50 protein-coding genes (1 of these 50 cut by a window edge) are annotated in these 57,088 nt (G+C 71.1%); 16 read left to right on the top strand and 34 right to left on the bottom strand.

The window, feature by feature from the left end; all coding sequences use genetic code 11:
• Positions 1–103 precede the first annotated feature (103 nt).
• Together ACBJ32_RS00515 and ACBJ32_RS00510 are read left to right on the top strand one after the other, a co-directional pair.
• Complete coding sequence (locus ACBJ32_RS00515; protein WP_375124863.1) at positions 104–427, top strand: STAS domain-containing protein; 324 nt, start codon at positions 104–106, stop codon at positions 425–427.
• A 33-nt stretch (positions 428–460) separates the two neighbouring features.
• Positions 461–1,882 carry an RNB domain-containing ribonuclease gene (locus tag ACBJ32_RS00510; protein WP_375124862.1) on the top strand — a complete coding sequence of 474 codons (1,422 nt, stop codon included), beginning with the start codon at positions 461–463 and terminating at the stop codon, positions 1,880–1,882.
• A gap of 18 nt (positions 1,883–1,900) precedes the next feature.
• Here the strand turns inward: ACBJ32_RS00510 and ACBJ32_RS00505 are convergent, their stop codons facing one another.
• The 9 genes from ACBJ32_RS00505 to ACBJ32_RS00465 form a co-directional block, all read right to left on the bottom strand.
• Positions 1,901–2,500 carry a TetR/AcrR family transcriptional regulator gene (locus tag ACBJ32_RS00505; protein WP_375124861.1) on the bottom strand — a complete coding sequence of 200 codons (600 nt, stop codon included), beginning with the start codon at positions 2,498–2,500 and terminating at the stop codon, positions 1,901–1,903.
• A gap of 198 nt (positions 2,501–2,698) precedes the next feature.
• Positions 2,699–4,438: an ABC transporter ATP-binding protein gene (locus ACBJ32_RS00500; protein ID WP_375124860.1), complete on the bottom strand. Its 1,740-nt coding sequence runs from the start codon at positions 4,436–4,438 to the stop codon at positions 2,699–2,701.
• Between the two features lie 478 nt (positions 4,439–4,916).
• Positions 4,917–7,640 (bottom strand): DEAD/DEAH box helicase, encoded by a 2,724-nt coding sequence (locus tag ACBJ32_RS00495; RefSeq protein ID WP_357887844.1) that lies wholly within the window; start codon positions 7,638–7,640, stop codon positions 4,917–4,919.
• A 122-nt stretch (positions 7,641–7,762) separates the two neighbouring features.
• On the bottom strand, positions 7,763–8,656 hold the full coding sequence (locus ACBJ32_RS00490; RefSeq protein ID WP_357887841.1) for a YegS/Rv2252/BmrU family lipid kinase: 894 nt from the start codon (positions 8,654–8,656) through the stop codon (positions 7,763–7,765).
• A 40-nt stretch (positions 8,657–8,696) separates the two neighbouring features.
• Positions 8,697–9,530, bottom strand: coding sequence for a twin-arginine translocase subunit TatC (gene tatC, locus ACBJ32_RS00485; protein WP_375124859.1), 834 nt, complete (start codon positions 9,528–9,530; stop codon positions 8,697–8,699).
• A 92-nt stretch (positions 9,531–9,622) separates the two neighbouring features.
• Entirely contained in the window at positions 9,623–9,991 is a 369-nt protein-coding gene (gene tatA, locus ACBJ32_RS00480) for a Sec-independent protein translocase subunit TatA (protein ID WP_375124858.1), read from the bottom strand.
• A 29-nt stretch (positions 9,992–10,020) separates the two neighbouring features.
• Positions 10,021–10,221 (bottom strand): hypothetical protein, encoded by a 201-nt coding sequence (locus ACBJ32_RS00475; RefSeq protein ID WP_375124857.1) that lies wholly within the window; start codon positions 10,219–10,221, stop codon positions 10,021–10,023.
• Positions 10,218–11,183 carry a WYL domain-containing protein gene (locus tag ACBJ32_RS00470; RefSeq protein ID WP_357887829.1) on the bottom strand — a complete coding sequence of 322 codons (966 nt, stop codon included), beginning with the start codon at positions 11,181–11,183 and terminating at the stop codon, positions 10,218–10,220. Before ACBJ32_RS00470 ends, ACBJ32_RS00475 begins: the two co-directional genes overlap by 4 nt.
• A gap of 67 nt (positions 11,184–11,250) precedes the next feature.
• Positions 11,251–12,201, bottom strand: coding sequence for a helix-turn-helix transcriptional regulator (locus ACBJ32_RS00465; protein ID WP_375124856.1), 951 nt, complete (start codon positions 12,199–12,201; stop codon positions 11,251–11,253).
• A 38-nt stretch (positions 12,202–12,239) separates the two neighbouring features.
• Between ACBJ32_RS00465 and ACBJ32_RS00460 the strand changes: the two genes are divergently transcribed.
• Entirely contained in the window at positions 12,240–13,307 is a 1,068-nt protein-coding gene (locus tag ACBJ32_RS00460) for a DUF3866 family protein (protein ID WP_375124855.1), read from the top strand.
• On the opposite strand, the gene ACBJ32_RS00455 is transcribed toward ACBJ32_RS00460, so the two are convergent.
• The 8 genes from ACBJ32_RS00455 to prcB all read right to left on the bottom strand — a co-directional run bounded on the left by ACBJ32_RS00455 (position 13,253) and on the right by prcB (position 20,628).
• Positions 13,253–13,747 carry a DUF3291 domain-containing protein gene (locus ACBJ32_RS00455; protein ID WP_375124854.1) on the bottom strand — a complete coding sequence of 165 codons (495 nt, stop codon included), beginning with the start codon at positions 13,745–13,747 and terminating at the stop codon, positions 13,253–13,255. The genes ACBJ32_RS00460 and ACBJ32_RS00455 overlap by 55 nt on opposite strands.
• Before the next feature lie 16 nt (positions 13,748–13,763).
• Positions 13,764–14,432, bottom strand: a complete 669-nt coding sequence (locus ACBJ32_RS00450; RefSeq protein WP_375124853.1) for a helix-turn-helix transcriptional regulator — start codon at positions 14,430–14,432, stop codon at positions 13,764–13,766.
• A 152-nt stretch (positions 14,433–14,584) separates the two neighbouring features.
• A complete protein-coding gene (locus ACBJ32_RS00445) occupies positions 14,585–15,481 on the bottom strand; it encodes an FKBP-type peptidyl-prolyl cis-trans isomerase (RefSeq protein ID WP_357887814.1) in 897 nt (298 codons plus the stop codon).
• Positions 15,482–15,649: 168 nt separating this feature from the next.
• Positions 15,650–16,618 carry an FKBP-type peptidyl-prolyl cis-trans isomerase gene (locus tag ACBJ32_RS00440; protein WP_375124852.1) on the bottom strand — a complete coding sequence of 323 codons (969 nt, stop codon included), beginning with the start codon at positions 16,616–16,618 and terminating at the stop codon, positions 15,650–15,652.
• A gap of 163 nt (positions 16,619–16,781) precedes the next feature.
• Positions 16,782–18,140 (bottom strand): Pup--protein ligase, encoded by a 1,359-nt coding sequence (gene pafA / locus ACBJ32_RS00435; protein ID WP_375124851.1) that lies wholly within the window; start codon positions 18,138–18,140, stop codon positions 16,782–16,784.
• 141 nt (positions 18,141–18,281) lie between these two features.
• Complete coding sequence (locus ACBJ32_RS00430) at positions 18,282–18,794, bottom strand: hypothetical protein (protein WP_375124850.1); 513 nt, start codon at positions 18,792–18,794, stop codon at positions 18,282–18,284.
• A 154-nt stretch (positions 18,795–18,948) separates the two neighbouring features.
• Positions 18,949–19,758 (bottom strand): proteasome subunit alpha, encoded by an 810-nt coding sequence (gene prcA / locus ACBJ32_RS00425; RefSeq protein ID WP_357879746.1) that lies wholly within the window; start codon positions 19,756–19,758, stop codon positions 18,949–18,951.
• A gap of 21 nt (positions 19,759–19,779) precedes the next feature.
• A complete protein-coding gene (gene prcB, locus ACBJ32_RS00420) occupies positions 19,780–20,628 on the bottom strand; it encodes a proteasome subunit beta (protein ID WP_375124849.1) in 849 nt (282 codons plus the stop codon).
• A gap of 226 nt (positions 20,629–20,854) precedes the next feature.
• Between prcB and ACBJ32_RS00415 the strand changes: the two genes are divergently transcribed.
• The 5 genes from ACBJ32_RS00415 to ACBJ32_RS00395 are packed head-to-tail and all read left to right on the top strand — an operon-like array spanning position 20,855 to position 26,046.
• Positions 20,855–22,222: an extracellular solute-binding protein gene (locus ACBJ32_RS00415; protein WP_375124848.1), complete on the top strand. Its 1,368-nt coding sequence runs from the start codon at positions 20,855–20,857 to the stop codon at positions 22,220–22,222.
• The gene (locus ACBJ32_RS00410) at positions 22,197–23,123 is read left to right on the top strand and encodes a carbohydrate ABC transporter permease (RefSeq protein WP_375124847.1); all 927 of its coding nucleotides are present in this window, start codon (positions 22,197–22,199) and stop codon (positions 23,121–23,123) included. The genes ACBJ32_RS00415 and ACBJ32_RS00410 overlap by 26 nt, the downstream gene beginning before the upstream one ends.
• Entirely contained in the window at positions 23,120–23,938 is an 819-nt protein-coding gene (locus ACBJ32_RS00405) for a carbohydrate ABC transporter permease (protein WP_375124846.1), read from the top strand. The genes ACBJ32_RS00410 and ACBJ32_RS00405 overlap by 4 nt, the downstream gene beginning before the upstream one ends.
• On the top strand, positions 23,935–24,984 hold the full coding sequence (locus tag ACBJ32_RS00400) for an ABC transporter ATP-binding protein (protein ID WP_375124845.1): 1,050 nt from the start codon (positions 23,935–23,937) through the stop codon (positions 24,982–24,984). Before ACBJ32_RS00405 ends, ACBJ32_RS00400 begins: the two co-directional genes overlap by 4 nt.
• A 21-nt stretch (positions 24,985–25,005) precedes the next feature.
• Complete coding sequence (locus ACBJ32_RS00395; RefSeq protein WP_375124844.1) at positions 25,006–26,046, top strand: DNA polymerase IV; 1,041 nt, start codon at positions 25,006–25,008, stop codon at positions 26,044–26,046.
• 234 nt (positions 26,047–26,280) lie between these two features.
• Here the strand turns inward: ACBJ32_RS00395 and ACBJ32_RS00390 are convergent, their stop codons facing one another.
• Entirely contained in the window at positions 26,281–26,490 is a 210-nt protein-coding gene (locus ACBJ32_RS00390; protein WP_237107473.1) for a ubiquitin-like protein Pup, read from the bottom strand.
• 145 nt (positions 26,491–26,635) lie between these two features.
• Here ACBJ32_RS00390 and ACBJ32_RS00385 point away from each other — a divergent pair, with 145 nt between their 5' ends.
• Positions 26,636–27,040 carry a hypothetical protein gene (locus ACBJ32_RS00385; RefSeq protein ID WP_375124843.1) on the top strand — a complete coding sequence of 135 codons (405 nt, stop codon included), beginning with the start codon at positions 26,636–26,638 and terminating at the stop codon, positions 27,038–27,040.
• A 29-nt stretch (positions 27,041–27,069) separates the two neighbouring features.
• Here ACBJ32_RS00385 and dop read toward each other — a convergent pair whose 3' ends face one another.
• The 6 genes from dop to ACBJ32_RS00355 all read right to left on the bottom strand — a co-directional run bounded on the left by dop (position 27,070) and on the right by ACBJ32_RS00355 (position 36,437).
• Entirely contained in the window at positions 27,070–28,584 is a 1,515-nt protein-coding gene (dop, locus tag ACBJ32_RS00380; protein ID WP_375124842.1) for a depupylase/deamidase Dop, read from the bottom strand.
• A gap of 86 nt (positions 28,585–28,670) precedes the next feature.
• Positions 28,671–29,768 (bottom strand): acyltransferase family protein, encoded by a 1,098-nt coding sequence (locus ACBJ32_RS00375; protein ID WP_375124841.1) that lies wholly within the window; start codon positions 29,766–29,768, stop codon positions 28,671–28,673.
• Between the two features lie 72 nt (positions 29,769–29,840).
• Complete coding sequence (locus ACBJ32_RS00370) at positions 29,841–30,920, bottom strand: pyridoxal-phosphate dependent enzyme (protein ID WP_375124840.1); 1,080 nt, start codon at positions 30,918–30,920, stop codon at positions 29,841–29,843.
• 194 nt (positions 30,921–31,114) lie between these two features.
• Positions 31,115–33,424, bottom strand: a complete 2,310-nt coding sequence (gene hypF, locus ACBJ32_RS00365; protein ID WP_375124839.1) for a carbamoyltransferase HypF — start codon at positions 33,422–33,424, stop codon at positions 31,115–31,117.
• A 193-nt stretch (positions 33,425–33,617) separates the two neighbouring features.
• On the bottom strand, positions 33,618–35,381 hold the full coding sequence (gene arc / locus ACBJ32_RS00360; protein WP_225266745.1) for a proteasome ATPase: 1,764 nt from the start codon (positions 35,379–35,381) through the stop codon (positions 33,618–33,620).
• Between the two features lie 204 nt (positions 35,382–35,585).
• Positions 35,586–36,437 carry a tRNA (adenine-N1)-methyltransferase gene (locus tag ACBJ32_RS00355; RefSeq protein WP_375124838.1) on the bottom strand — a complete coding sequence of 284 codons (852 nt, stop codon included), beginning with the start codon at positions 36,435–36,437 and terminating at the stop codon, positions 35,586–35,588.
• A gap of 55 nt (positions 36,438–36,492) precedes the next feature.
• Between ACBJ32_RS00355 and ACBJ32_RS00350 the strand changes: the two genes are divergently transcribed.
• From ACBJ32_RS00350 to ACBJ32_RS00340, 3 genes are all read left to right on the top strand, one after another.
• Positions 36,493–37,584, top strand: coding sequence for a GNAT family N-acetyltransferase (locus ACBJ32_RS00350; protein ID WP_375124837.1), 1,092 nt, complete (start codon positions 36,493–36,495; stop codon positions 37,582–37,584).
• A gap of 233 nt (positions 37,585–37,817) precedes the next feature.
• Positions 37,818–38,321 (top strand): hypothetical protein, encoded by a 504-nt coding sequence (locus tag ACBJ32_RS00345; RefSeq protein ID WP_375124835.1) that lies wholly within the window; start codon positions 37,818–37,820, stop codon positions 38,319–38,321.
• Positions 38,322–38,802: 481 nt separating this feature from the next.
• Positions 38,803–39,636 (top strand): SDR family oxidoreductase, encoded by an 834-nt coding sequence (locus tag ACBJ32_RS00340; protein WP_375124834.1) that lies wholly within the window; start codon positions 38,803–38,805, stop codon positions 39,634–39,636.
• A 213-nt stretch (positions 39,637–39,849) separates the two neighbouring features.
• Here ACBJ32_RS00340 and ACBJ32_RS00335 read toward each other — a convergent pair whose 3' ends face one another.
• Together ACBJ32_RS00335 and ACBJ32_RS00330 are read right to left on the bottom strand one after the other, a co-directional pair.
• Complete coding sequence (locus tag ACBJ32_RS00335; RefSeq protein WP_375124833.1) at positions 39,850–41,343, bottom strand: FHA domain-containing protein; 1,494 nt, start codon at positions 41,341–41,343, stop codon at positions 39,850–39,852.
• A gap of 341 nt (positions 41,344–41,684) precedes the next feature.
• On the bottom strand, positions 41,685–42,821 hold the full coding sequence (locus ACBJ32_RS00330) for a site-2 protease family protein (protein ID WP_375124832.1): 1,137 nt from the start codon (positions 42,819–42,821) through the stop codon (positions 41,685–41,687).
• A gap of 115 nt (positions 42,822–42,936) precedes the next feature.
• On the opposite strand from ACBJ32_RS00330, the gene ACBJ32_RS00325 reads away from it, so the two are divergent.
• From ACBJ32_RS00325 to ACBJ32_RS00315, 3 genes are all read left to right on the top strand, one after another.
• Positions 42,937–43,797 (top strand): RecB family exonuclease, encoded by an 861-nt coding sequence (locus tag ACBJ32_RS00325; protein ID WP_357879108.1) that lies wholly within the window; start codon positions 42,937–42,939, stop codon positions 43,795–43,797.
• A gap of 62 nt (positions 43,798–43,859) precedes the next feature.
• The gene (locus ACBJ32_RS00320; RefSeq protein WP_375124831.1) at positions 43,860–45,056 is read left to right on the top strand and encodes a sensor histidine kinase; all 1,197 of its coding nucleotides are present in this window, start codon (positions 43,860–43,862) and stop codon (positions 45,054–45,056) included.
• Positions 45,053–45,736 (top strand): response regulator transcription factor, encoded by a 684-nt coding sequence (locus ACBJ32_RS00315; RefSeq protein ID WP_043627946.1) that lies wholly within the window; start codon positions 45,053–45,055, stop codon positions 45,734–45,736. Before ACBJ32_RS00320 ends, ACBJ32_RS00315 begins: the two co-directional genes overlap by 4 nt.
• A 79-nt stretch (positions 45,737–45,815) precedes the next feature.
• Here ACBJ32_RS00315 and ACBJ32_RS00310 read toward each other — a convergent pair whose 3' ends face one another.
• From ACBJ32_RS00310 to metH, 8 genes are all read right to left on the bottom strand, one after another.
• Positions 45,816–46,805 carry an ABC transporter ATP-binding protein gene (locus ACBJ32_RS00310; RefSeq protein WP_375125950.1) on the bottom strand — a complete coding sequence of 330 codons (990 nt, stop codon included), beginning with the start codon at positions 46,803–46,805 and terminating at the stop codon, positions 45,816–45,818.
• Positions 46,806–46,837: 32 nt separating this feature from the next.
• Positions 46,838–47,863 carry an ABC transporter ATP-binding protein gene (locus tag ACBJ32_RS00305; RefSeq protein WP_357879114.1) on the bottom strand — a complete coding sequence of 342 codons (1,026 nt, stop codon included), beginning with the start codon at positions 47,861–47,863 and terminating at the stop codon, positions 46,838–46,840.
• Positions 47,860–48,873 carry an ABC transporter permease gene (locus ACBJ32_RS00300; RefSeq protein WP_357879117.1) on the bottom strand — a complete coding sequence of 338 codons (1,014 nt, stop codon included), beginning with the start codon at positions 48,871–48,873 and terminating at the stop codon, positions 47,860–47,862. The genes ACBJ32_RS00305 and ACBJ32_RS00300 overlap by 4 nt, the downstream gene beginning before the upstream one ends.
• 87 nt (positions 48,874–48,960) lie before the next feature.
• Positions 48,961–50,727 (bottom strand): ABC transporter substrate-binding protein, encoded by a 1,767-nt coding sequence (locus ACBJ32_RS00295; RefSeq protein WP_375124830.1) that lies wholly within the window; start codon positions 50,725–50,727, stop codon positions 48,961–48,963.
• Between the two features lie 49 nt (positions 50,728–50,776).
• Positions 50,777–51,769: an ABC transporter permease gene (locus tag ACBJ32_RS00290; RefSeq protein ID WP_375124829.1), complete on the bottom strand. Its 993-nt coding sequence runs from the start codon at positions 51,767–51,769 to the stop codon at positions 50,777–50,779.
• 237 nt (positions 51,770–52,006) lie between these two features.
• Entirely contained in the window at positions 52,007–52,516 is a 510-nt protein-coding gene (locus ACBJ32_RS00285; RefSeq protein ID WP_375124828.1) for a cellulose synthase, read from the bottom strand.
• 102 nt (positions 52,517–52,618) lie between these two features.
• Positions 52,619–53,263: an HAD family hydrolase gene (locus tag ACBJ32_RS00280; protein WP_375124827.1), complete on the bottom strand. Its 645-nt coding sequence runs from the start codon at positions 53,261–53,263 to the stop codon at positions 52,619–52,621.
• A gap of 124 nt (positions 53,264–53,387) precedes the next feature.
• Complete coding sequence (gene metH / locus ACBJ32_RS00275) at positions 53,388–56,852, bottom strand: methionine synthase (protein WP_375124826.1); 3,465 nt, start codon at positions 56,850–56,852, stop codon at positions 53,388–53,390.
• Between the two features lie 130 nt (positions 56,853–56,982).
• Here metH and ACBJ32_RS00270 point away from each other — a divergent pair, with 130 nt between their 5' ends.
• Positions 56,983–57,088: the start of a universal stress protein gene (locus tag ACBJ32_RS00270; RefSeq protein ID WP_375124825.1), read on the top strand. 353 nt of this gene lie beyond the right edge of the window; the window shows 106 of its 459 coding nt (coding positions 1–106); the start codon lies at positions 56,983–56,985; its stop codon lies beyond the right edge, outside the window.

The following is a 57,088-nucleotide window of genomic DNA, read 5'->3' as shown; positions in this document are numbered from 1 at the left end:
CACACAGTCGCTCTATGTGACGCATGCATGACATCTGGTGCCAAAGGGCGGGTCCGCGCTACCGACGGGATGATCCCGGCCCTGAGAGAGCGCGGAGCCGGATATGGATCCACTACACCTGACCACCAGCCGCCGCGACGGGACGCTCACCGTGAGCGTGGCCGGCGAGCTCGACATCGCCACCACCGAGCAGTTCCGCAGCCACCTGCTCGCGCTGCTGCAGGAGGCGGGCCGCTCGCGCCGTACCGACACGGAGCTGGTCATCGAGGTGAGCCGGCTGTCCTTCATCGACGCGGCCGGGCTCGGCATCCTCGTCTCCGTCCAGAACCAGGCCGTCAACCAGCACACCCGGCTGCACATCAAGGGTGTGCCGCCGAACATGCGCCGCCTGCTCCGCATCACCGGCCTGGACCGGCACCTCATCTGACCCCGGCGATCGCTCGCCTGTAGGTTGTCACGCGTGCCTACCATTCGGGTTCCCGATCAGATACCTCTCAAGCTGGAGGACGGGTTCGAACGGATCAGACGGGAGCTGAAGCTGCCCGGCGGCTTCCCCCGCGCCGTGCTCGACGAGGCCGCGTGGGTGGCCAAGGTGCCACGGCTGGACGCCAGGGACATGACGGACGTCCCGTTCGTGACCATCGACCCGCCCGGCTCGATGGACCTCGACCAGGCCGTGCACCTGGAGCGGCTGCGTGCCGGCTACCGCGTCTGGTACGCCATCGCCGACGTCGGCGCGTTCCTCCGCCCGGGCGGCGTGCTCGACGCCGAGGCCCGCACCCGGGGCGAGACCGTCTACCTGCCTGCGGGCAAGGTGCCGCTGCACCCGCCGGTGCTGTCGGAGGACGCGGCCAGCCTGCTGCCCGGCGCGCTGCGGCCCACCGTGGTGTGGCGGATCGACCTCGACTCCGACGGCCGCACCGTGGGCGCCGACGTCCAGCGCGCCCTCGTACGCAGCCGCGAGCGCTACGACTACGACTACGTGCAGGCGGTCCACGACACCGGCACCGCCGACGGCGTGCTGGAGCTGCTGGCCGAGATCGGCGAGCTCAGGCTGGCGCTGGAACGCGAGCGCGGCGGCGTCACGCTGCCCACGCCCGACCAGGAGGTGGTGCGCGACGACGGCGGCTACCGGCTGGAGTTCCGGCTGCCGCTGCCCGCCGAGGCGTGGAACGCGCAGATCTCGCTGCTGACCGGCATGGCGGCGGCCACGATGATGCTCGACGCCGAGATCGGCGTGCTGCGCGTGCTGCCGCGTCCGCGGCCGGACGACCTGGCCAAGGTGCGCAGGGTGGCGCAGGCCCTCGACGTGCCGTGGCCGGAGGGCGCCGGGTACGGCGCCGTCGTGCACGGCCTGGACCCGAAGGCGGGGCGGCAGGCGGCGTTCCTGCACGAGTCGAAGGTGCTGCTGCGCGGCGCCGCCTACGTGGCCTTCGACGGCGCCCCGCCCCGGCTGGCCGAGCACTCGGCGGTCGCGGCCCCGTACGCGCACGTCACGGCCCCGCTGCGGCGCCTGGTCGACCGGTACGCGACCGAGGTGTGCCTGGCGGTCGCGGCGGGCGAGCCGGTCCCGGCCTCCGTGCGGGCCGCGCTCCCGCTCCTGCCGGACCTCATGGCGGCCTCCGGGCGGCGCGCGGGGGTGGTGGAGCGGGCGTGCGTGGACCTGGTGGAGGCGTTCCTGCTGCGCGATCGGATCGGGCAGGCGTTCGAGGCGGTGGTGATCGACGTGGACGAGCGGCGCGGCGGCGGGCAGGTGCAGCTCGTGGACCCGGCGGTGATCGCCCGCTGCGACGGCAGCCTCCCGCTCGGCGAGCAGGTCACGGTACGGCTCACCCAGGCCGACCCGGCCACCCGCGAGGTCCGCTTCACCCTCGCCACCTGACCGGGTCCCGGCCCGCTGTCAGAACGTCGGCGGCGGTGCGGAGGACTTCGCGCGCATGCCCTCGCAGACGACCTCCGCCATCCGCACCGCCCCGCCCCTGGCCCGGGCGCGGCGCTCGGCGGCCAGGCAGCCGCGCAGCAGATCGTGGACGTCGCGCGCCTCCAGATCCCCGCGCACCGCCCCGACCCGCTGCGCCCTGGTCAGCAGCCTGGCCAGCGCCGCGGCGAAGTCGTCGGCCAGCGTGGAGCCCGGCCGCAGCGCCAGCCCCGAGCCGCTCTCCAGCATGTCGCACAGCGCCTGGTTGGCGGCGGCCTGCTCGACCACCGTCGTGAACCAGCCGAAGAACGCCCGGCCCGCGTCCTCGGCGGTGGCCAGCGCCCTGGCGTCGGCCACGAACCGCTCGACCCGCCCCAGCAGCACCGCCTCGACCAGCGCCTCCTTGGTGGGGAAGTGCCGGTAGACGGTGCCGACCCCGAACCCGGCCCGCCTGGCGATCTCGTCGAAGGAGATGGTCAGCCCGTCACTGGCCAGGGCCTCCTGCGCGATCTGCAGGACCCGCTCGCGGTTGCGGCGGGCATCGGCGCGCAGCGGCCTGGCGGCGCTGTGATCGTCGCCCATGACCTCGACCTGCCTTCACGACAAACGGAGAGAGCTCTCCGATTCTATCGACGCCTCTCCCCTCCGGACCAGCCCGCCGCCCTTCCGGGCCGGCCCGACGCCCGTCGGCACCAGCCAACGCCCTTCCGTACCAGCCCAACGGAAAGGCGCCCGCCCCACCGGGGTGGGACGGGCGCCGCAATCGACGGGACGGCGCCGTCACGACGGCCCGGGCGCCGCCGCCGCCTCCTCGCACTCGGCCGCTCCGGCAGCCGGCGCCGGCGAGCGGTAGGGCGCCGGTGAGCGGGGCCCCCGGGGCGGCATGCCGACGCGCTTGAGCCGGATCCGCTCCTCCCGCGGCACCGGCGCCAGCGCCACCACGCGCGCCCTGTCCGGCAGGTGCCGCAGGTCGTGCGTGATGAGCAGCGTCGTACGCCCGGCCATGAGCCGCTGCAGCGGCCGCATCACCTGGGCGGCCGTGGCGTCGTCGAGCCCGTTGGTGGGCTCGTCGAGCACCAGCACCGGCGTGTCGCGCAGGATGGCCCTGGCGATCGCGATCCGCTGCCGCTGCCCGCCGGACAGCAGGCGGCCCCGCTGCCCGACCGGCGTGTCGTAGCCCTGGGGCAGCACCTTGACGAAGTCGTGCACCCCGGCCGCCTCCGCCGCCCTGATCACCTCGTCGAGCGAGGCGCCGGGACGGCCGTAGGCGATGTTCTCGCGTACGGAGCCGGAGAACAGCAGCGTCTCCTGGTGCAGGATCGTCACGTTGTCGCGCAGCGACTCCCGCGTCAGGCACCGGATGTCGGCGCCGTCCAGCAGGACGCGGCCCTCGTCCGGGTCGTAGAAGCGCAGCAGCAGCTTGGCCACGGTGGACTTGCCCGCCCCGCTGGGCCCGGCCAGGACGACGACGTCGCCGGGCTCGGCGGTGAACGACAGGTCCCGCAGCACCGGCCGCCCCCGGCCCGGGTAGGCGAAGCCGACCCGTTCGAAGGCGATGCGGCCCTGGCTGCGGCCCGCGGGCGCGGCGTCGCGCGCGTCGGTCACGGCCGGTCCGGTCCGCAGGATCTCGATGACCCGGTCGGAGCCGGCCGCCGCCTCCGAGACCGTCATGGCCAGCTCTCCCAGGCTCTGGACGGCCGGGTAGAGCAGGGCCAGGTAGGCCGCGAAGGCGAGCAGCCCGCCGAGCGTCAGCCGGCCGGCCGCGATCTCCCACGCGCCGAATCCGAGGATGACGATCAGGCAGACGGTCTCGATGACCTGGACCACCGGGCTGTAGAGGCCGGCCAGCCAGGCCTGGGCCATGTTGGCGCGCAGCCAGCCGCGGCCCTCGCCGTGCAGCCGGCGGGACTCGGCGTCCTGCCGGTTGTAGGCCTGCACGAGCGGCTGGTTGGCCAGCCCCTCCTCCAGGACGCTGTTCATCGCGCCGTTGCTGGCGCGCTCGAGCGCCGCCGCGGACCTGAACCTGCCCGCGAACACCTTCGAGACCACCAGGAACAGCGGGATCAGCGCCATGGTCAGCAGCGCGAGGTCCCATCGGATGAAGAAGGCCGCCGTCGCGAAGAAGATCACGCCGGCGACCGTGGTGATGAGCTTCACGAGCCCGGACCCGACGAGTTCCTCGATGGCCTCGATGTCGTCCGTCAGGCGGGCCATCAGGTCGCCCAGCCGCCGCTTCTCGGAGAAGTCGGGGGCGAGCGTCTGCACGTGCGCGTACACGCGGTCGCGCAGGGCCAGCAGGAACCGTTCGGCGCCCAGCGCGGTGGCGTAGGCCCCCGCGAAGGACGTCACCCCGGCGAGCGCCGCGAGCCCGAGCCACCAGATCGCGGGCGCCCAGAAGGCCCCCAGGTCGCGGGTCGTCAGCACTTCGTCGGTGATGTGCCCGAACAGGCGGATCGCGGCCACTTCGCAGAGCGCGGCCAGAATGGCGAACATCACCCCGGCCGCGAACAGCTTCCGCAATCCGCGGGTGTCCGGCCAGAATTCGCGAAAGGTGCGGCGAATGGAAATCGCCGGCGCGAGCTCACGGCCGGAGGCGCTCAACGAGAGCCGGCGGCTGAGCCGCCGGCTCTCAACGGGGCGCTCTAGCACCCCCACCACCTGCGACGGTGGCAGCAGTTCCACCTGCGGTAGCAGCGGCGCCTACGACGGCAGCCCCATCCTTGCTGGTATCCGGCCTGAGACAGTTGCGTGTTCGCCATGATTCCTCCCCCGTTGGCTGAACACTGACAAATCGGACGCTAGCACCCGAAATGCGATAAATCAGCAGATATTCGCCGATTTCAAACAGTCTTGACTGGTAAAACCCGGCCGGAAAGGCGCTGTCGGCGGCGACGTAAAGCCGCCCGCCGACAAGTAAAACGGCAACAGGAAGGTCAAACCGGAACAAAAGATGCTCCTGAGAACTGGTTCTCAGGAGCATCCTCGACGACGAAGCGGATCAGGTGAGCGACGAGTACGCCACCACACCCCGCCGCATCGCGTCCATCGCCTTCACCGCGGTCTGCTTGATCTTGCTGCCGGGCGGCGCCGCGTTCCCGAGCTGGCCGAGCAGGTCCATGAGCTGCTTGATCCACCGGACGAAGTCACCGGCCGCCAGCTCGTTGCCGTTGACGCCCTCCATCAGCACCGCGTCGAGGCTGTGCCCCTTCGTCCACCGGAACGCCGCCCACGCGAACCCCAGATCGGGCTCCCTGATCGTGGACAGCCCGTGGTCGGACTCGATGCCCTCCAGCTCGCCCCACAGCCGGATCATCGCCGACAGCGCGTCCTGGGCCCGCCCCGCGGGGATCTTCGGGCGGCGGGTGTCGTCGGACGCCCGCGACTCGAACACCAGCGCCGACACGCACGCCGCCAGCTCCGCGGGATCGAGCTCCTCCCACAGCCCCATGCGCAGCGACTCCGCGGTCAGCAGGTCCAGCTCCGTGTAGAGGCGGCCCAGCCGCCGCCCCTCGTCGGTGACGGCCTCGCCGTCGAGGTAACCGAGCTGCTCCAGCACCGAGCAGATGCGGTCGAACGTGCGCGAGATGACGTGCGAGCGCCCCTCGACCCTGCGCCGCAGCCCCTCGGTCTCCCGCAGCAGCTTGTAGTACCGCTCGGCCCAGCGGGCGTGATCCTCGCGCTCGTCGCAGCCGTGGCACGGATGCTGGCGGATGCGCCGGCGCAGCTCGTTGACCTCGTCGTCCTCCACCGTGTGGTCACGCGCCCTGACCGGCTTGCCCAGATCCCGGTCACCGATCTTGGCCAGCAGCGTGGAGACGAGGTTGGCACGCTCCTTCGGCGAGCGGCCGTTGAAGTTCTTCGGGATGCGCAGCTTCTCCAGCGGCTCCACCGGGACGGGGAAGTCGGCCGGGTCGAGCTTCTTGATCTGCTTGCCGATCGTCAGCACCAGCGGGCTCGGCCCGGTGCCGCGCGGGTTGCGTCCGGGGTCCAGCACGATCGCCAGCCCCGCCCGGCGCCCGCCCGGCACCCGGATGACGTCACCGGGCTGCAGCGCCTCCAGCGACCGCACCGCCGCCGCCCGGCGCGCGGCGCCCCGCTGGCGCGACAGCTCCGCCTCCCGGTCCGACAGCCGCCGCCGCAGCGCGGCGTACTCCGGGAAGTCGCCCAGGTGGCACGTCATCGCCTCCTGGTAGCCCTCCAGCGCCTCCTCGTGCTTGCGCAGCTGCTTGGCCAGCCCCACGACCGCCCGGTCCGCCTGGAACTGCGCGAACGACTCCTCCAGCAGCGTCCTGGCGCGTTCCCGGCCGAACTGGCCGACCAGGTTGACCGCCATGTTGTACGACGGCTGGAAGCTGGAGCGCAGCGGATACGTACGGGTGCCCGCCAGCCCCGCCACCGACAGCGGATCCATGCCCGGCTGCCACAGCACCACCGCGTGACCCTCGACGTCGATGCCGCGCCGCCCGGCCCGGCCGGTGAGCTGGGTGTACTCCCCCGGCGTGAGATCGGCGTGGGTCTCGCCGTTCCACTTGTCCAGCTTCTCGATCACCACGCTGCGGGCCGGCATGTTGATGCCCAGCGCCAGCGTCTCGGTGGCGAACACCGCCTTGACCAGGCCGCGCGTGAACAGCTCCTCCACGACCTCCTTGAACGCCGGCAGCATGCCCGCGTGATGCGCCGCCAGCCCCCGCTCCAGGCAGTCGCGCCACTCCAGGTAGCCCAGCACCGCCAGGTCCTCGTCGGGCAGGTGCGCCGTGCGCTCGTCCACGAGCTGCCTGATCTCGTGCCGCTCGCGGTCGGTGGTCAGCCGGATGCCCGCGTGCAGGCACTGCTGCACCGCCGCGTCACAGCCCGCCCGCGAGAAGATGAACGTGATCGCCGGCAGCAGCCCCTCGGCGTCCAGCTTCTCGATCACCTGCACCCGGTCCGGCGGGCGCGAGCGCTGCGGCCGGCCGTAACCCCGCCGGCCCCGCCCCGCCGTCAGCCGTTCGGCGTCACGCGTCACCCGCATCAGCGTCGGGTTGATGCGCGGCGTCAGGTCGTCGGTCATGAACAGGTCGTAGACGCGGTTGCCGACCATCATGTGCTGCCACAGCGGCACCGGCCGGTGCTCGTCGACGATCACCGTCGTGTCGCCGCGCACCTCGCCCATCCACTCGCCGAACTCCTCGGCGTTGCTCACCGTCGCCGACAGCGCCACCAGCCGCACCGAGTCGGGAAGGTGGATGATGACCTCTTCCCACACCGCGCCCCTGAACCGGTCGGCCAGGTAGTGCACCTCGTCCATCACGGCGAACCCCAGCCCGGCCAGGGTCGCCGAGCCGGCGTAGAGCATGTTGCGCAGCACCTCGGTCGTCATGACCACGATGGGCGCCTCGCCGTTGACGCTGTTGTCGCCGGTCAGCAGGCCGACCTTGGCGGTGCCGTACCGCTTGACCAGGTCGTTGTACTTCTGGTTGGACAGCGCCTTGATCGGCGTCGTGTAGAAGCACTTGCGGCCCTGCTCCAGGGCGAGGTGGACGGCGAACTCCCCGACGACCGTCTTGCCCGAGCCCGTGGGCGCCGCCACCAGGACCCCGTCGCCGGCCTCCAGGGCCCGGCAGGCGTCCAGCTGGAAGTCGTCCAGCTCGAAGTCGTAGAGACCTCGGAACGATCTCAGAGCGGCCCCGTCGTCCCCGTGCTTGTGACGGAAGGCCGCGTAGCGTTCCGCTGGCGTTGTCATACCCGCCAGCCTACCGAAATCGCCATTCCGGTCCGTCCCGGCTGTTACGGCCCTCGCCGCCCTGGTGAGCGTCCCGCGCGGACGTGGCGCCGTCCCAGCCAGGCGCCTTTACAAAGTAGATCTCATACGATCACGCGTAGCGCTCCCGGCCGGACCTCGCAGTCCACCGGCACGGCCCCCACCCGTTCGCCGTCGGCGTAGGCGACCAGGTCCTCGGCTTCCACCCGTACGCCGCGCACCCGCCACGTCGACACGGCCGGATGCGTCACGTGCCTGCCCCGGTACACGCCGGGGAACACCCGCAGGAACTCCCCCTTGGACACGGCCCCGATCATCACCACGTCCAGCAGCCCGTCGTCGGGCCTGGCGTCGGGGCAGACCCGCATGCCCGCCCCGTACGAGCGCGTGTTGGCGACCGCCACCAGCATGGCCTCCCGCTCGACCACCTCGTTCCCGTCCAGCGTGAGGCGGAACGGGACCGGCCGGAACGAGCGCAGTTCCCGCGCCGTGGCCACCATGTACCGGGCCATCCCCGGCGGCCAGGTGAGCCGGTTGGCCCGCTCGTTGACGCGGGAGTCGAACCCGCAGCACGCCACCCCGGCGAACAGCTCATCGGCCGTCCCCGCGCGGATGCGGGCGGCGTCGACGCGGCGCGACTTCATGCGCAGCACGGTGGCCGCGGCGGCCACGAGATCGCGGCGGGGCAGGCCGAGCGCGGCGGCGAAGTCGTTGCCGGTGCCCGCGGGGATGATGCCGAGCGGCACGTCGGTGCCGGCCACCGCCTGCACGGCCAGGTGCACCAGGCCGTCGCCGCCGAAGGCCACCAGGGCGTCGGGGCGCTCGGACACGGCGGTGCAGGCACGCTCCAGCGCGTCGGTGGCGTCGTCGCCGACGATCACCGTCAGCTCGGCCCCTCCGGCACGCAGCCGGCGCGCCACGGGCTCGAGCAGGCGCAGCGTACGCCCGCCGCGCGCGGCGGGGTTGACGAGCAGGGCGAGTTGCGGGGAGGAGGACACGCCCGGAATGTATCGCCTGGGGCGCGCGACCGGAATGCCCTTAACGCTTGTCCGCTGCGGGCGGCTCCTCGTCGAGAGGCGTGGGGTCGTCGAGGGGCGAGGTGTCCTCGGCCAGCGGCGAGGCCTCGTCGTCGGACAGGTGGGAGAAGTTCTCCGTGTTCGGCAGGCGCCGCTCGCGGAGGTACATGAAGCCCTCGGCCACGAAGTAGAGCACGACCATCGGCATGGCCAGCGCCATCATCGTCAGCGGGTCTCCGCCCGGCGTGATGACCGCGCCGAAGATGAACATGACGAAGATGACGGTGCGGCGGTGCTTCTTGACCGTGGCGTGGGACAGGACGCCGATGATGTTCAGGAACACCAGCAGCAGCGGCAGCTCGAACGAGATGCCGAAGATCACCAGCATGATGAGCACGTAGCTGACGTACTCGTCGATCTGGATGGCCGCGACGGAGTCGGTCGGCGCGAACCCCAGCAGGATCGCCAGGCTGGTGTCCATGATGAAGTACGCCAGCGCGGTGCCGAGCAGGAACAGCGGGACCGCCAGCCCGAGGAAGGCGAAGGAGTACCGCTTCTCGTTGCGGTAGAGCGCGGGCGTGACGAACGCCCAGATCTGGTACAGCCAGACCGGTGAGGACACCACGATGCCGACCAGCGCCGACACCTTCAGCGTCAGGAAGAACGACTGGAAGATGCCGCCGAAGATGAGCGTGCACTCGCCGGGGCGGAGCTGACCGGCCTGCGGAGTCTCACAGAACGGTTCCTTGATGAACGCCCACACCGGATCGAAGACGATGAAGCCCACCACGACGCCTACGAGCACGGCGGCCAGCGCGATGACCAGGCGGTTGCGCAGCTCCCGCAGATGCTCCATCAGCGGCATGCGACCCTCGGGGTCGGGTGCCTGATTGCTCGACCGTTTGAGCAGCGCCATCTAGCAGTCCAGGTGACGAGGAGGGATGGGGATCAGGCGTGCTTGTCGGCCTGCGAGGCGGCGCCGGCGCGCAACCTGGCGGCCTGCTCCTCGAGCTGGCGGGCCTGCTCCTCGGCCGACAGCGCCGGAGCCGGGGCCGGGGCCGGGGCAGGCGCCGGGGCGGCCTGGATCGGCTGCGGCTGCACGGGCTGAGCCTGGGGCTGGGCCTGCATCGGAGCCTGCGCCTGCTGCACGGTGTGCTGGGGCTCGTCGTCGTCATCGCGGAGCTTGGCGGTCTCCGACTTGAAGATCCGCAGCGACCGGCCGATGCCGCGAGCCATGTCAGGCAGCTTCTTGGCACCGAACAGCAGCACGAGCGCCAGGAGGATGATCAGGAGTTCGGGCACTCCGAGGTTCGGCATGAAACGCCCTTTCTAGCGAGTTGCCTGTTTCAGCCACGATCGTACGCTGCCTGGGGCGCGGTCTCACCCCCCTGGCCCGCCAATCTGGCCCGCCTCGGCTCAAGCTGCGCATGCGCCGCGACGATTTCCCTTCTCAGAGTACGTGCCGCGGCCACGACACGGGCACCCGCGATGCCGAGCACGACCAGCCCGGCCACGCCCAGGCCCACCGACAGGAAGATCCAGGTCATGAGTGGTGAGCGTACAGGGCCAGGGCCCGCTCGGCCTCCTGGCGCACGGTCTCGGCCATGTCGGGCGGCGAGACCACCCGGCCGGTGTCGCCCAGGCGCAGCGCCAGCTTGAGTATCCAGTCCTCGTCGCGCGCCCGCAGCGCCACCCGCAGCCGCCCCTCGCCCAGCTCGGTGACCTGCTCGCACGGGTAGTACTCGGCCACCCACCGCCCGGCCGCGCTCAGCTCCAGCTCGACCAGCTCGTCGGTCGGGGAGGGGCGGAAGACGCCGGCGGTGACGTCGCGCGGCTCGGCCTCGGCGGGCGGGTCGGCGGGCACGTCGAGCACGTCCACGCCGAGCACCCGGTCGAGCCGGAACAGCCGCATCGCCTCGGCCCGGTAGCACCAGCCCTCCAGGTAGGCGCGGCCGTCCACGACCACGAGCCGCATCGGGTCCACCTCGCGCGGCGTCACCTGGTCGCGGCCCTGCACGTAGTAGCGCAGCGACAGCCGCCGGCCCCTGGTCAGGCCCTCGCGCACGCGGGGCAGCGCGTCGGGGGCGGCGTCGACGTCCACGGCGACCTGGGTGCTGACGGTGGCGGCGCCCTCCCCCGCGGCCCGCTCCAGCTTGGCCGTCACGCGCGGCAGCGCGTCGCCGGGCACCTCGGCGAGCTCGGGGGTGGCGGCCAGCATGCGCAGCGCGACCAGCAGCGCGCTGGCCTCGTCGATGCCGAGCCGCAGCGGCCTGGCGATGGTGTCGGCGTTGTCGATGAGGATCTCGCCGCCGTCCCAGGAGACGTCGATGAGGTCGCCGGGGGTGTGCCCGGGCAGCCCGCACATCCAGACGAGCTGCAGGTCGTCGATGAGCTGCTTCTCGCTCAGCCCGAACACCGCGGCCACCTCGCCGACCTGCGCCCCCGGGTGGGACATCAGGTACGGCACCAGCGCCAGCAGCCTCGGCAGCCTGTCAGCCGACCCGCTCATGTCTCCTCCTTCGCCGGCCGCGTGAGCGGGCCACTGCTGCGTCCGATGGCCGGCTCGCCACGCTCCCTCACGCCATGGCCCCCTTCAACCGCCTGATGACCGCCTCGCGGGCGTCCGGCGGCTGGACCACCTCGACGTCGGCGCCGAGGCTGGCCATCCACCCGGCCAGCCGCTCGGGGTCGGTGAAGGCCAGCTCGGCCTCGTCCCACCCGCCGGTGCCGGGGCGCACGGCCCTGGCGAGCTGCCGCAGCCCCTCGCACGCCCCCTGGCGCACGCGGACGACGGCGACCCGTTCGTCGGTCGTCTCGTCGGGGAAGCCCACCATGGCCCGCAGGTCGACGCCCTCGGGCACCTCGACGGCGCCCGCCTTGCCGACCGTGGCGACCTGCCCGGTGATGCGGCTGAGCCGGAAGGCGCGCGGCGCGTCCCTGTCGCGATCGTACCCCGCCAGGTACCAGCGGCCGCGCCGGCTGACCACGCCCCACGGCTCCACGGTGCGGCTGCGGACGGTCTCGCTGCCGGCTCCGCGGTAGTCGAAGCGGACCACGCGCCGGTCGCGCACGGCGTCCCACAGCGCGGGGAAGGCCGGGTCGCGGGTGTCCACCCGCAGCTCCAGCGCTCCCGTGCCGACGGGCTGGTCGGTGGCCACGCCGCCGGCCCGCAGCTTCAGCAGCGCCCCCGAGGCGGCCTCGGCCAGGCTGGCGCGCTGCCACACCTGGGCGGCCAGGCCCAGCACGGCGGCCTCGTCGGGCTCCAGGGTGATCTCGGGCAGCTCGTACGACTCCCGCTCGATCCGGTAGCCCGGCTCGTCCTCCCACGGGTCGCGCACGACGTCGATCGGGATGCCGATCTCGCGCAGCTCGTTCTTGTCCCGCTCGAACATGCGCTGGAACGCCTCGTCGCCATCGCGGTCGTATCCGGGGACGGCCTGGCGGATCTGCTCGGCCGACAGCGGGCGCCGGGTGGCGAGCAGGCAGATCACCAGATTGAGCAACCGTTCTGTCTTCCGGCGCGACATCTGCCTCACTCCTCCTTCATCGACGCTACCCTGCCCCCGTGATCAGATGGCGCAAGGGCGAGGTCGTACGGATCCGACGCGAGTGGCCGGGAGCGGTGGAGCTGGACGTCACCGTCCCCGAGGGGGAGTGCCGGGCGCTGGCGTATCCACCGTTGGTGGGGCGCCCGGAACCCGGCGATGAGGTGCTGCTCAACACGACCGCGCTCGCGATGGGTCTCGGTACGGGAGGTTACGCCATGGTGGTGGCCGTCCCGAACCGTTTGCCGGAAGATCCCGAGGGACCGGGCCACCTGGTGAAGGCCAGGTACACGCCGCTGCAGGCCACGGTGCAGGGCGCCGACGAGCAGGATTCCCCGTTCCACGAGCGATTGCGCGAGTCCGACTCGCTCGACGGCATGCCGGTGATCGTGGCCGATCTGCACTCGGCGCTGGCGCCGATCCTGTGCGGCCTGTACGCCGCCAGGCAGGGCGTCCGGGTGGCGTACGTGATGCAGGACGGCGGCGCGCTGCCCGTCTGGTTCTCGATGGCGGCGGCGCGACTGCGGGAGGCCGGCTGGCTGGCGGGCGTGGTGACGGTGGGCCAGTCGTTCGGCGGTGACCTGGAGGCGGTCACCGTGCACACGGGCCTGCTGGCGGCCAGGCACGTGCTGGAGGCCGAGGTGGCGATCGTCACGCAGGGCCCGGGGAACCTGGGCACGGGCACCCGGTGGGGCTTCTCAGGGGTGTCGGCGGGCGAGGCGGTCAACGCGGCGGGCGTGCTGCGGGGGCTGCCGGTGGCGGCGCTGCGGGTCAGCGAGGGCGACCGGCGCGAGCGCCACTACGGCGTCTCGCACCACTCGCTGACCGCCTACGGCCGGGTCGCGCTGTCGCCCGCGCAGGTGCCGGTGCCTGAGCTGCCGGGCGAGTTCGGGGTGCGGGTCAGGGACCAGGCCGAGCTGCTGGCCGTACGGCACCGGCTGGTCCCCGTCCCCGTGGACGGCCTGCGCGAGGCGCTGGAGGCCTCGCCGGTGCGGCTGTCGACGATGGGCCGGGGCCTGGAGGAGGACCTGGCCTACTTCCTGGCCTCGGCGGCGGCGGGCAGGCTGACGGCCTCGCTGCTGTCGTAGGAGTCCTTGAACGTGAACGCCTCGGGGCTGGGCCCCTCGCTCCTGAGGCGTTCCAGCCGCCGCATCCCCTCCGCCAGGGTGGGGATCTGCCCGGCGGGCACCCACCACAGCACCATGTACGGCTCCATCATGCGCAGGAACCACTCCCTGCGCCGCCGCAGCACGGCCAGGTGCTCGCTGCGGTAGGCGTAGTTCCACAGGGTCTCCAGCGACTCCCACACCGAGAAGTTCATCAGCAGGTGGTCGCCGTAGTCGTGCACGACGGTGGCGGTGGGGTCGGTCTCGCTCTCCTTGAGCCGCCACACGAACCCCGGCGCCGTGTCGGCGACGGCGTTGATGGGCTCCAGCAGGGCGACGAACTCGGCGAGCTCGGCACTGTCGATGGGCGCGCGCAGGTGGGCGATGTTGAGCTCGGCGAGATGCATGGGTGGCGGGTTCATGGGAGCCAGCACACCATCACTCGCTTTCTATGTCAATATCCGTTTGCTTTAGAGAGGGCTCGAGAGAGACGCAGCACTCCCCCGGCCGCGGATCCAGCGCCGCCCGCCCGGGATCGTCGCCGAGCCCCTCCAGCAGCCCCTGGCACAGGGCCAGGTTCATGGAGCACACCAGCAGCGGCTGCTCCTCGGCCAGCGCGTGGAACGGGCAGTTGCGCAGCCGTACCTTCCCGCCCTCGGCGTACGGCTCGTAGCCGCGCTCGCCCAGCACCCGCTCGGCCGGCTCGCCCCGGCGGCCCCTGGCGATCCTGGCGCCCGCGCCGCGCGCCACCTCCTCGGCCCGCTCCTCGGCGCCGAGCACCTCCACCACGTCGGCCAGCACCGAGGCGAGCGTGGCGTAGTCGCGCGGCGGCAGGCTCACCGACCGCTCGCCCCTGGCCCGGCGGTAGACCTTCGCCGGGCGGCCGCTGCCCGGCCCCTTCTTCTCCTGCCGGCGGAACCCGCTCTCCAGCAGCCCCGCCTCCACCAGTTTGTCGAGGTGGTGCCCGGCCAGCGTCCTGGACACGCCCGCCGCCTCGGCGGCCTCCCCCCGGCCGACGTCGCCGCCCCGGGAGGCGACGACGTCGTACAGGCTGCGGCGGACGGGGTCGTGCAACAGGGCCAGCGCCTCGAGGTCGTCGCTACTCACAGCGGGAGTCTACGAAAGCTTCCGCTCCAGGCGTGCGTACGCGGAGGGCTGCGGAGGGCTTCGGCTCCACGCGTGCGTACGCGGAAGGCTTCCGCTCCACCCGTGCGTACGTGCGGGCGCGGCCCGCCTCCGCCGCCCCGGGCCGTCCTGCCTCAGTAGGCGGCGATGAGATCCACCACGAAGACGAGCGTGTCGGAGCCCTTGATCCCGTACGCCGGATTGCCGGCGCGGCCGTACCCGTCGGCGGGCGGGACGATCATCAGCACGCGGCTGCCGGCGGGCACGCCCGCCAGCGCCTTGTCCCAGGCCCTGATCACGCTGCCGTCGCCCAGCTTGAACGCCTTCGGCCCGCCGCTCGCCCAGGTCGCCTCGAAGACCCGGCGGCGGCTCCAGACGGCGGCCTCGTACTGGACGACCACGAGCCGCCCCGGCCGCGCCGCGGGCCCCTCTCCCCTGGCCAGCACCTTGGCCGCGAACCTGGCCGGCGGCGGGCCGGCGGGCACGGCCAGCGCCGGCCTGGCGCCGCCGCCCACCCTCACCCCGGCCAGCGTGCCGCCCTGCGACTCGACCGAGGCGCCCCTGGGGTGCGCGCCGAGGATGTCGACGACGTAGAACAGCTCCTCGCCGGCGGCCACGCCCTGCGGCGGGTTCGCGCCGAACCCGTCCTGCGGCGGGATCGCGGCGATCACGCGGCTGCCCACCCTGCGGCCCTTCAGCGCCCGCTCCAGGCCGGGCAGCAGCTCCCCGACGGGGAACGCCGCCGGGGTGCCCCGGTTGAAGCTGGAGTCCACCAGGCGGTTGCCCCGGCCGTCCCACACGTGCGCGGTGTACTGGACGATCGCCACGTCGTCCGCGCCGAGCCGCTCGCCCTTGCCCGTGGCCAGCTCGTCCACCTGCAGCCCGGCCGCCGGCCTGCCGTCGGGGAAGTCGATCGTCGGGCGGGCGCCGAACGCGCCGCCCACCCTCAGGTCCAGCTCCCCGGCCGCCTCGCCCGTGCATCCGGCCAGCAGCAGGGGCGCCAGCAGCAGTGACGCGGCGGCACGGCGCATCGGTCCTCCCAGCACGCGACGGCCCGGCGGATCGCCCGCGAGGGGGCGCGCCGCCGGGCTCGCGATGCTACCGCGACAGGAGGCCGCCCGTCAGCATGCCGGTGCCGGCCGGCTGACGGGCGGTTCGCGGGCCGCCCCCGGCTTGCCGGCGGGCGGCCCGCGGTCGCGTCAGTAGGCGGCCAGGACGTCCACCACGAACACCAGCGTGCTGTTGGCGGGAATGCCCTGCTGCGCCTGGCTGCCGTACCCTAGGTCCGGCGGGATGCTCATCACGACGCGGCTGCCGACCGGCACCCCGGCCAGGCCCTTCTGCCAGCCCTGGATGACCTGCGCGAGCGGGAACTCGGCCGCCTGGCCCCGCTCCCAGCTGGAGTCGAACTGCTGGTCGCTGCCCCAGATCTTGCCGGTGTAGTGGACCACGAGCGTCTGGTTGGCCTGCGCCTTCGCGCCGGTGCCCTGGATGATCGTCTTGACGACGAGGTCCTTGGGCGCCTTCTCGTCCGTCTTCGTGGTCAGCGTGGGCGCCTTCTCGCCGCCGGGGTTGTCCACCTTGACGCCCTTGATCGACTCCCCGGTCTCCTTGCCGGTGGCGGCCTTCAGCGCCGCCGGCTGGGTGCCGACCACGTCGAACACGAACACCTTGGTCGGCTCGGCCGGCGTCGTCGCCTGCTGCTGGACGGCGGAGTCGTTGGCCAGCACGGCCAGCAGCCGGCCGCCGTGCTTGACCTTGGTGAAGCCCTCCTGCAGCACCTGCGGCAGCTGCTCGTTGACCGCGATCGTCTCCGGCGCCTTGGTGTCGTAGGAGGAGCCCGCGACGGCGTTGCCCTTGCCGTCCCAGTTGTAGACGGTCAGGTTGACGATCACGCGGTCGCCGGCCTTGACGCCGGCGCCGGTGCCCGGCTGGATCACCTCGTAGGACGACTTCGTGGCGGGCGTGCCGGAGGGGAAGGTCACCGTGGGCTTGGCGCCCACGTTCCCGGCGACCTTGACCCCCGACGGCGCGCCGGCGGCGGTGCTCGCGGTGGCGTTCGCGGTGGCGCTCGTCGTGGCGCCCGGGGTGGCGCCGTTGTCGGAGCCGCACGCTGCGGCGAACAAGGTCAATGGCACGGCGGCCAGTACGGCCAGAGCGCGGCGCATGGATTTCCCTCGGAAAGACGTCAGATTCGCGCCACACTACCCGACATGCCGGTAGGGCCGAGGTAAACGGAGCCCCACGTTCCGCGCTACCCCGCCCCGGCCGGACCCTGCGGCGATCCGCGGCCCGGCCGCCACCCGGCCGCGCGCCCGCCGCCGTCCCCTCTCACATGCCGGCGATCAGCTTGTCCACCCGCTCGTCCACGCTGCGGAACGGGTCCTTGCACAGCACCGTGCGCTGCGCCTGGTCGTTCAGCTTCAGGTGCACCCAGTCGACGGTGAAGTCGCGCCGCTTCTCCTGCGCCTTGCGGATGAACTCACCGCGCAGCCGCGCCCTGGTCGTCTGCGGCGGCACCGACTTGGCCTCGAAGATCTTCAGGTCGGAGGCCACCCGCTCCACCGAGCCGCGCTTCTGCAGCAGGTAGTACAGGCCGCGCCTGCGGTGCACGTCGTGGTAGGCCAGGTCGAGCTGCGCCACCCGCGGCGAGGACAGCGGCAGGTCGTACTTCTTCCGGTAGCGCTCGATGAGCTGGTACTTCGTCACCCAGTCGATCTCCCGCGAGACCAGGTCGAGGTTGCCCGTGTCGACCGCGCGCAGCGTGCGCTCCCACAGCTCCAGCACCCGGTGCGCGATCTCGTCGCCGCCGCGGCGGTCGACGAAGTCCTTCGCCTTCGACAGGTACTCCTGCTGGATCTCCAGGCTGGAGGCCTCGCGGCCGTTGGCCAGCCGCACCCGCCGCCGCCCGGTCATGTCGTGGGAGACCTCGCGGATCGCCCGGATCGGGTTCTCCAGCGACAGGTCGCGCATCACCGTGCCCGACTCGATCATGCGCAGCACCAGGTCGGTGGCGCCGACCTTGAGCAGCATCGTGGTCTCGCTCATGTTCGAGTCGCCGACGATGACGTGCAGGCGGCGGAACCGCTCGGCGTCGGCGTGCGGCTCGTCGCGGGTGTTGATGATCGGCCGGGACCGGGTGGTGGCGCTGGAGACGCCCTCCCAGATGTGCTCGGCCCGCTGCGAGACGCAGTACACCGCGCCGCGCGGGGTCTGCAGCACCTTGCCCGCCCCGCACACGATCTGCCGCGTCACCAGGAACGGGATCAGCACGTCGGCCAGCCGGCCGAACTCCCCGTGCCGGCCGACCAGGTAGTTCTCGTGGCAGCCGTAGGAGTTGCCGGCCGAGTCGGTGTTGTTCTTGAACAGGTAGATGTCACCCGCGATGCCCTCCTCGCGCAGCCGCTTCTCGGCGTCCACGAGCAGGCCCTCAAGGATGCGCTCGCCCGCCTTGTCGTGGGTGACGAGCTCGATGACGTTGTCACACTCGGGTGTTGCGTATTCAGGATGGCTGCCCACGTCCAGATACAGACGTGCGCCGTTGCGGAGGAAGACGTTGCTCGATCGGCCCCAGGACACGACTCGCCGGAACAGGTAGCGCGCGACCTCGTCCGGGGACAACCTGCGCTGGCCCCTGAACGTGCAGGTCACGCCGTACTCGTTCTCCAGCCCGAAGATGCGACGATCCATCACCTCACACTATGCCCACGGATCGGCAAGCGGGAGAGATCTTCGCAGGTGTTTTCCCTCCGGGGTCGCCGATGACCGCTTTCGCCCCGCTTCGGCCCCCGTGCCCGCCCCCACGGGGCGCGGGTGCCGCGGCGTGCCTCGTCAGGGGGTGTAGATCTCCTGAACCTGGACGATCTTGCCCTTGTGGACGGTGATGAGGGCCGGGTGGCCCGCCTTGCCGTGCCGCTTGATCAGCGTCGCCCTGGAGCAGCGCTTGGCGCCCAGGCCCGTCTTGCGGCTGACGGTCAGGTTCCCGCCGGACGGCTTGCAGCCGTACGCCGACAGGAAGATCACGTCCGTGGCGACGGGCGAGGCGTACGCCATGACGTCACCCTCGGGCGGGCCCTCGAAGTGCCCCTCGGTGTGGGTGCCCTTCTTCCACCTGATCGGCTCGTACTCGGCCACGCCGCCCCGCACGTAGGTGAACCAGCCGCGCAGGATGCCGTCGTGGCGGGAGTGGATGCGCTTGGTGAAGTCGTGCTTCGGGTCCGCCTGGAACGTGGTGCCGAAGATCTTCGGCGCCTTGTACCTGGGGAACGCGGTGGCGGCCTCGGCGGCCACGCCGGAGGTGAGCATCACGGCCGTCGCGGCGCCCGCCGCGAGAAGGCCACGCAAGGGAGTGTTCACGGATCATGAGATCCGCGATCAACGGGAGTGGTTCGGGCAGGCGCGAGTGAAACAGGTCACACCGGCCCTCACTCTCGGGCTCGGCTCCATACGGCGACGGGGACCGCCGTGGCGGTCCCCGTCGTGACGTCCTGTGCCCGCCCTACAGCGGCGAGGAGCCGTCGTCCACGTCCCCCTCGGGCCCCGTGGGCGGCGGCGTGTCACCGGAGCCCTGAGGCGGCGTGGCGGGCGGCGTTGCGGGTGGCGTGGCAGGCGCAGAGGGCGGGTTGCTGGTCTGGGCCAGCAGCCGCTCCAGCCGCGCCCCCGTCAGCCGGAGGAACTTGCGGTGCTCCCGGTTGCGGTCGAGCACCGCCACCTCGAGCTGCCCCACCGGCGGCCGCTCCCCGCCCGGCTCGGTCAGCGCCATCAGCGCCACCTCCAGCGCGTCGGCCAGCGACATCGACTCGCGGTAGCGCTCCTTCAGCCGGGTGGAGACCGCCTCGGCCTGGCCGCCCATGGCGGCGAAGCCGTGCTCGTCGAAGACCGACCCGTCGAAGGTCAGCCGGTAGATGGCGTCGCCCTCCTTGGTGTCGCCCACCTCGGCGACGACGACCTCCACCTCCAGCGACTTGATCGACTCGGTGAAGATGCGCCCCAGGTTGGAGGCGTACAGGTTGGCCAGGCCGCGGCCGGTCACGTCGGAGCGGTCGTAGGTGTAGCCGTTGATGTCGGCGTAGCGGATGCCGCCGAGCCGCAGCTCCTCGAACTCGTTGTAACGGCCCACGGCCGCGAACCCGATGCGGTCGTAGATCTCGCTGATCTTGTGCAGCGCCCGGGACGGGTTGGGCGCGACGAACAGGATGCCGTCCACGTACTGCAGCACGACGACGGAACGGCCCCGCGCGATGCCCTTGCGCGCGTAGTCGGCCTTGTCCCGCATGATCTGCTCGGGGGACGCATATCCGAAAGGCATGGACACGTGTGGAGGTCCTTTCTAGCGCAGCGGGGCGATGGGGCCGTCGGGCGAGATCAGGCGGGCGTCGAGCATCTGCTGGACGTAGCCCGAGACCTCCTCATCCGACAGGCGGCGGAACCCGTCGGCGTCGATCACCGACACGATGGGCCAGATCTTCCTCGTCACGTCGGGCCCGCCGGTCGCCGAGTCGTCGTCGGCTGCGTCGTACAGCGCCTGGATCAGCGTCATCACCATGTCGTCGGCCGACGACCCGTCGCGGTAGAGCTTCTTCAGCGACCCGCGCGCGAAGATCGAGCCGGACCCGATCGCGTCGAACCTCTCCCGCTCGTACGGCCCGCCCGCCACGTCGTAGCTGAAGATGCGCCCCTCGTCCTTGTCTGGGTCGTAGGCGGCGAACAGCGGCACCACCACCAGCCCCTGCATCGCCATGGCGAGGTTGCCCCTGATCATGGTCGCGAGCCGGTTGGCCTTGCCCTGGACCGACATGGAGCGGCCCTCGACCTTCTCGTAGTGCTCCAGCTCCACCCGGTAGAGCCGGGCGAACTCGATGCCCGTGCTGGCCGTGCCCGCGATGCCCATGCACGAGTAGTCGTCGGCGCGGAACACCTTCTGCACGTCACGCTGCGAGATGATGTTGCCCGAGGTCGCCCGCCTGTCACCCGCCATGACGACCCCGCCGGCGAAGGTGGCGGCCACGATCGTGGTCGCGTGCGGAACCTGGTCACCGATCGGCGTGGCCAGCACCTCACCCCGCCGCGGTAGCAACTCAGGCGCGTACGAGCCGACAAACTCTGTGAACGAGGAACTTCCGGTGTTCTGGAAGAGCTGGTTCACCAAGCCGACGGGCAGATCCCTGTGCGATGCCACGCGACTCCCTCCAAACGTTCAGTGTTCCTAGGGCGACCCTACTCATGTTGGGTTGCTGTCTGCACTTCCCACGATCAGCTCACGGCGAACCACCCGCCACAGCTCGCGTGAAAGGCCCTATAAGCCCCTTCGCGCGCCAAAGGTCCGTGTTCAGATCGTTTCTTTACGGCCGTCGGCGCCCATGCGACTGTCGGTATGTCTGCACGTCCTGAACAGGAGGCCGACAATGCGACTCCCCAGCCGACCCGCGCTGATCGGGATCATCGCCGCACTCGCCCTCACCTCCTGCGGCACCGGCGGCGGCTCCGACGAGGGCAGCACCACCCTCACCATCGCCGCCAACTCCATCGAAGGCGGCAAGAACTCCGAGACCGCCCAGTGGATCAAGCAGTGGGTGATCCCCGAGTTCGAGAAGACCCACCCCAATGTCAAGGTCCTGTTCCAGCCCAGCGGCGTCGACGACGAACAGTACAAGACCAAGATCGCACTCGACCTCAAGTCCAGGACCGGCGCCGACGTGATCGACCTCGACGGCATCTGGGTCGGCGAGTTCGCCCAGGCCGGCTACATCAAGCCCCTCACCGAGGTCGGCGGCGCCACCGTCGAGCAGTGGGAGGGCTGGGCCCAGATCCCCCAGGCCGTGCAGGGCCTCGGCATCTTCGACGGCAAGAAGTACGGCCTGCCCCAGGGCACCGACGGCCGCGTCCTGTTCTACAACAAGACCCTGTTCGCCAGGGCCGGGCTGCCCGACCCCTGGCAGCCCGCGAGCTGGCAGGACATCATCGACGCCGGCACGAAGCTCAAGGCCGCGGGCGTCCCCGTCCCCATCCAGCTCAACGCCGGCACCGCCATGGGCGAGGCCACCACCATGCAGGGCCTCCTCCCCCTCCTCGCCGGCGCGGGAGCCGAGATCTACACCACCGGCAAGTGGACCGGCGCCTCCCAGCCCATGAAGCACGCGCTCGGCCTCTACCAGCAGATCTACGGCGGCAGCGGCCTCGGCGACCCCAGACTGCAGCAGGAGGCCAAGGGCCGCGACAAGTCCTTCGCCCAGTTCGCCGAAGGCAGGATCGGCATCCTCGCCGAGAGCGACTACTTCTGGCGCTCCGTCATCGAACCCCAGGCCGGCGTCGCCCCCATGAAGGACCGTGACCAGGCCGTCGGCTACGCCAGGATCCCCGCCAGACAGCCCGGCGCCGGCATCCGCGGGCAGGACTTCGTCAGCATGTCAGGCGGCGCCGTACGCGTGCTCAACCCGTTCTCCAAGAACCCCAGGCTCGCCTGGGACCTGCTGGCCTTCATGCACTCCGCCGCCGCCACCAAGTCACAGCTCGCCGGGCAGGTCCGCATCAGCGCCCGCACCGACGTCAACGACGAGGTGCTCACCGCCGACCCCATGCTCAAGTACATCGCCGACGAGGTGCTCCCCCTGACCGCCTACCGGCCGGGCGTCGCCGTCTACCCGCAGGTGTCCACCGCCCTGCAGGAGGCCACCGCCGCCGTCGTCAGCGGCAAGACCGCCGACGAGGCCGCCACCGCCTACCAGAGCACGCTCGAGGAAATCGTCGGTGGCGCGGCCAACATCAGCGGCTGACGCCGCCGGGCTCGGCAAGGGCAGGGCGATCGCGTTCGTCCTGCCCGCCCTCGCCCTCATCGCCGTCTTCCTCGTCTTCCCCGCCCTGTGGACCATCTACCTCGGCCTCACCGACTACCGCCTCACCGGCCTGGCCGCCGCCGACCCCCAGCTCGTCGGCATCGACAACTACACCGGCGCCCTCACCGACCCCCGCTTCCTGTCCTCACTGTGGCTCACCGTCCTGTACGTCGGCGGCTCCGCCATCCTCGGCCAGGCCGGCCTCGGCTTCACCCTCGCCTGGATCCTGCGCACCCGCGCCGGCACCCTGCGCCGCGCCGTCGAAGGCGTCGTCCTGCTGTCGTGGATCCTGCCCAGCACCGTCGTCGGCTTCCTCTGGTTCGCCCTGCTCGACCGCGACGACGGCACCCTCAACGCCCTCCTGCACACCCCCGGCTTCGCCTGGCTCCTCGACCACCCGCTGCTGTCGATCATCATCTTCAACGTGTGGCGCGGCACCGCGTTCAGCATGATGCTCTACTCCGCCGCTCTGGAGAACGTGCCGCCCTCCCACCTCGAGACCGCCCGCCTCGCGGGCGCGGGCGTCCTGCAGCAGCTCCGCGACGTCGTCCTGCCCCTCATCCGCCGCCACATCCTGACGAACCTCCTGCTCATCAGCCTGTGGACGTTCAACGACTTCACGCCGTTCGTCCTCACCGGCGGCGGCCCGGAAGGCCGCTCGGAGATCCTGCCCGTGTACGTCTACCGCGTCGCCCTCAGGGACGGCCAGCTCGGTGCCGGAGCCGCCATCTCCTTCCTCATCCTGCTCATCAACCTCGTCTTCGCCCTGGCCTACCTGCGGCTCCTGCGCGGCCGGCGCCGCCACGAGGAAGTCGTCGCCGCCGGAGGCCCACCCGCATGATCCGCCACACCGTCGGCAGGCTCGCCGCCACCGTCTTCATCGCCGTCGTCCTGGCCTTCTTCACCCTGCCCATGCTCTGGCTGGCCAGCGCCCCCTTCGACGGCACCCCTGCCATCACCACCTCCATCCCCGAGTTCACCCTCCGCAACTTCTCCGCCATCCTCGACAACCCCTACGCCCTCGGCTCCATCCGCAACTCCCTCATCCAGGGCGGAGGCGCCGCGGCCCTCGTCGTCGTCCTCGCCGCGCTCGCCGCCTACGCGCTCTCCCGCGTCCGCGTGCCCGGCCGTGACGCCCTGCTCTACCTGCTCCTCCTGCTGTCGTCCGTGGTCACCGGCACCGCCGCCATGGTGCCCATCTTCGAGCTCGCCACCCGTCTCGACCTGATCGACACCCACCTCGGCGTCGTCCTCGTCGTCTCCGGCGGCCTCCTGCCCGCCGCCATCTTCATCCTCAAGGACTTCATGGACGACACCCCCACCTCCTACGAGGAGTCCGCCCGCGTCTTCGGCGCCACGCCCCTGCAGATCCTCCGCCACATCGTGGTCCCCCTCGTCAGGCCGGGCCTGGCCACCATCGCCGTCTGGGCGCTCGCCAGCGTCTGGGGCGGCTTCCTATTCCAGTTCATCCTGCTCAGAGACCCCGAGAAGGCTCCCGGCTCCGTCATCCTCTACACCCTCTACACCGAAGGCGGCGCGCCCAGGCTCGACCTCATCTCCACCTTCTCCCTGCTCTACTCCCTCCCCGTCGTCGCCATGTACCTGTTCGTCTCTCAGCGCTACGGCTTCCGCTTCCACGGAGGAATCAAACGGTGATCACCCTGCACGCCCTCACCAAGATCTTCCCTGGCGGGGTCCACGCCCTCGACGACATCCACCTCACCATCGCCGACGGCGAATTCTTCGCCCTCCTCGGCCCCTCCGGCTGCGGCAAGACCACTCTCCTGCGCACCATCGCCGGACTGGAGACCCCCAGCGGCGGCACCGTCCACATCGACGGCAGGGACGTCACCGGCCTCCCCCCGGGAGGCCGCGACGTCGCCATGGTCTTCCAGGACTACGCGATCTTCCCCCACATGGACGTCACCGCCAACATCGCCTACCCCCTGCGCATCAAGAAGGTCCCCCGCGCCGAACGCGCCACCAAGGCCGCCGACGTCGCCGCCCGCCTCAGCCTCACCGAGCTCCTCCACCGCCGCCCCGCCGAACTCTCCGGCGGCCAGCAACAACGCGTCGCGCTCGCCCGCGCCATCGCCTGCCACCCCGCCGCCTTCCTCTTCGACGAGCCCCTGTCCAACCTCGACGCCCGGCTGCGCCTCGAAGCCCGCACCTTCCTCAAGCGGCTTCAGCGCGAACTCGCCGTCACCACCGTCTTCGTCACCCACGACCAAGCGGAAGCCCTCGCACTCGCCGACCGCATCGCCGTCATGTCCCACGGCCGCATGGTCCAGGTCGCCACCCCCGCCGAGATCTTCCACCGCCCCGCCACGACCTTCGTCGCCTCCTTCATCGGCTCCACCCCCATGAACCTCCTGCCCGCCCGCGCCACCGCCACCGCACTCCACGTCGCCGGCGCCACCCTCCCCCTCCCCGACGGCGTCGCCCCCGGCGACCACCTCACCTACGGCGTACGCCCCGAGTACATGACCCTCTCCCCCGCCGAGCGCCCCGACGCCTTCCCCGGCGTCGTCACCGTCCTGGAGAACCTGGGCACCCACACCCTCGTCACCCTCGAGACCCCCGGCGCCCTCGTCCAGACCGTCGTCCCCGAGGGCGAAGAGCCGTCTCTCGGCACCCCCGCCTGGGCCACCCCCCGCCGCGCCCTCCTCTACCGCGACGGCACCCTCCTCACCACCGGGTGAGACCCCCGCCATACTGGACACATGGCCACCAGGAACTGGATCCTGCACCTCGACCTCGACCAGTTCATCGCCGCCGTCGAGCTCCTCCGGCACCCCGAACTCCGCGGCAGGCCCGTCGTCGTCGGCGGCACGGGCGACCCCACCCAGCCCCGCACCGTGGCCGCCACCGCCACCTACGAAGCCCGCGAGCACGGCATCCACTCCGGCATGCCGCTCCGCACCGCCCTCAAGCGCTGTCCCGACGCCGTCTTCCTGCCCAGCGACCCGCCCGCCTACGAAGCCGCCTCAGAGCGCGTCATGGCCGTCCTGCGCGAATTCCCCGTCCTCGTCGAGGTGTGGGGCTGGGACGAAGCCTTCCTCGGCGCCACCACCGACGACCCGGAGGCCCTCGCCGCCGACCTCCAGCACGCCGTACGCACCCGCACCCGCCTCGACTGCTCCATCGGCATCGGCGACAACAAGCACCAGGCCAAACTCGCCTCCGCCTTCGCCAAGCCCGCAGGCGTCCACCGCCTCACCACCGAGACCTGGGCCGAGACCATGAACCACCGCCCCACCGACGCGCTGTGGGGCATCGGCGCCAGGATCTCCAAGAAACTGGCCGCCCTCGGGCTGCACACCGTCGCCGACCTCGCCGCCGCCGACCCCGCCGACCTGGCCCGCCACTTCGGCCCCACCAACGGCCCCTGGTACCGCTACCTCGCCCTCGGCAAGGGCGAGGCCGAGGTCGTCACCACGCCCTGGGTCGCCCGCGGCCACAGCCGCGAGACCACCTTCCCCCGCGACCTCACCGACAGGGCCGAGCTCGCCCGCCACCTCACCGCCCTCGCCGAACACGTCACCCGGGACGCCGTCGACGCCGGCCGCGAGATCACCCGCGTCTCCGTCAAGCTCCGCACCACGCCGTTCCTGACCCGCACCCGCCAGTCGAAACTGCCCGCCCCCACCACCGACGCGGCCCTCATCACCCGGACGGCCCTCGACATCCTCGACCGCCACGACCTCGCCCACCCCGTCCGCCTCATCGGCGTGGCAGTCGAATACACCATGCCCGAGGGCTGACCCTCACCCCACCGGGGTCACCACCCGGCAGAACTCCGGCCGCAGCTCCTCCGGCCTCTCATCGCGAACCGCGGCATCCGGCAGACGGCGCAGAGCCCGCCCTGACGGGCGAGCATGCGCGCCCCATCCGCTTGCCGCACCCGAACTCCGGGACCGCTTTCCCGCCCCGCAGTCCGGGCACCTCCTGAACCCGTCCGGCACCTCCACCCGCTTCCTCGATGCCGGATTTATCCTCTACTGTCCGCCCTTCTGCACGTACGACCTGACAAATTCCTCTGCGTTCTCTTCGAGAACTTCGTCGATCTCATCCAGAATCGCATCGACGTCGTCCGTGAGCTTCTCCTGCCGCTCCTGGACGTCCGGCGCTGCCGACGCCTCGGTCTCCTCGACTTCGGACTCGCGCCGCCCGGTCTGCTTCTGACCACCGGTGTCCTTGGTTGCCATGTCCTACCTCCGCTTGGGGGACTGCCTCTAGGCATATCTTCCCCGAACGAGCCGACATTTCGCGCCGATCGCCCAGCGATCTTGCCCGCTTGACTAGATAGCATTCCTATCTAACAATGAACCCCCGTACCTACAGGAGGTTCAGATGTCCCCTTCGTCCCTGAGCACGGCGGGTGTGCTCCTCATCACAGTCCCCGGAGTGGCCTACGGCGGCGTGACGCTGCTGTCGTTCCTGATGAAGAACGTCCCGGGCTACCTGGACAACCCGGTCCGCCGCGGCCTGTGGCGGGCGGGTCACGCGCATGCGGGCGTGCTGGTGCTGTTCGCGCTGGTGGCGATGGTGTACGTGGACCAGTCGGGCCTGCCGGACGCGCTGAAGGCGGTCACGCGGACGCTGATCGTGGCGGCCCCGATCCTGATGCCCCTGGGCTTCTTCCTGTCGGTGGTGCGCCCGAGCGACACGAAACCGAACAAGCTGATCCACCTGACGGTGGCGGGCGGCGTGTGCCTGGCGGCGGGCACGCTCATGCTGGGGATCGGCCTCCTCTGAGGAGGGGCCGGTCCCGTGGCGTCAGGTGGTCATTCGCCGCCGGTGAGCGCGGAGACGAGGTCGGCGGCGGTCTCGCAGCGGTCGAAGAGCTCGCCGACGTGCGCCTTGGTGCCGCGCAGCGGTTCGAGGGTGGGGACGCGCTGGAGTGATTCGCGGCCGGGGATGTCGAAGATGACGGAGTCCCAGGAGGCGGCGGCGACGGATTCGCTGTACTGGCGCAGGCAGCGTCCGCGGAAGTAGGCGCGGGTGTCGGTGGGCGGGTTCTCGACGGCGCGCTGGACCTCCTCCTCGCTGACCAGCCGTTGCATGCGTCCGCGGGCGACGAGGCGATTGTAGAGGCCCCGGTCGGGCCGGATGTCGGAGTACTGCAGGTCGACGAGCTGCAGGCGGGGGTGGGACCAGGCGAGGCCGTCGCGGCTGCGGTAGCCCTCGAGGAGTTCGAGCTTGGCGACCCAGTCAAGCTCGCGGGAGAGCTGCATGGGGTCTTCGGCGAGGCGGGTGAGGACGGACTCCCAGCGGTCGAGGATGTCCTTGTTCATCTCGTCCTGGGCGGTGCCGCGCTCTTCGACATACTTGCGGGCCTGTTCGAGGTATTCCATCTGCAGCTGCACGGCGGTGAGTTTGCGGCCGTCGCGCATGGTGATCTCGTAGCGGCAGCTGGGGTCGTGCGAGACGGCCCGCAGGGCCTGCACCGGGTTCTCGACGGCGAGGTCGCGGGTCAGGAAGCCTTCCTCGATCATCGCGAGGACGAGGGCCGTGGTGCCGAGTTTCAGATACGTGGAGATCTCGGACATGTTGGCGTCGCCGATGATCACGTGGAGGCGGCGGTACTTCTCGGGGTCCGCGTGCGGTTCGTCGCGGGTGTTGATGATGGGCCGCTTCAGCGTGGTCTCCAGGCCGACCTCGACCTCGAAGAAGTCGGCGCGCTGGCTGATCTGGAAGCCTTCGCCGCGGGAGTCCTGGCCGATGCCGACCTTGCCGGCGCCGACGACGACCTGCCGGGAGACGAAGAAGGGGGTGAGGTGCCTGACGATGTCGGCGAAGGGGGTGGCGCGCCGCATCAGGTAGTTCTCGTGGCACCCGTAGGAGGCGCCCTTGGCGTCGGTGTTGTTCTTGTAGAGCTGGATGGGGGCGTTGGAGGGGATGGCGGACGCGCGGGTGGCGGCGTCGTACATCACTCGTTCGCCGGCTTTGTCCCAGATCACGGCTGCCCGGGGGTTGGTGCATTCGGGCGCGCTGTATTCGGGATGGGCGTGGTCGACGTAGAGCCTGGCTCCGTTGGTGAGGATGACGTTGGCCAGGCCGAGATCCTCGTCGGTGAGCTGGCTGGAGTCGGCCACTTCCCTGGCCAGGTCGAAGCCGCGCGCGTCGCGGAGCGGGTTCTCCTCCTCGAAGTCCCATCGTGCTCTGCGCGCGCGGGCCGCCGAGGCGGCCAGGTAGGCGTTCACGACCTGTGAGGAGGTCACCATCGCGTTGGCGCCTGGCTGGCCGGGTACGGAGATGCCGTACTCGGTCTCGATGCCCATCACCCGACGCACCGTCATGCAACACCCTCTGTTCGTCCGGGTCTGTCTATCCGCCGTTTATATGCCCGAGCCTATGCCCTTCACAGTGCCCCAGGGCCACAGAGTTATGGCACCGACGTCTTTTCCATCTGTACGGCGGGAGCTGATGGGCTTTGTGTGGGTCTGCGGGGCTTGAGTAGCCGCTGGATGGGGCGTTCGGCAAAGGAGTAGACGAGATACGACACGAGAATCGACACCAATGTCGTGATCGTGGCGACGGCCCAGGGCGGCAGGTTGCCGGTGAGCAGCGGGATGAGGGCCACCGCGATGACGCTATGGAAGAGGTAAAGCGGGTATGTGGTGCCGCCGAGCGCGGTGAGCGTCCGGGAGGATCGCATGCGCAGCATTCCGAGCGCCATGAGGGCCATCACGGCGAAGATCAGCGTCAGGGTGATGATCACGCCGAGGTCGGTGACGGGCATGTTCTTGAACCCCGCGGCCTCGATGCGGCGGTCCACGCGGCCGAGTGCCGAATGGAGGGAAAGGCCGTAGGAGACGGCGATGTAGAGCCAGGGCAGCCAGCCGCCGCGGTGCTTGTGGACGAGATAGAGGGCCATGCCGGCGACGAAGTAACCGGCGTAGTCGGGCATGACGATCTCGCGGATGACGTCGTTGTCGAAGATCTCGTTCTCTTCGAGCAGTTTGACGCCGAGGGCGGCGGCGAGCCAGATGCCGCAGAAGGTCAGGACGCGCCCGCGCGTGACGCCGATGATCACGAGGATGGCGATCAGCAGGTAGAAGCGGAGCTCGGCCCAGAGCGACCAGTAGACGCCGCTGGCGTCGGTGACCTTGAACAGCCGCTGGAACATGGTGGCGTTCAGCAGATATTCACCTGGGGAAAGTTTTGGGTCGAGCGCCTTGGCGCCGGTGAGGCCGTAGAGGGCTGCGATGGCGGCCAGGCTGAGCCAGTAGGCGGGATAGAGGCGGACGAGCCGGGAGCGGGCGAACGCGCCGAGGCCGCGCCCCCACACGCTCATGAGGATGACGAAGCCGCTGATGATGAAGAACAGCTCGACGCCGAGGATGCCGAGCCCGGCGACGGGAGCCAGGGCGGGGAACAACTCGGCCGGCCGGTCTCCCCAGACGGAGGCGTAGGCGACCAGGTAGTGGAAGGCGACGACCGCGAGGGCGGCGAGGAAGCGCAGCAGGTCGAGCTCGGCCAACCGGCCGTCTCCGCGGGCGTGTCTGGATCGGGACCGGTGGGGAGGTTGCACGCCCTTTTGACGTCACTCTGATCACTTTGGTTCCACGGGTCCCTCCGTTCCCACGAGCAGCACGCGTGCGGTGTGGTCGAGGCCGAGCCGGTCGCGGGCGCCGGGGGTGAGGGCGAGCAGCCCGGCGGCTCCGGCGGCGCCGCAGTCGGACAGCGCGACGCCGTGGCCGGCGAGCAGGCGGGTGGCCGTGGCGGCCTGCTCGTCGGTGATGGTGAGGTAGAGGTCGGCGAGGCGGGACAGGAGCCGGTGGGCCAGCAGCGAGGGCTCGCGGCAGTCGAGCCTGCCGAGGGTGGTGGGGTGGCCGCTGACGCGGATGGGCTCCCCGGCGCGGGCGCTGCCGATGAGGCAGGGCGCGCCGTCCGGCTCGACGACGACGATCCTGGGGCGCTCGCCCCACCGGTCGCGTACGTATCCCGCCGCCGCTGCCGCGAGCCCGCCGACACCCGCCTGGACGAACACGTGGGTGGGCCCCGCCTCCCCGGGCCCGCCCTGAGCCCCTGTGGGCTCTCCTGAGGGCGGGAACACGCCGGGGTCGGACAGTTCGTCGAACAGGACGCTGTAGCCGCGCATGACGTCCAGGGGGACGCCGGTGTAGCCGTCCCACGAGCTGTCGGCCACGAGCCGCCAGCCGTGCTCCTGAGCGGCGGCCATCGCGGCGGTCATGCCGGCCTCGTAGTCGTGCCCGGCGCGCCGCACCTCGGCGCCGAGCGCGCGCAGCCGCTGCGCGAACGGCTCGGGGACGCCTTCGCTGAGGTAGACGACGCACGGCACGCCCACTTCCGCCGCGCCGGCGGCGACGGAGATGCCGTGGTTGCCGGCGCTGGCGCAGACGAACGGCGCGCCGCCGCCGTCGCGCTCGGCGAGCAGGTGCACGGCGTACGCGCCGCCGAGCGCCTTGAAGCTGCCCAGCCCCATGCGGCCGCTCTCGTCCTTGACGTAGGCGGTGCCGGCTCCGCCGAGGCCGGGGATCACGTGGACCGGGGTGGGCCGGTAGTCGGGGTGGCGGGCGAAGCGGGCGCGGGCCTGGCGGGCGTGCTCGACGCCGATGAGCGCGCGGTCGTGCTCGGTGTACGGGGTGCGGGCCGGGTTGAGGTATTCCATGATCGCCATGCTAGGCGCGTGCAGGCCGGACACCGGGGACGGCGACCGCCACGCCACGCCGGGCCGCGGCGAGCCGGCCTCCGCATCCCCTCCACGCGGGCAGACCGGCCTCCGCACCGCGTCCGCGCGGGCGGGCCGCCCTCCGGACCGTCCGCGCGGGCGGGCCTCCGCGCCCCGTCTGCGCGGGTGGGTCGCTACGTGGCGTCGCGGGCGGCGGCGACGGCGGCCTGGCCGAGGCTGAGGCCGCCGTCGTTGGGCGGCACCCGGACGTGCTTGAGCACCCGGAACCCGGCCGCGCGCAGCCGCTGGACGGTGCGGTCGAGGAGGAGGGCGTTCTGGAAGACGCCGCCCGACAGGGCGACGGCGGTCAGGCCGGTGCTCTTCCTGAGGTCGACGCAGGTGCGGGTGATGGCGGCGGCGACGCCGTTGTGGAAGCGGCCGGCGATGACGCCCGGGTCGGTGCCCGCGGCGAGGTCGTCGGCGGCGGCGCGGACGAGGTCGCCGCCCTCGACGACCAGCGGGCCGGAGGTGGTGGTGACGGCGGCGGGGTAGGCGCCGGTCTCGGCGGGATCGGCGCGCTGTTCGAGCTCGATGGCGGCCTGCCCGTCGTAGGTGATCTTGTCGCGGATGCCGAGCAGCGCCGCGACGGCGTCGAACAGGCGGCCGGCGCTGGAGGTGAGCGGCGAGTCGAGCCCGGTGGCGGCGAGGTGGAGGGCGTCGGCCCAGCGTTCGGCGTTGCGCCGGGCGACGTCGAGCCCGGGGTGGTCGTCGCGGAGGTAGGCGGCGGTCATGCGCCAGGGCTGCCTGACGGCGGCGGCGCCGCCGGGCATGGGCACCTGGGCGAGGTGGCCGAGGCGTTCGTAGCCGGTCAGGTCGGCGCGGAGGAACTCGCCGCCCCACAGGGTGCCGTCGGTGCCGTGGCCGAGCCCGTCGAAGGCGACGCCGATCACGGGCCCCGGGTCGCCGTTGTCGGCCAGGCAGGCCGCGATGTGGGCGTGGTGGTGCTGGACGCCGACGTGTTCGACGCCGGTGATCTCGAGGGCGTGCCGGGTGGAGAGGTAGCCGGGGTGCAGGTCGTGGGCGACGATCTCGGGGCGGATGCCGAACAGGCGGCAGTAGTGGTCGATGCCTTCGGCGAAGGAGCGCAGGGTGTCGTGGTTCTCGAGGTCGCCGATGTGCTGGGAGACGAACGCGCGCCGCCCCTGGGCCAGGCAGAAGGTGCTCTTGAGCTCGGCGCCGCAGGCGAGGACGGGTCTGGGGACGGGCCGGCGCAGGGCGAGCGGCTCGGGGGCGTAGCCGCGGGCCCGGCGCAGCATGGTGATGGCGCCGGGCAGGGGGCGGATGACGGAGTCGTCGGTGCGCTGGTGGATGGCGCGGTCGTGGGTGAGGAAGGCGTCGGCGATGCCGCCGAGGCGGGTGAGCGCGTCGTCGTCCTCGTACGCGATGGGCTCGTCGGAGACGTTGCCGCTGGTCAGGACGATCGGTTCGGCGAGTTCGGCGAGCAGGAGGTGGTGCAGGGCCGTGTAGGGGAGCATGAGGCCGAGGCTGCGGTTGCCGGGCGCGACAGAGGGGGCGACGGCGGGGACGGCGGCCGGGACGGCGGCCGGCGCGGCAGAGCCGGCGGCGGGGGCGCCGTCGCGGCGGCGGGGCAGCAGCACGATGGGGCGGGCGCGGCCGGTGAGGAGCGCGGCGGCGGTGTCGTCGATCTCGGCGAGCAGGCGGGCCTGGGCGAGGTCGGCGGCCATGACGGCGAACGGCTTTTCCTCTCGGTGCTTGCGGCCGCGCAGCGCGGCGGCTGCGCGTTCGTCGGAGGCGGTGACGGCGAGGTGGTAGCCGCCGAGGCCCTTGACGGCGACGACGCGCCCGGCGCGCAGGAGGGCGGCGGCGCAGGCGATGGGGTCGCCGCACAGCTCGGTGCCGCGCGGGTCGCGCAGGCGGAGCCGGGGCCCGCAGGCGGGGCAGCAGGTGGGCTGGGCGTGGTAGCGGCGGTCGCCGGGGTCGTGGTACTCGCGGGCGCAGTCGTCGCACATGCCGAAGGCGGCCATGGTGGTCATGGGCCGGTCGTAGGGCAGGCCGCGCACGATGGTGAAGCGGGGGCCGCAGTTGGTGCAGTTGATGAACGGGTAGCGGTGGCGGCGGTCGGCGGGGTCGGCGAGCTCGCGCAGGCAGTCGTCGCAGGTGGCGGTGTCGGCGGGGACGAGGGCGCGGCGGGTCCCGGCGGGGTCGCTGGTGGCGATGGTGAAGCCGCGGTGGCCTGCGGGTTCGCCGCTGACGACGGTGACGCGTTCGATGGCGGACAGGGCGGGGGCGTCGCGTTCGAGCGCGGTGAGGAACTCCTCGACGCCGGCGAGTGCCCCTTCGACCTCGATGTGGACGCCGTTGACGTCGTTGTGCACGCGTCCGGCGAGGCCGAGCCGGTTGGCGAGCGAGTAGACGAAGGGCCGGAAGCCGACCCCTTGGACGATGCCTTCGACGTGCACGTCTACTCGTTTGAACGTGGTCACAGGGCCAGTGTGCGCCTCATCGGGGTGGTGTGCATGCGTATCGGCCGTGTCGCCGCGGGTTCCGCGTGTCCTCCGCCCGGAAGCTCACCTGCCGGGGCGCGGTGGCGTCCGGCCTGGAAGACGACGGGAAAGACGGCGGGAAAGACGGCAGGGCCGGGCGGGGAATCCCGCTCGGCCCTGCCGTCCAGGGGTTCTACAGGTACTGACCGGTGTTGGCGACGGTGTCGATGGACCGGCCGGCTTCGGTGCCCTGCTTGCCGGAGACGAGCGTGCGGATGTAGACGATCCGCTCGCCCTTCTTGCCGGAGATGCGGGCCCAGTCGTCGGGGTTGGTGGTGTTGGGCAGGTCCTCGTTCTCGGAGAACTCGTCCACGCAGGCCGTGAGCAGGTGCTGCACCCGCAGGCCCTTCTGGCCGCTTTCGAGGAACTGCTTGATGGCCATCTTCTTGCCCCGGTCGACGATGTTCTGGATCATCGCGCCGGAGTTGAAGTCCTTGAAGTACAGGACTTCCTTGTCGCCGTTGGCGTAGGTCACTTCCAGGAAGCGGTTCTCTTCGCTCTCCTGGTACATGCGCTCGACGACGCTCTGGATCATGCCCTGGATGGTGGCCTCGCGGGAGTCGGAGTGCTCCGCCAGGTCATCGGGGTGCAGGGGCAGGTCGGAGACGAGGTACTTGGAGAAGATGTCCTTGGCCGCCTCGGCGTCCGGCCGCTCGATCTTGATCTTGACGTCCAGGCGGCCGGGCCGCAGGATCGCCGGGTCGATCATGTCCTCGCGGTTGGAGGCGCCGATGACGATGACGTTCTCCAGGCCCTCGACGCCGTCGATCTCCGACAGCAGCTGAGGGACGATGGTGTTCTCCACGTCGGAGGACACGCCGGAGCCTCGGGTGCGGAAGATCGAGTCCATCTCGTCGAAGAACACGATCACCGGGGTGCCCTCTGAGGCCTTCTCGCGGGCCCGCTGGAAGACCAGGCGGATGTGCCGCTCGGTCTCGCCGACGTACTTGTTGAGCAGCTCCGGGCCCTTGATGTTGAGGAAGAAGCTCTTGCCGGACTGGCCGGTCTTCTCCGCGACCTGCTTGGCCAGGGAGTTGGCGACGGCCTTGGCGATGAGCGTCTTGCCGCATCCGGGCGGCCCGTACAGCAGCACGCCCTTGGGGGGACGGAGCTTGTGCTCGCGGAACAGGTCGGCGTGCAGGTAGGGCAGCTCGATGGCGTCCCTGATCTGCTCGATCTGCCGCATGAGGCCGCCGATCTCCTCGTAGGAGATGTCGGGGACCTCTTCCAGCACGAGCTCTTCGACTTCGGACTTGGGTATGCGCTCGTAGACGTAGCCGGAGCGAGGTTCGAGCAGGAGCGAGTCGCCCGCCCTGATGGGCTGGCCGACCAGCGACTCGGCCAGTCGCACGACGCGCTCTTCGTCGGCGTGCGAGATGACCAGGGCCCGCTTGCCCTCGTCGAGCAGTTCCTTGAGCATCACGATCTCGCCGACCTCTTCGTAGCCGAGTGCCTCGACCACGTTGAGCGCCTCGTTGAGCATGACCTCCTGGCCACGCCTCAGCGAGTCGACGTCGACGGCCGGGCTGACGTTCACGCGGAGCTTGCGCCCTCCGGTGAACACCTCGATCGTGCCGTCTTCTCTGGCCTCGAGGAAGGTGCCGAAGCCGGATGGCGGCTGCGCCAGCCGGTCGACCTCCTCCTTGAGAGCGACGATTTGGTCCCTGGCCTCCTTGAGGGTTGCCACCAGGCGCTCGTTCTGGCCGGTCACGGCCGCCAGATTCGCCTGTGCCTCATGGAGACGCTCTTCGAGGACCCTGGCCTGACGGGGTGACTCGGCCAGCTTCCGCCTCAGCGCGGTGATCTCCTCCTGGAGGAAGGAGACCTGTGTTGAAAGATCAGCGACCTCCCGTTCGCGCTGCGCGGCTCGAGCCTCAGCATCATCGCGAGCTGCCACGCCCCGTCACCTCCTTCCCAGTCGAGGGCGACTACTAAGGACCTTACCTATCTCGGGCCCCTCCGTAACCTGGCCGGGCAGTGTTCGTAGAGTGACATTCAGTATTCGTTGAATAATCCCCAATAGTGCGTTTAATACTCCCAGCATATGAACACGGCGGTCTGTTCCCGTGTCACGCACCAACGCACCCTCGTGGCCAAATTGTCATAGTTCTTCAGTGGTCCCCTTCGGTCGTCGACGGCGCGGCGGCGGGGTCACGCCGTCGGCCATGCGCCGGGCGATGACGAGGAACCCGGTGTGGCCGATCATCCGGTGATCGGGCCGAACGGCGAGTCCTTCGACATGCCAGTCGCGAACCAGGGTCTCCCACGCATGCGGCTCGGTGAAACACCCGTGATCGCGAATCGCCTCGACCGTCTTGGACATCTGGGTGGTCGTGGCCACGTAGCAGCAGATCACGCCGCCGGGCGTGAGCGCCTTCGCGGCGGCGTCGACGCACTCCCAGGGGGCGAGCATGTCGAGGATGACGCGGTCGACGTCCACCTCGTCGATGGAGGCGACCAGGTCGCCGACGACCAGGCGCCAGTTGTCGTCCATGGGGCCGCCGTAGAACTTCTCCACGTTCTTGCGCGCCACGTCGGCGAACTCCTCGCGCCGCTCGTAGGAGGTGACGTGCCCCTCGGGACCGACGGCGCGCAGCAGGAAGCAGGTCAGCGCGCCGGAGCCGACGCCGGCCTCGATGACGCGGGCGCCGGGGAAGATGTCGGCCATGCCGACGATCATCGAGGCGTCCTTGGGGTAGATGACGGCCGCGCCGCGCGGCATGGCGAGCGTGTAGTCCTGCAGGAGGTGGCGGAAGGCGAGGTACTGGGTGCCGCCGGAGGAGCGCACGACGGAGCCTTCAGGCTGCCCGATCAGCTCGCTGTGCGGGATGGCGCCCTTGTGGGTGTGGAAGACGCCGTCCTCCTTGAGCGTGATCGTGTGGCGCTTGTTCTTGGGGTCGGTGAGCTGCACCTGATCCCCTGCCTGGAATGGCCCATGCCTGCGGAAACCCATGGCGGCAAGGTTATAGGGCTTTTGAGCGCGTCAGGACGCGCGATATCTATGGGGGATGCTCCCGCGTGACGTGATCTCGTCCGGCGCTCTGATCCTCTGGCCTCCGGCGGAGGGCGACGCCGAGGCGATCGTGAAGATGTGCGACGACCCGGTGACGGCCAGGTTCATGCCGTCGCTGCCGCGACCGTACGAGCTGGGTGACGCCCTCGGCTGCGTACGCCGCGGGGCGGGCGCCTGGGAGGACGGCGGGGCGCAGTACGCGATCACGGAGGGCGGGCGGTTCGCCGGGCTGGTCTGGCTGGCGCCGCCGGACCGCTGGGGCGTGTCGGGCGCGGGCTTCGTGGTGGCGCCGTGGGCCAGGGGCAGGGGCGTGGCGGCGACGGCGGCGCGGGCGGTGACCGACTGGGCGCTCGATCACGGCGTGCGCAGGGTGGAGCTGCAGGCCGAGGTGGAGAACGTGGCGAGCCTGCGGGCCGCGTACCGGGCAGGCTTCCGCGAGGAGGGGCTGCGGCGGGAGGCCAGGCGGCTGCGCGACGGGCGCTTCGCCGATTACGTGGTGTTCGCCAGGCTCCAGGGGGAGGCGGCGCCGGCGGTGGAGCCGTACCTGCCGTTCCTGGAGGGCGGGGCGCTGGACGACGGGGTGGTGCGGCTGGCGCCGATGGCGCCGGGCGACGCCGCCGAATACCACCGGATGATGGCCGAGCCGAGCGTGGCGGCGTACTCCGTGACGCCGCCCGCCTCGATGGCGGACATCGACCGGCGCTGCCGGTACACCGGCTACTGGTGGCTGTCGGGGCAGCGGGCGGAGATGGCGATCAGGGACGCGCGCTCGGGCGCGTTCGCCGGGCACATCCAGCTCATGCAGGTGGTCCCGGTGCTGGGCCAGGCCATGATCGGCTACTCGCTGCTGCCCGGCTTCCGCGGGCGCGGCTTCATGACGCGGGCGGTGGGGCTGGTGGTGGACTGGGCGTTCGCGCACACGGCCCTGCACCGGATCGTGGCGGGCACCGACGCGGACAACACGGCCTCGCACGCGGTGCTGGAGCGGTCGGGGTTCCGGCGCGAGGGCGTGCACCGGGAGCTGCTGCCGCGGCCGGACGGCACGCGGGCCGACGACGTCCAGTGGGCGCGGCTGCGCCCGGCATAGCGCGGGCCCGCTCCTGTGCCGGAGCACGCCGCAGGGGTGTTGTGACCCGCCAGGGGATCACGGCGGTGTTGCGGCGGGACCGTACGGTCGGTCCGGAATTGGCAAAAATCCTGATTTCCTGTTGAGGGGTAGTCAAGGGCCGCGTCGAGGGCGATAGTCAGGTCACCCGCTGGCGAGTTTCGCGCGATCGGGCTGCGCGATCTCGCCCCCTCCGCCTCAGAGGGGATCTCGCGATGCCATACAACCGTGTCGACGTCGCCATGCGCGACCTCCTCTCCGCGTTCTCCTGCCTGCAGGCCGCGGAGCTGACCGACCGGCTGGCGCGCACCGCCGCCGCCGTCGCGGGCACTGCCTATGCCGGGTTCGTCCGGGTGGACGCGCTGCGGCAGGAGGCGTGCCCGGTGCACGTGCACGCACCGCCCGGAGACCCGCTGCGCCTGCGGCGCTGGCTGGCCGAGTCGGGGGTGCTGAAGGAACTGGCCGCGTCCTCGCACGCGGTGCGGCTGCCGCCGGACGCCTCGATGGGCGAGCCGGGGTTCCTGGCCACGCCCGTGCCGGTGGCGGCGCGGGACCACACGTTCCTGTGGGTCGCGGGGCGGAAGTTCTGCGATGGTGACGAGCATCTGCTGGGGCGGTTCGCGACCGCGGCGGGGCGGGCGCTGGAGGCGGCCAGCGGGTGTGAGGCGGCGGTGCGTCTGTTGCGGGGCGTACGGGCTTTCCGACCGGTCCCGCCGTGATCCCGAGGCTTCGAGGCGGGCCGGATCCCGGGAATGGGACGGCCGGTACGAGGGCGCATTCGCGGCGAGTCTCCGGTTCACGGGTGCGTTTCCACCTCCGGGCTTTCCGAAGGATCTTCACGATTTAACGGATTAGGCGAGAAATTGCCCGGCATTTCCTGATTAGGCCGGGAGGCAACTTCCCTCGCCTCCTCCCCCGCCCCGCCCGGGCACGCCTCGGCCCGCCTCACGCCCGGACACGTCGCCGTCGTGGCCGCCGGGCCCGCCTGCCGGGCCCGCCTGCCGGGCCCGCCTGCCGGACACTCCCGTCGCGACGTTTCTCGGCCGCCTCGGACATCACGCGTGACGGTCGCCCCCTCCCGCACCAGCGCCCTTGAGGACTTTTGTCGCGTTTTCGCCTTACGTGCTGCGATGTACTGCGAGAACGGAAGTTGGCGGTCACCTCCGTGTTCGTCAGGGCGCTCCGGTAGCGTGACCGGTCGTGAGGGTGCTCATCGTGGGCGGGAGCGGGTTCCTCGGCGGCGAGCTCGTACGGCGTTGCGCCGCCGCGGGCCACGAGGTGGGCGCGACCTGCCTGACCCGGCCGGGAGAGCCCGCGCAGGCGACGTGGCTGCGCGTGGACGTCCGGGAGAGGCGGGACGTGGCCGCCGCGCTCGACGCGTTCGGGCCGGAGGTGACGATCAACGCCGCCTACCGTCAGGGCGACTGGGCGGTCACGGCGGAGGGCGCCGCGCACGTGGCGGCGGGGGTGGCACGCACGGGCGGGCGGCTGGTGCAGGTCTCCAGCGACGTGGTCTTCTCCGGTGCCGGGAAGCGGTACGACGAGACGTGCCCGCCTGATCCGATCACTCCGTACGGGGCGGCCAAGGCGGCGGCGGAGACGGCCGTGCGGGCCGTGCTGCCCGACGCCGCGATCGCCAGGACGTCCCTGATCCTCGGGCACGGCCGGTCGGGGCACGAGGCGCTGGTGCGCTCGCTGGCGACGGGGGCGGGTGAGGGGGTGCTGTTCACCGACGACGTGCGGTGTCCCGTCCACGTCCGCGACCTGGCGGCGGCGCTGGTGGAGGCGGGGGTGCGGGGCCTGTCCGGCGTGCTGCACGTGGCGGGGGGCGACGCGGTGAGCAGGTACGAGCTGGGCGTGCTCATCGCCCGCCGGGACGGCCTCGACGCGGCGCGCCTCCGCACGGGCCGCCGGGCCGGCTCCGGGATCCCGGGGCCGCTGGAGGTGCGGCTGGACTGCTCGGCGACGCGGCAGCGGCTGAGAACCCGGCTCCGGGGCGCCCGCGAGTTCCTCGCGACGCCCGACGCCTCCTGAAGGCCCCGTGAAGACCACGTGAAGACCCGTGAAGACCACCGCGCCGGGACGACCGCACCGCGCGGCGCCACGACAACCGGCACAGCGCATGGCCGCGCCATGGGACCGGCACAGCGCATGCCCGCGCCATGAGGCCGGTGCGGGCGCTTCCCCCGCTCATGCGACCGCCCGCGCCCACCCCTGGGACGCGGGCGACCAGAGCCGAAACCCCTGCTACCCCCGGTGCGCCTCGAAGCGGAGCGTCCGGGAGACCCCGACGCGGACCGTGGTCCCCGGGGCGATCGTGACGGGCTCGTTCGGCGGGATGTCGTAGAAGTTGGGGTCACCGGGCGGCTGGATCTGGGTGCCGTTGACGGAGCCCAGGTCCACCAGGTTGACGTCCCACCCGTCGAGCGCCACCCGCAGGTGGCGGCGCGAGACCGAGCCGTCGGGGCTGGTGACCTTGGCGGGCCTGGCGGTGCCGCCGGCCACCTCCGGCGCGCGCTCGGGGTCGCGGCCGAGGAGGTAGTCGCTGTCCAGGGGCAGCGCGGTGCCGTCGTCGAGGACGAGGACGCCGAGCGAGGGCCGCGGCCCCTTGTAGGGGACGAGCGTGCGCTGCACCAGGGCGATGCCGCAGACGGCGCAGTAGGGCACGCGGGGGTCGTTGAAGTGGTCGTTCTTGCAGTCGACGCCGTAGACGAGCGGGCGGTCGCCGTGGTCGCCCTGCTGCTCCTGCTGCGGCGGGCCCGGGTGGTCGTACTGGTCGGGCGGGCCGAGCACGGGCGGCGCGGGCTGGTCGTAGTGGTCGGGCGGGCCCATGTGCTGCGGGACCGGCTCGCCGACGCCGTTGCCGGAGGCGGGGGGCTCGTCGTAGGAGGGGAACTGCTGCTGCTCGTGCAGCGGCGGCTCCTGGGCGGGCTGGTAGGGCTGGTCCTGCGCCGGCGGGTAGGCCTGGTCCTGCGCGGGCTGGTAGGGCTGGTCCTGCGCGGGCTGGTAGGGCTGGTCCTGCGGCGGCAGGTAGGGAGGCGGCGGCTCCTGCGGCGTGTGGTAGGCGGGCGGCTCCATCGGCGCGGGCTGGGGCCCTGAGGGCGGGCCGGGCGTGATGGGCGGCTGGTCGGCCATCGGGTACGGCGGGCGCTCGACGGGCTGCTGCTGCTGGGGCTGGACGAGGTCGGGCTCGAGGTGGAAGCCGGTGGCGGGCAGCTCGCTGGTCAGGAGCCTGGGCTGGGCGGGGGCCGCGGGGCGGCCGGAGGACTCGCCGGTGAGGTCGCCGACGAGGCCGCCGCCGTGCACGATGCCGCCGGCGAAGCGGACGGCGGGGTGGGGGCTGCCGGCGCCGGGCAGGCTGAGCTCGACGCGCTCGACGGGGCCGCTGACGAGGCGGTCGGCCCAGGTGAGGGAGTCGCTGCCGGCCAGCCGGGTCTCGCCGCCGGAGGTGACGATGGTGGCCGAGGCGGAGCCGCTGACCAGGACGGCGACGCCGTCGCCGACGGGGCCGGCGACCGCGCAGGTGGCGGGGTCGGAGGCCATGTTGGCGGCGAGCACCTGCGCGGCGCGGCGGGCCATGGCCCGGCCGTCGCCGCCGGAGGCGGCGGTCTCGCGCAGCGCATCGATCAGGGCGTCGGCGGCCGCCTCGGCCGAGTCGCACACCAGCAGCAGCCCGCCTTCGTAGGCGACAAGCCCATTTCCAGGAAGCGGACGCACCACTCCGAAGCCTTGGTCGGTCATGCGTCCTCCCTCATGACGACCGTGCTGCGCTCATTGGTGCCCTCGCTGCGCTCGGTCACTCAACTCTCCTCCCCGGAAGCCGGCGTTGTTACGGCACCCGCACTGCCGTGCTGGCCACCAGCCATACGCATACCCAGACGACGAGGCCGTGTCGCGGCCCCCTCGTCTCGATTCGGTGAACCGGTGGACCGCAACAAACCCCTCAACTGTGCAAGTTTGGCCAAACCGAACACTATCGGCCAGTCGTGGCATCGCAGAAATCGCGGGGGTTGGCTCCGGGCCACCCGAAACTGCTGGACACGACCCTATCGAGGGGTCGCCGGTTAAACGAGTGGGACAAATCAGACGCCGGTGAAAACCCTGTTCACGTCGGCCGTCGAGAGCACGCCGTAGATCTCCCCGCCGTCCTCGACCAGCAGGTACTCGCTGCCGGGGGCCTCGCGCATGGCGTCGATGAGCGGCTCTCCGGTCAGGCCGGCGGCGAGCACCATCTGGGGCTCGAGGGTCTTGGCCAGGGAGCCGACGTTCACCCAGGGGCGGCGGTGCTCGGGGGTGGCCTGGACGGCGGCCTCGTTGACGATGGCCAGCGGCCTGCCGTCGTGGCCGACGACGACGAGCGCGCCCGCCCGCTGCTCGGCGGCCTGGCGCAGCGCCTCCGACAGCGGCGTCTCGGCCGTCACCGGGATCGCCCTGCGCGCCAGGGCTCGCGCGTTGACCTGCGGGATCCTGGCCCTGATCTTGGCGACGCGGAGCGACTGGCTGGCGCCCATCCAGATGAAGGAAGCCAGCACCAGCGGCCAGATCACGTTGGTGAAGTCCAGCTCCCGCCCGCCCGACAGCATGCTCGCGATCGGGAACACCACCAGCAGCACGGCCAGGACCCGCCCGCCCCAGGCCGCCACGACGGTGCCGGAGCCGGGGTTGCGGGTGAGCTTCCACACTCCTGCGCGCAGCATCCTGCCGCCGTCGAGCGGCAGCCCGGGCAGCAGGTTGAACACGCCGACGATGAGGTTGGCGAACCACAGCTGCCAGGTGAGCACCTCGAGGATGCCGCGGTCGTTGATCAGGTAGACGTCGGCGACGAGGCCGAGCCCGGCCAGGCCGAGCGAGAGCGCGGGGCCCGCGGCGGCGACCATGAACTCCTTGCCCGGCGTGGGGGGCTCCTTCTCGATCTCCGACACGCCGCCGAGGAGGTAGAGGGTGATCCTGCGGACCGGCAGGCCGTACGCCTTGGCCAGCACGCTGTGGGCCAGCTCGTGCAGCAGCACCGAGACGTACAGCAGCACCGCGAACAGGAACGCCACGCCGTAGGCGGCGAAGTCGTCGAGCTGGGGCAGCATCTGGCGCATCTGGGGCCCGAACATGACGGTGATGAAGGCCGCCACGAGGAACCAGGTCCATGAGACGTACACCGGAATGCCGAACGGCTTCCCCATCCGGATGCCGGAGGACTCCTGCCGCGGGCTCTGCTCGCTCACCGCACTCCTTGAACGTCCATTACGTGCTGTTGCTGCCTTGATGCTACGCGCCCGATCACGTGATCCTCGTTCCGCGGCGGTTATTCTGTCGGGGTCTTGACCTAGAGTGCGGTGCATGACGTTGACCGAGCCGGTGATCATCGGAGCTCTCTCCCCGTCCCGGGCGGGCGATTTCATGACGTGTCCGCTGCTCTATCGCTTCCGGGTGATCGACCAGCTCCCGGAGAAGCCGTCGCAGGCGGCGGTGCGGGGCACGGTGGTCCACGCGGTGCTGGAGCGCCTGTACGACCTGCCGGCGCCGGGCCGCTCGGTGGAGGCGGCGCTGGAGCTGCTGGAGCCGCAGTGGGAGCGGCTGCTGGCCGACGACCCGCAGTACGCGGGGATGTTCGCCGACGAGGCGGAGCAGGCGCAGTGGCTGGGGCAGGCGCGGGAGATGCTGCGGCGCTACTTCACGCTGGAGGATCCGACGCGGCTGGAGCCGGCCGAGCGGGAGCTGTACGTCGAGGCGGTGCTCGACGGGGGGCTGATGCTGCGGGGTTACGTCGACCGGCTCGACGTGGCGCCGACGGGCGAGATCCGGGTGGTCGACTACAAGACGGGCAGCGCGCCGGGGCCCGACTTCGAGGCCAAGGCGCTGTTCCAGATGAAGTTCTACGCGCTGGTGCTGTGGCGGCTGCGCGGCAGCGTGCCACGGCTGCTGCAGCTCGTCTACCTGGGCGGGCAGGGCGAGGTGCTGCGGTACGCGCCGGACGAGGCGGATCTGCTGGCCACCGAGCGCAAGGTGATGGCGCTGTGGGCGGCGATCGAGCGGTCGCTGGAGACGGGCGAGTGGCGGGCGCGGCGCAGCCGCCTGTGCGACTGGTGCGACCATCAGGCGCTGTGCCCGGAGTTCGGGGGCACGCCGCCGCCGGTGCCCGACCGGCAGCCGGGTGACACGGTGCGCAGCAGCCGCCGCTCGGCCACGGACGAGCTGTAGGGCGGCGCTTATCCTCCCGGAGTAGGAGGTTCCCGGCTCTCACCTGGTCTTACAGTGAAGCGGTGCGCATAGATCGGAGCAGGCTCCACGACACGGTGCTCGCCGGGGTGGTGGCAGCGGCCTCCGTGGCCCTGTTCGCGCTGTACGGGCCCGATCGGCTGCAGGCCGAGGGCCTCCCGGTCGAGGGCATGCGGCAGCCGGACGTGTTCGGGGCGCTGCTGCTGGTGGCGGCGTCGGCTCCGGTGGCGGTGCGCCGCCGCTGGCCGCTGTCGGCGCTGTGCGCGGGGCTGGTGCCGGAGACGCTGCTCAACGGGCTCGGCTACGGCACGGGCATGTCGAGCCTGGCCGGGATCGTGCTGCTGTACTCGGTGGCGTCCTACCGGGGGCTGGCGATCGCGCTGGCGGGGCTGGTGCTGTCGCTGGTGACGTACCTGGCGGGCGCCGTGTCGGCCCCGGTCAGGGTGGGCGGCGCCAGCGAGTACGTCGTGACCGCCGTGGTGCTGGTGGCGGTGTGGGGGGCGGGGCGCAGCCTGCGGTTGCGCCGGGCGTACCTGGAGGAGCTGAAGGACCGGGCGGCGCGGCTGGAGCGGGCGCACGCGGCCGACACGCGGGCGGCGCGGGCGGAGGAGCGGTCGAGGATCGCGCGCGAGCTGCACGACGTGGTGGCCCACCATGTGAGCGTGATGACGGTGCAGGCGGCGGCCGCGCGGCGGGTGCTGGCCTCCGATCCCGACCTGGCGCGGGAGGCGCTGTCGGCGATCGAGCACACGGGGCGGCTGGCGATGACGGAGATGCGTAACATCGTGGGCGTGCTGCGTACCGACACCAGGGCCGACGCGCGGGCGGAGCTGGGGCCGCAGCCGGGGGTGCGGGATCTGCCGTCGCTGGTGGAGCAGATGCGGGAGGCGGGGCTGCCGACGCGGCTGCTGGTGACGGGCGAGCCGGTGCCGCTGCCCGCGGGGGTGGACCTGGCGGCGTACCGGCTGGTCCAGGAGGGGCTGACCAACAGCCTGCGGCACGCGGGCGCGGGGGCGGAGGCGGTCGTCACGGTCCGGTACGAGCCGTACGAGCTGGACGTGCGGGTGGAGGACGACGGGAAGGGGCCGGCGCAGGAGATGGAGCTGTCGTCGCCGTCAGGGCATGGTTTGGTGGGCATCCGCGAGCGTGTGGCCCTCTATGGTGGAATCCTGAACATCGGTCCGCTACCGGGGGGCGGTTTCGAGGTGCGGGCGAGGCTCCCGTTGAAGGACGGCCAATGACGATCAGAGTGCTGCTGGTGGACGACCAGCCGCTGCTGCGTACCGGTTTCCGCCTGATACTCGAGGCCGAGCCCGACATCACGGTGGTGGGGCAGGCGGGCGACGGCAAGGACGCGCAGGAGCAGACCAGGGCGCTGCTGCCCGACGTGGTGCTGATGGACATCCGGATGCCCGGGGTCGACGGCATCGAGGCGACCCGCAGGATCGTGCGGGAGGCGGCGCCGTCGGCGCACGTGCCGAAGGTGCTGGTGCTGACGACGTTCGACCTCGACGAGTACATCGTGGAGGCGCTGCGTTCCGGGGCGTCGGGGTTCCTGCTGAAGGACGTGCCGCCGGACGAGCTGGTGCAGGCGATCCGGGTGGTGGCGGCGGGCGACGCGATCGTGGCGCCGAGCGTGACGCGGCGGCTGCTGGACCGGTTCGCCACGCGGCTGCCGTCGGCCTACGAGCAGGCGGCGCCGGCGCGGCTGGACCGGCTGACCGAGCGGGAGCTGGAGGTGCTGCGGCTCATCGCCAAGGGCATGTCGAACGCGGAGATCGCGGCCAAGCTCGTGGTGAGCGAGACGACGGTGAAGACGCACGTCGGCAACGTGCTGACCAAGCTGGGGCTGCGTGACCGCGTGCAGGCGGTGGTGCTGGCCTACGAGACGGGGCTGATCACGCCGGGCGCCATCTCCTGAGGACGCCCGGCGCGGCGGTTCAGCCGGCCGTGACCCAACCGGCCGTGACCCAGCCTGCCGTGACCCAGCCTGCCGTGACTCAGCCGGTCGTGACGGCGGGGGTGCTCGGCGCCTGCTCGGGGGCCTTCTCCGGGAAGTGGCAGGCCACCCGGTGGCCGTCGGCCAGCTGCGCCAGCGGCGGCTCGACCTGCTTGCAGATGTCCTGCGCCTTCCAGCAGCGGGTGTGGAAGCGGCAGGCGGGCGGCGGGTTGAGCGGGCTGGGCACGTCGCCGACGAGCCGGATGCGCTCGCGTTCCTTGCGCGACTTCGGGTCGGGCACGGGCACGGCGGACAGCAGCGCGTTGGTGTACGGGTGCATGGGCGACTCGTACAGCCGCTTGCGGTCGGCGATCTCGACGATCTTGCCGAGGTACATGACGGCGACGCGGTCGCTGATGTGCCGCACCACCGACAGGTCGTGGGCGATGACGACGTAGGTCAGGTCCAGCTCGTTCTGCAGGTCTTCGAGCAGGTTGACGACCTGGGCCTGGATGGACACGTCGAGCGCGGAGACGGGCTCGTCGGCGATGATCAGCTTGGGTTTGAGCGCGAGCGTGCGGGCGATGCCGATGCGCTGGCGCTGCCCGCCGGAGAACTCGTGCGGGTAGCGGTTGTAGTGCTCGGGGTTGAGCCCGACCAGCTCCAGGATGTCCTGGACGGCCTTCTTGATGCCGTTGTCGGTCTTGACGCCCTGGATGCGGAAGGGCGCGCCGACGATCGCGCCGACCGTGTGCCGGGGGTTGAGCGACGAGTAGGGGTCCTGGAAGATCATCTGCATGTCGCGGCGCAGCGGCCTGAGCCGGCCCTGCGACATGTGCGTGATGTCCTGGCCCTCGAAGACGATCTTGCCGGCGGTGGGCTCGAGGAGCCTGGTCACCAGCCGTCCCGTGGTGGACTTGCCGCAGCCGGACTCCCCCACCAGGCCGAGCGTCTCGCCCTTGAACACCTCGAAGTCGATCCCGTCGACCGCCTTGACGGCGCCGACCTGCCTTTTGAGCAGGCCCTTGGTGACGGGGAAGTGCTTCTCCATGTTGTGCACGGAAAGAAGCGGCTCGTTGTCGCTCACGGAGTCTCCAGCGCTGGCTTGATCTCGTTCTCCCACAGGTCCCGCCGTTCGGCCCGGTCGAGGTGGCAGCGCACCAGGTGGCCGCCCTCGGTCTCGGTCAGGGCCGGCACCTCGGTCCTGTCCTTGCCGCCGGTCTTCTCCGCGTACGGGCAGCGCGGGTGGAAGGCGCAGCCGGACGGCACGTTGATCAGCGACGGCGGGGAGCCCTTGATCGGCATGAGGCGTTCGGTGGGCTCGCGGTCGAGGCGGGGCATCGAGCCCAGCAGGCCCCACGTGTAGGGGTGCTCGGGGCGGTAGAAGATGTCGTCGGTGGTGCCGTACTCGACGCACTTGCCGCCGTACATGACGAGGATGTCGTCGGACAGCTCGGCGACGACGCCCAGGTCGTGGGTGATGATGATGAGCGCTGAGTTGAACTCGCGCTGCAGGTCGCGCATGAGATCGAGGATCTGGGCCTGCACCGTCACGTCGAGCGCGGTGGTGGGCTCGTCGGCGATCAGCAGCTCGGGGTCGCACGACAGCGCCATGGCGATCATGGCGCGCTGGCGCATGCCGCCGGAGAACTCGTGCGGGTAGGCGTCGACCCGGCGCTCCGGCTCGGGGATGCCGACCCGGCCGAGCATGTCGACGGCGTGCTTGCGGGCGACCTGCTTGGAGACGTTGTTGTGGATCCGGTACGCCTCGATGATCTGGTGGCCGACCGTGTAGAACGGGTGCATCGACGACAGCGGATCCTGGAAGATCATCGCCATCTTCTTGCCGCGCAGCCTGCGCACGTGCTCGGCGGAGGCGCCGATGAGCTCCTCGCCGTCGAGCCAGATCTCACCGGAGAGCCTGGCGCGGCCGCCCTTGTGCAGGCCGAGCACGCCGAGGCTGGTCACGCTCTTGCCGGAGCCCGACTCGCCCACGATGCCCAGGGTCTTGCCGCGTTCGAGGCTGAACGACAGGCCGTCCACGGACTTGACCAGACCGTCGTCGGTCGGGAAATGGATCTTCAGATCCTTGACGTCAAGGAAGCTCATGACAACCTCACCCTCGGGTCGACCACGGCGTACAGGAGGTCGACGACCAGGCTCGCGACCACCACGAAGCCGGCGGCGACGAGCACGACACCCATGACCTGGGGCAGGTCCTGATTCCTGATGGCCAGGATGGCGAACTGGCCGAGCCCGGGCAGAGTATAGGTGGTCTCGGTGAGGATGGCGCCGCCGATGAGCAGGCCGAAGTCGATGCCGAACAGGGTCAGGATCGGCGTGAGCGCGGCGCGCAGGCCGTGCTTGGTCACGACCTGGTTCTCGCGCAGGCCCTTGGCCCTGGCGGTGCGGATGTAGTCCTCGCCCATCGTCTCCAGCATGCCCGCACGGGTCAGCCGCGCGTAGGTCGCGGCGAACAGGAACGCCAGCGTGATCCACGGCAGCAGCAGGTTGTAGGCCCACTGGGCGGGGTTGACGGTGAAGTCCGTCCACGCGCCGCCCGGCGGGGTCCAGCCCAGGCCGTAGCTGAAGACGACCAGGGAGATCATGCCGGTGAAGAAGATCGGCAGGGACACGCCGGCGAGGGCGGTGCCCATCGAGATCCGGTCGAAGATGCTGCCTCTGCGCAGCGCGGACAGCACGCCCACGCTGACGCCCGCCACCACCCAGAGGATCGCGGCGCCGATGGCCAGGGAGAAGGTCACCGGCATGCGGTCCACCAGGTCGGGCCAGACGGGCTGGCCGCTGATGAAGGAGTAGCCGAAGCAGGGCGCGGGGCACTGCTCGACGCCGGCGCCGTAGTCGTACTCGGCTCCGGCGAACAGGCCCTTGACGAACCTGCCGTACTGCACGACCACCGGGTCGTTGAAGCCGAGCCGCTCCGCGACCAGTGCCACGGTCTCCGGCGTGGCCGCGCGCCCGACGTAACGCGAGGCGAGGGCCTCGGGTGTCGCCCCCGCCCACTGCGGCACCACGAAGAAGATGCCGAAGGTGACCATGCTGATCACGATCAGCATGGCGAAGGCGCCGATCAGACGCCTGATGATGTATGTGACCACCGCTGTCGGCCGAGTGGCCCGCCCGCCGCGGGCGGGCCACTCCTGCCTTCACCTGCCTTCGCTAGATCCCCGAACCCGGTTCAGCCGTCACTGAACGCCGAGCAGGACGTAGTCGTACATGCTCTGGCCTTCGTTGTAGGCGAGGTTCGTCACGCCCTGACCGCGCATCAGCAGCGACTTGGCCCACACCACGGGAAGGATGGAGGCGTCCTCCATGACCTTCTTGTCGACCTCGACCCACAGCTTGGCGCGGGCCGCGGCGTCGAGCTCCGCGGAGGCCTGGTCGATCAGCTTGTCGACCTCGGGGTTCTTGACGCTGAGGTTGTAGTTGCCGGCGTCGCGGATGGTGCGGCTGTCGACGATGGCCTGCATGAAGCCGTAACCGTCGGGCCAGTCGGAACCCCAGCCGTGGGTGGCCAGGCCGATGCCGTTCTCCTTGACGTAGTTGACGTTACCCGCGTAGTCGGAGAAGTAGCTGGAGGCCGGGAAGCCCTTCAGCTCCAGCTTGATGCCGACGCGGGCCAGCGCCTGCTGCATCGCCTCGGCCAGCGCCTTCTCGCGCGGGCGGTCGGAGCGGAACGACATGTTGGTGGTGAAGCCGTTCGGCTGGCCGCAGGCGGCGAGCGCCTCCTTGGCCTTGTTGACGTCACCCTTGTTCTCGGGGCTGGCGTACAGGTCGAACTTCTCCTGGCCGACGATGGGCGGCGGCATCACGTTCGTGGCGATGTCGCCACCGGCCACCGGGCCGCCGTAGGCGGTCTGGTTGGCGACGCGGTCGGCGGCCCACATGACGGCCTTGCGGCAGTTGACGTTGTCCAGCGGCTTGGTGTCGGGGATGACCGACACGTACCAGAGCCTCGGGATCGTCGGGTTGTCCGTACGGGCCTTCAGCGCCGGGTCCGGCAGCACCTTGCCGAGCGCGGCGGGCTGCATGCCGGTGCCGGGGATGTCGAGCTGGACGCTGCCCGAGATGAGCTGGTTGTCCAGGTCGTCGGCGTTGACGTTGAGCTGGACCTCGATGCGGTCCGGCAGCGCGGGACGGTTCGGGTCCGTCGCCGGGTCCCACTGGTCGTTGCGGACCAGCGTGAAGCGCTTGCCGATCTCGTTCGTCTCGAACTTGTACGGGCCGGAGGAGACGACCTTCTCCTTGTACTTGGCGCCCGTGTCCTTGGCCTTCGGCACCGGGGCCGTCATCGGCATCTGGACGACGTAGTCCATCGACGCGAACGGCTTCTTCAGGTGGAAGACGACCGTGGTGTCGTCGGTGGCCTCGACCGCCGACTTGTAGTCCACGTCGGGGGTCTCGTAGACGCCCTTGAAGTCCTTCGGCCAGTCGAGCAGCTCGTTGAGGTAGGAGGGGCCGTGCGTGAAGGTCTTCTTGTCGAAGGAGCGGGCCACCGCGTACGCCACGTCCTTGGCGGTGATCGGCGTGCCGTCCTCGAACTTCAGGCCGCTCTTGAGCTTGTACGTCCAGGTCTTGCCGTCAGGGCTGGGCTGGCCGAGCCCTTCCGCCAGGTCGGGGACGACCGTGTTGCCCTCGGGGCCGGGACCCGGCTTGTACATCGTCAGCGTCCGCCAGTAGAACCGGCCGAAGTTGAACGAGTAGCCGTAGTAGGTGTCGGCCGGGTCGAGGCTGTCCCAGTCGGAGGAGTGGGCCGCCTTGAGCGTCCCGCCCTTCTTCTGGGACGGGTTGTACACCTGCGTCAGAGCGACGTTGGCCGCGGGTTGCGCGGCGCCGCCTGCCGCCGACTGGGCGGGCTGGCTGGGAGTGCCGCCACCTCCGCCGCCACAGGCGGAGAGCACCAAGGCGAGCGCCGCTGTCGCGGCTCCTGCCAGTGCGTGTTTCCTTCTCATTGACTAACCCCTTGATGAGTGGGATGCGGGGGATGAAGCGTTGGCGGGCTCAGTGCGCCCGCGGGTCGAAGGCGTCCCTCAACCCGTCGCCGAACAGGTTGAACGCCAGGACGGTGATGAAGATCGCCAGACCCGGGAAGAGCACGAAGTGGGGCAGCGTGTAGAAGCGGACCGCTTCGGAGAGCATGCCACCCCAGGTCGGGGTGGGCGGGTTGATGCCGACGCCGAGGAAGGACAGCGCGGCCTCGAACAGGATGTTGGTCGGGATGAGCAGCGTCGCGTACACCAGGATCGGCGCCAGCAGGTTCGGCAGCACCTCGCGGAACAGGATGTAGCCGTGGCGCGCGCCGAGGCTCCTGGCGGCGTCGACGAACTCGCGCTCACGCAGCGAGAGCGTCTGGCCGCGGACGATGCGGCCGATGCTGGGCCAGCTGAAGAACCCGATGATGAAGATCAGCATGGCGATGCGCAGGCCGTCGCCCTGGAGCCCGAACCCCTCGTTGGGCATGACGCCGACCAGCGCGATGGCGAAGACCAGCAGGGGGAAGGCCAGGAAGACGTCCATGATGCGGCCGATGACCTGGTCGACCCAGCCGCCGAAGTAGCCGGCGACGACGCCCATGACGGTCCCGATGACCACCGACACCATGGTGGCCAGGAAGCCGATCAGCAGCGAGATCCAGGCGCCGGCGACGATCCGGCTGAAGATGTCGCGGCCGTTGACCGGCTCGACGCCGAGCAGGTACTCGCCGCTCATGCCGCCGAAGTTGCCCGCGGGCAGGAGCGTGTTCGGGTCGATCTGGTCCTGGTGGAACTCCAGCGGCGGGTGCCCGAACAGGGAGATGATCGGCGTGGAGAAGATCGCCACGAGGATCAGCAGGAGCACGACGACGCCACCGCCGAGTGCCACCTTGTCGCGGCGCAGGCGCATCCACGCGATCCTTGTCAGCGATCGGCCCTGGATGGCCTGGCCCGCTCCCTTGAGCACCGACTCCGGATGTGCCTCCGCCGCGGAACCGGAAACGTCTAGCGGTGCGGTCATGCCGAGATGCCCCCTGGTACAAGACAACGCTGTCTTAACGCGTGGTTACAGTAGACCCGACTCGCGGACCTCAGGAGGCAGAATCTATGGCCTGAGCTGCTATGACTAGTCCCTCAGGCCGCTATGTGGCTAATCTGTGATTGTTGCGAAACTCATTCGTATCGATCTTGAAGGAATGTCGTGAACAGGTTCCGGTTGCGTCTCGGAACCGTGACACAAACACCTCCGGCAAGTGGATCAGCTGATGCCGCGCCGCTTGAGGAGTTCCTCGATGTCGGAGAAGTCGTCGTCGGCCTTGCTCGCGGGCTTCTGGGAGACGGCCGGCCGCTGCGGCTTGCCCGGGGCCTGCGGCGCCTTACCCGCGGCGGGAGCCTGCTTGGCCGGGCCGGCCTGCGCCGGCGCGCCGGCGGCGTCGCTCTTCTTCTTGCGGCCGGGCGACAGCTTCCTGCCGCGCATCACACCGGACACCACGAACAGCACCACCGACAGCCCCGCCACGGCCACGCCGGCCCACACGGCCGGGTTGAACACCAGGCCGGTCACGAAGCCGGCCACCGTGGCGCCGATCCTCCACAGGGCCTGCAGCGCGCCCGTCAGATAAGCCGCGACCGGCAGCAGCGCCCACGCCGTCACCCGTAGCCCCGCCGCCGCTCCCCTGCGCCTGAAGGCCAGGAACGCCAGCGCCAGCCCGGCAAGGCTCACGCCCGCGCACAGCGGCAGCCAGGCGATCGCCTCGAAGTTACCCATCTCGCCGCCCCCTCGTCATCGCTCGCTCGTGCCCTCCATCCTGGCACGCGGAGGCTTGTCCGCCTCCTCCGCGAGAACCACATTTCCCTTAGGGGTAACGCGTCAGGACGGCAGAAGATCCCTGAGATCGGCGACCCCGATCTCCGTCAGGGACGGGACCACCAGCCGGCCGGGCGCCGGCTCGACGGGCAGCAGGCTCGGCACGGCCACGACGGCGCAGCCGGCCGCGGTCGCGGCGGCCACGCCGTTCGGGGAGTCCTCCAGGACCACGCACCGGACGGGCTGCACGCCGAGCAGCCGGGCGGCCGTCAGGTACGGCTCCGGGTCCGGCTTGGTACGGGTGACGTCGTCGGCGGTCACCACGACGTCGAAACGCTCCCTGCCGACGCTCTTGAGCACCGCGTCGGCGATGTCCTTGAGCGAGGAGGTGACCAGCCCCACCGGCACCCCCTCGGCGCGCAGGGCGTCGAGCAGCTCGGAGGCGCCGGGCATGACGCGCACCCCGGCCGACAGCCGGCTCACCATGCCGGTGACCATCCACTCGCGCACGCTCTCCGGCGGCACGCTCGCGCCCGAGACGGCCAGCATGTACTCGACGGTGCGCTCCATCGAGCCGCCGACGAGGTGGGCCTGGTGCTCGGGGGTCCACTCGGCGCCGAGCCTGGCCATCACCTCGGTCTCGATCTGCAGCCAGACGCGCTCGCTGTCGACCAGCAGGCCGTCCATGTCGAAGAAAGCCGCTTGCATTCCTGTCCCCGATCGGTGCTGCCACCCGCCGCCGCGGACCACGTGCATGGTGCGTGTCCGGGCTGAACGGCGGGCGGAATCGTGCCCGCCCGCGCGTGAACGGCGGGCGGGCGGACGTCTGCTGTCAGACGTTGAAGTACTTGGCCTCCGGGTGGTGGGCGACCAGCGCCGAGGTGGCCTGCTCCGGGTGGAGCTGGAACTCCTCCGACAGCGTCACCCCGATGCGCTCCGGCGCGAGCAGCTCGAACAGCTGCTTCTGGTCCTCCAGGTTCGGGCAGGCCGGGTAGCCGAAGGAGTAGCGGCAGCCCTGGATGTTGACCTTCAGCATGTCGTCGAGCGACTCCTCGCCGCCGATCCCCCACTCCGAGCGGACCCGGGCGTGCCAGTACTCGGCCAGCGCCTCGGTGAGCTGCACCGACAGGCCGTGCAGCTCGAGGTAGTCGCGGTAGGCGTCCTTGGCGAACAGCTCGGCCGTGGCCTCGGAGATCTTCGCGCCCATGGTGGCCACCTGGAAGCCGACCACGTCCACCTCACCGGAGTCCTTGCCCCGGAAGAAGTCGGACAGGCACAGGTGCCGGTCGCGGCGCTGGCGCGGGAAGGTGAAGCGGGTGCGCTCGCTGCCGTCGTCGTCGAGGATGATCAGCGAGTCGCCGTCGGCGACGCACGGGAAGTAGCCGTAGACGACGGCCGCCTCCAGCAGGCCCTCGGTCTGCATGCGCTCGAGCCACATGCGCAGCCGCGGCCGGCCCTCGGTCTCGACCAGCTCCTCGTAACCGGGCCCGTCGCCGCCCCTGGTGGGCTTGAGGCCCCACTGGCCGAGGAACAGGGCCCGCTCGTCGAGGAAGGCGGCGTACTCGTTCAGCGAGATGCCCTTGACCACGCGGTCGCCGTGGAACGGCGCGCGCGGGACCGGGTTGTCGGCGGCCACGTCGGAGCGGGCGGGCAGCTCCTCGACGGGCGTGCGGACGAGCGTCGCGCCGGTCTTGACGCGCCGCTCGCGCAGCGGCGGCAGCGTCGCGCCCTGCACGCCGCGCTTGACGGCCATGAACGCGTCCATCAGCCGCAGCCCCTCGAACGCGTCGCGGGCGTAGCGCACCTCGCCCTCGAACAGCTCGGCCAGGTCCTGCTCGACGTAGGCGCGGGTCAGCGCGGCGCCGCCGAGCAGCACCGGGTACTTCTCCGACAGGCCCCTGGAGTTCATCTCCTCCAGGTTCTCCTTCATGATGACCGTCGACTTCACCAGCAGCCCGGACATGCCGATGACGTCGGCCTTCTGCTCGTCGGCGGCCTCCAGGATGGCCGAGACGGGCTGCTTGATGCCGAGGTTGACGACCTGGTAGCCGTTGTTGGACAGGATGATGTCGACGAGGTTCTTGCCGATGTCGTGCACGTCGCCCTTGACGGTGGCCAGCACGATGCGGCCCTTCGTCTCGCCCTCGACGCGCTCCATGTGGGGCTCGAGGTAGGCCACGGCCGTCTTCATCACCTCGGCCGACTGCAGCACGAACGGCAGCTGCATCTGGCCGGAGCCGAACAGCTCGCCGACCGTCTTCATGCCGTCGAGCAGCACGTCGTTGATGATCTCCAGGGCGGGGCGCTGCTCCAGGGCGACGTCGAGGTCGGCCTCCAGGCCCTTGCGCTCGCCGTCGATGATGCGCCGCTTGAGCCGCTCCCACAGCGGCAGCGCGGCCAGCTCCTCGGCCTTGCCGGCGCGCATGACGGCGGCGTCCACGCCCTCGAACAGGTCCATGAACCTCTGCAGCGGGTCGTAGCCCTCGCGGCGGCGGTCGTAGACCATGTCGAGCGCGACCTGGCGCTGCTCGTCGGGGATGCGCGCCATCGGCAGGATCTTCGAGGCGTGCACGATCGCGGAGTCGAGCCCGGCGTTGACGCACTCGTTGAGGAACACCGAGTTGAGCACCATGCGGGCGGCCGGGTTGAGGCCGAAGCTGATGTTGGACAGGCCCAGCGTGGTCTGCACGCCCGGGTAACGGCGCTTGAGCTCGCGGATGGCCTCGATGGTCTCCAGTCCGTCGCGCCTGGTCTCCTCCTGGCCGGTGGCGATGGGGAAGGTCAGGCAGTCGACGATGATGTCCTCGACCCGCATGCCCCAGTTGGTGGTCAGGTCCTCGATGAGGCGGCTGGCCACGCGGACCTTCCAGTCGGCGGTGCGGGCCTGGCCCTCCTCGTCGATGGTCAGCGCGACCACGGCCGAGCCGTGCTCGCGCACCAGGCGCATGATCTTCTGGAAGCGGGAGTCGGGGCCGTCGCCGTCCTCGTAGTTGACGGAGTTGACCGCGGCGCGCCCGCCCAGCATCTCGAGGCCGGCCTGCAGCACCGCGGGCTCGGTCGAGTCGAGCATGATCGGCAGCGTGGAGGCGGTGGCGAAGCGGAAGGCCAGCTCCTTCATGTCGGCCACGCCGTCGCGGCCGACGTAGTCGACGCACAGGTCGAGCATGTGGGCGCCGTCGCGGGCCTGGTCGCGGGCCATCTCGACGCAGTCGTCCCAGCGGCCCTCCAGCATGGCCTCGCGGAAGGCCTTGGAGCCGTTGGTGTTGCAGCGCTCGCCGATGGCCAGGTACGAGGTGTCCTGCCGGAACGGGACGGTCTGGTAGAGCGAGGAGGCGCCCGGCTCGGGATGCGGGCGGCGCGTGGCGATCTCCCGGCCCCTGACCCGCTCGACGACCTGGCGCAGGTGCTCGGGCGTGGTGCCGCAGCAGCCGCCGACCAGGGACAGGCCGTAGTCGCGGGTGAAGGTCTGGTGGGCGTCGGCCAGCTCCCCTGCCGACAGCGGGTAGTAGGCGCCGTCGGCGGTCAGCACGGGCAGGCCGGCGTTGGGCATGCAGCTCAGCTTGAGCCGGGAGTGGCGGGCGAGGTAGCGCAGGTGCTCGCTCATCTCGGCCGGGCCCGTCGCGCAGTTGAGGCCGACGATGTCGACGCCGAGCGGCTCGATCGCGGTCAGCGCGGCGCCGATCTCGGAGCCGAGCAGCATCGCGCCGTTGGTCTCGATGGTCACCTGCGCGATGATCACGATGTCGCGGCCGGCGGCTTCGATGGCCATCCTGGCGCCGACGACGGCGGCCTTGACCTGCAGCAGGTCCTGGCACGTCTCGATGATCAGCGCGTCGGCGCCGCCCGCGATCAGGCCGGCCGCGTTGTCGCGGTAGGCGTCGCGCAGGCTCGCGTACGGCAGGTGGCCGAGGGTGGGCAGCTTGGTGCCGGGGCCCATGGAGCCGAGCACGAAGCGCGGCTGGTCGGGCGTGGACCAGTGGTCGGCCGCCTCGCGCGCGATCCTCGCGCCGGCCTCGGAGTATTCGAAGACTCGGTCGGAGATGTCGTACTCGCCCAGCGCGGCCAGGTTGGCGCCGAAGGTGTTGGTCTCCACGCAGTCGACACCGACGGCGAAGTAGGCGTCGTGCACACCGCGCACGATGTCGGGGCGGGTGACGTTGAGCACCTCGTTGCAGCCCTCGTGCCCGTGGAAGTCGTCGATCGTCGGGTCCTGGGCCTGGAGCATCGTGCCCATCGCCCCGTCGGCGACGATCACACGCTGGGCCAACACTTCTCTGAAGGTCGGGGAGATGCTCATGGGGTAGAGCTTATCGGGTGCGTCTTGAGCGCTGCTCGCGCGCGGGTATAGGCGGACCTTTTCCCGCATCCTCGGATAAACGCTATCGTACGAGACGTCAATTGTACGCGGCGTCCAATTGGGGGCTCGTATGGCCTACCGCACCGTCCTCGTCGGCACCGACGGCTCCGCCTCCTCCTTCCGCGCCGTCTCGGCCGCCGCCTCCCTGGCCGCGGCCACCGGCGCCACGCTCGTGC

Source organism: Nonomuraea sp. GTA35, assembly GCF_041950525.1.
GTDB lineage: Bacteria > Actinomycetota > Actinomycetes > Streptosporangiales > Streptosporangiaceae > Nonomuraea.
This window is presented reverse-complemented; position numbering and strand designations above follow the sequence as displayed.

Bases quoted from the DNA above. Each gene is read 5' to 3' on its own strand.
- ACBJ32_RS00295 (WP_375124830.1), bottom strand. From the start codon at position 50,727: ATGAGAAGGAAACACGCACTGGCAGGAGCCGCGACAGCGGCGCTCGCC.
- ACBJ32_RS00395 (WP_375124844.1), top strand. From the start codon at position 25,006: ATGGCCACCAGGAACTGGATCCTGCACCTCGACCTCGACCAGTTCATC.
- ACBJ32_RS00405 (WP_375124846.1), top strand. From the start codon at position 23,120: ATGATCCGCCACACCGTCGGCAGGCTCGCCGCCACCGTCTTCATCGCC.
- ACBJ32_RS00370 (WP_375124840.1), bottom strand. From the start codon at position 30,920: ATGGAATACCTCAACCCGGCCCGCACCCCGTACACCGAGCACGACCGC.
- ACBJ32_RS00475 (WP_375124857.1), bottom strand. From the start codon at position 10,221: ATGACCTGGATCTTCCTGTCGGTGGGCCTGGGCGTGGCCGGGCTGGTC.
- ACBJ32_RS00465 (WP_375124856.1), bottom strand. From the start codon at position 12,201: ATGTCGCGCCGGAAGACAGAACGGTTGCTCAATCTGGTGATCTGCCTG.
- ACBJ32_RS00305 (WP_357879114.1), bottom strand. From the start codon at position 47,863: ATGAGCTTCCTTGACGTCAAGGATCTGAAGATCCATTTCCCGACCGAC.
- tatC (WP_375124859.1), bottom strand. From the start codon at position 9,530: ATGGAGCATCTGCGGGAGCTGCGCAACCGCCTGGTCATCGCGCTGGCC.
- ACBJ32_RS00345 (WP_375124835.1), top strand. From the start codon at position 37,818: ATGCCATACAACCGTGTCGACGTCGCCATGCGCGACCTCCTCTCCGCG.
- ACBJ32_RS00280 (WP_375124827.1), bottom strand. From the start codon at position 53,263: ATGCAAGCGGCTTTCTTCGACATGGACGGCCTGCTGGTCGACAGCGAG.
- prcA (WP_357879746.1), bottom strand. From the start codon at position 19,758: ATGCCTTTCGGATATGCGTCCCCCGAGCAGATCATGCGGGACAAGGCC.
- dop (WP_375124842.1), bottom strand. From the start codon at position 28,584: ATGACGGTGCGTCGGGTGATGGGCATCGAGACCGAGTACGGCATCTCC.
- ACBJ32_RS00355 (WP_375124838.1), bottom strand. From the start codon at position 36,437: ATGGGTTTCCGCAGGCATGGGCCATTCCAGGCAGGGGATCAGGTGCAG.
- ACBJ32_RS00325 (WP_357879108.1), top strand. From the start codon at position 42,937: ATGACGTTGACCGAGCCGGTGATCATCGGAGCTCTCTCCCCGTCCCGG.
- ACBJ32_RS00495 (WP_357887844.1), bottom strand. From the start codon at position 7,640: ATGACAACGCCAGCGGAACGCTACGCGGCCTTCCGTCACAAGCACGGG.
- ACBJ32_RS00290 (WP_375124829.1), bottom strand. From the start codon at position 51,769: ATGACCGCACCGCTAGACGTTTCCGGTTCCGCGGCGGAGGCACATCCG.
- ACBJ32_RS00440 (WP_375124852.1), bottom strand. From the start codon at position 16,618: ATGCGCCGCGCTCTGGCCGTACTGGCCGCCGTGCCATTGACCTTGTTC.
- ACBJ32_RS00390 (WP_237107473.1), bottom strand. From the start codon at position 26,490: ATGGCAACCAAGGACACCGGTGGTCAGAAGCAGACCGGGCGGCGCGAG.
- ACBJ32_RS00515 (WP_375124863.1), top strand. From the start codon at position 104: ATGGATCCACTACACCTGACCACCAGCCGCCGCGACGGGACGCTCACC.
- ACBJ32_RS00350 (WP_375124837.1), top strand. From the start codon at position 36,493: ATGCTCCCGCGTGACGTGATCTCGTCCGGCGCTCTGATCCTCTGGCCT.
- ACBJ32_RS00310 (WP_375125950.1), bottom strand. From the start codon at position 46,805: ATGGAGAAGCACTTCCCCGTCACCAAGGGCCTGCTCAAAAGGCAGGTC.
- metH (WP_375124826.1), bottom strand. From the start codon at position 56,852: ATGAGCATCTCCCCGACCTTCAGAGAAGTGTTGGCCCAGCGTGTGATC.
- ACBJ32_RS00385 (WP_375124843.1), top strand. From the start codon at position 26,636: ATGTCCCCTTCGTCCCTGAGCACGGCGGGTGTGCTCCTCATCACAGTC.
- ACBJ32_RS00505 (WP_375124861.1), bottom strand. From the start codon at position 2,500: ATGGGCGACGATCACAGCGCCGCCAGGCCGCTGCGCGCCGATGCCCGC.
- tatA (WP_375124858.1), bottom strand. From the start codon at position 9,991: ATGCCGAACCTCGGAGTGCCCGAACTCCTGATCATCCTCCTGGCGCTC.
- ACBJ32_RS00470 (WP_357887829.1), bottom strand. From the start codon at position 11,183: ATGAGCGGGTCGGCTGACAGGCTGCCGAGGCTGCTGGCGCTGGTGCCG.
- ACBJ32_RS00455 (WP_375124854.1), bottom strand. From the start codon at position 13,747: ATGAACCCGCCACCCATGCATCTCGCCGAGCTCAACATCGCCCACCTG.
- ACBJ32_RS00335 (WP_375124833.1), bottom strand. From the start codon at position 41,343: ATGACCGACCAAGGCTTCGGAGTGGTGCGTCCGCTTCCTGGAAATGGG.
- ACBJ32_RS00415 (WP_375124848.1), top strand. From the start codon at position 20,855: ATGCGACTCCCCAGCCGACCCGCGCTGATCGGGATCATCGCCGCACTC.
- ACBJ32_RS00285 (WP_375124828.1), bottom strand. From the start codon at position 52,516: ATGGGTAACTTCGAGGCGATCGCCTGGCTGCCGCTGTGCGCGGGCGTG.
- ACBJ32_RS00445 (WP_357887814.1), bottom strand. From the start codon at position 15,481: ATGCGCCGTGCCGCCGCGTCACTGCTGCTGGCGCCCCTGCTGCTGGCC.
- pafA (WP_375124851.1), bottom strand. From the start codon at position 18,140: ATGGATCGTCGCATCTTCGGGCTGGAGAACGAGTACGGCGTGACCTGC.
- ACBJ32_RS00315 (WP_043627946.1), top strand. From the start codon at position 45,053: ATGACGATCAGAGTGCTGCTGGTGGACGACCAGCCGCTGCTGCGTACC.